Annotated in this window: 61 protein-coding genes (2 of these 61 running past the window's edge); 32 read left to right on the forward strand and 29 right to left on the reverse strand. The window is 68.5% G+C overall.

The features are described 5' to 3' along the window. A protein-coding gene (locus J2X20_RS04340) for an EscU/YscU/HrcU family type III secretion system export apparatus switch protein (protein WP_310261348.1) crosses the window boundary here: on the reverse strand, positions 1-4 show its 5' end (the start). It extends 1,085 nt beyond the left edge of the window; 4 of the gene's 1,089 nt are visible here — the first part of the coding sequence; the start codon lies at positions 2-4; its stop codon lies off the left edge, out of view. Then, entirely contained in the window at positions 1-759 is a 759-nt protein-coding gene (locus tag J2X20_RS04345) for a flagellar biosynthetic protein FliR (protein ID WP_310261350.1), read from the reverse strand. Before J2X20_RS04345 ends, J2X20_RS04340 begins: the two co-directional genes overlap by 4 nt. Before the next feature lie 5 nt (positions 760-764). Further along, entirely contained in the window at positions 765-1,031 is a 267-nt protein-coding gene (gene fliQ / locus J2X20_RS04350) for a flagellar biosynthesis protein FliQ (protein ID WP_310261353.1), read from the reverse strand. Positions 1,032-1,455: 424 nt separating this feature from the next. After that, complete coding sequence (locus tag J2X20_RS04355; RefSeq protein ID WP_310261356.1) at positions 1,456-1,935, reverse strand: anthrone oxygenase family protein; 480 nt, start codon at positions 1,933-1,935, stop codon at positions 1,456-1,458. A gap of 12 nt (positions 1,936-1,947) precedes the next feature. Then, positions 1,948-2,844, reverse strand: a complete 897-nt coding sequence (locus J2X20_RS04360; protein ID WP_310261358.1) for an NmrA family NAD(P)-binding protein — start codon at positions 2,842-2,844, stop codon at positions 1,948-1,950. A 422-nt stretch (positions 2,845-3,266) separates the two neighbouring features. Between J2X20_RS04360 and J2X20_RS04365 the strand changes: the two genes are divergently transcribed. Next, entirely contained in the window at positions 3,267-4,238 is a 972-nt protein-coding gene (locus tag J2X20_RS04365) for an AraC family transcriptional regulator (protein ID WP_310261361.1), read from the forward strand. Here the strand turns inward: J2X20_RS04365 and crcB are convergent. Together crcB and J2X20_RS04375 are read right to left on the reverse strand one after the other, a co-directional pair. Beyond that, a complete protein-coding gene (gene crcB, locus J2X20_RS04370; RefSeq protein ID WP_310261366.1) occupies positions 4,207-4,584 on the reverse strand; it encodes a fluoride efflux transporter CrcB in 378 nt (125 codons plus the stop codon). The genes J2X20_RS04365 and crcB overlap by 32 nt on opposite strands. After that, a complete protein-coding gene (locus J2X20_RS04375) occupies positions 4,581-5,054 on the reverse strand; it encodes a molybdenum cofactor biosynthesis protein MoaE (RefSeq protein ID WP_310265094.1) in 474 nt (157 codons plus the stop codon). The genes crcB and J2X20_RS04375 overlap by 4 nt, the downstream gene beginning before the upstream one ends. A gap of 112 nt (positions 5,055-5,166) precedes the next feature. Between J2X20_RS04375 and J2X20_RS04380 the strand changes: the two genes are divergently transcribed. The 9 genes from J2X20_RS04380 (at position 5,167) to J2X20_RS04420 (ending at position 14,396) form a co-directional block, all read left to right on the forward strand. Continuing rightward, a complete protein-coding gene (locus J2X20_RS04380; protein WP_310261369.1) occupies positions 5,167-6,195 on the forward strand; it encodes an SPFH domain-containing protein in 1,029 nt (342 codons plus the stop codon). 134 nt (positions 6,196-6,329) lie between these two features. Continuing rightward, positions 6,330-7,916, forward strand: coding sequence for a DUF4178 domain-containing protein (locus J2X20_RS04385; RefSeq protein ID WP_310261372.1), 1,587 nt, complete (start codon positions 6,330-6,332; stop codon positions 7,914-7,916). Between the two features lie 12 nt (positions 7,917-7,928). Next, a complete protein-coding gene (locus J2X20_RS04390; RefSeq protein WP_310261375.1) occupies positions 7,929-8,150 on the forward strand; it encodes a DUF350 domain-containing protein in 222 nt (73 codons plus the stop codon). 96 nt (positions 8,151-8,246) lie between these two features. Then, positions 8,247-9,581 (forward strand): M48 family metallopeptidase, encoded by a 1,335-nt coding sequence (locus tag J2X20_RS04395; RefSeq protein WP_310261378.1) that lies wholly within the window; start codon positions 8,247-8,249, stop codon positions 9,579-9,581. Next, positions 9,578-9,919, forward strand: a complete 342-nt coding sequence (locus J2X20_RS04400) for a YciI family protein (RefSeq protein WP_310261380.1) — start codon at positions 9,578-9,580, stop codon at positions 9,917-9,919. Before J2X20_RS04395 ends, J2X20_RS04400 begins: the two co-directional genes overlap by 4 nt. A gap of 40 nt (positions 9,920-9,959) precedes the next feature. Beyond that, positions 9,960-10,904, forward strand: coding sequence for a TolB family protein (locus tag J2X20_RS04405; RefSeq protein WP_310261383.1), 945 nt, complete (start codon positions 9,960-9,962; stop codon positions 10,902-10,904). Further along, entirely contained in the window at positions 10,901-12,457 is a 1,557-nt protein-coding gene (locus J2X20_RS04410; RefSeq protein WP_310261386.1) for a polyamine aminopropyltransferase, read from the forward strand. The genes J2X20_RS04405 and J2X20_RS04410 overlap by 4 nt, the downstream gene beginning before the upstream one ends. A gap of 60 nt (positions 12,458-12,517) precedes the next feature. Further along, positions 12,518-12,775 carry a hypothetical protein gene (locus J2X20_RS04415; RefSeq protein WP_310261388.1) on the forward strand — a complete coding sequence of 86 codons (258 nt, stop codon included), beginning with the start codon at positions 12,518-12,520 and terminating at the stop codon, positions 12,773-12,775. 97 nt (positions 12,776-12,872) lie between these two features. Beyond that, positions 12,873-14,396: a flavin monoamine oxidase family protein gene (locus tag J2X20_RS04420; protein ID WP_310261390.1), complete on the forward strand. Its 1,524-nt coding sequence runs from the start codon at positions 12,873-12,875 to the stop codon at positions 14,394-14,396. On the opposite strand, the gene speD is transcribed toward J2X20_RS04420, so the two are convergent. The 6 genes from speD to J2X20_RS04450 form a co-directional block, all read right to left on the reverse strand. Beyond that, positions 14,354-14,740: an adenosylmethionine decarboxylase gene (gene speD, locus J2X20_RS04425; protein ID WP_310261393.1), complete on the reverse strand. Its 387-nt coding sequence runs from the start codon at positions 14,738-14,740 to the stop codon at positions 14,354-14,356. The two genes, J2X20_RS04420 and speD, sit on opposite strands and share 43 nt — an antisense overlap. Before the next feature lies 1 nt (position 14,741). Beyond that, positions 14,742-14,999: a molybdopterin converting factor subunit 1 gene (moaD, locus tag J2X20_RS04430; RefSeq protein ID WP_310261396.1), complete on the reverse strand. Its 258-nt coding sequence runs from the start codon at positions 14,997-14,999 to the stop codon at positions 14,742-14,744. A 73-nt stretch (positions 15,000-15,072) separates the two neighbouring features. Further along, positions 15,073-16,287 (reverse strand): molybdopterin molybdotransferase MoeA, encoded by a 1,215-nt coding sequence (locus J2X20_RS04435; RefSeq protein WP_310261399.1) that lies wholly within the window; start codon positions 16,285-16,287, stop codon positions 15,073-15,075. After that, complete coding sequence (gene thrC, locus J2X20_RS04440; RefSeq protein ID WP_310261402.1) at positions 16,280-17,671, reverse strand: threonine synthase; 1,392 nt, start codon at positions 17,669-17,671, stop codon at positions 16,280-16,282. Before thrC ends, J2X20_RS04435 begins: the two co-directional genes overlap by 8 nt. 13 nt (positions 17,672-17,684) lie before the next feature. Further along, positions 17,685-19,004, reverse strand: a complete 1,320-nt coding sequence (locus tag J2X20_RS04445; RefSeq protein WP_310261404.1) for a homoserine dehydrogenase — start codon at positions 19,002-19,004, stop codon at positions 17,685-17,687. Positions 19,005-19,029: 25 nt separating this feature from the next. Further along, positions 19,030-20,256: a pyridoxal phosphate-dependent aminotransferase gene (locus J2X20_RS04450; protein ID WP_310261407.1), complete on the reverse strand. Its 1,227-nt coding sequence runs from the start codon at positions 20,254-20,256 to the stop codon at positions 19,030-19,032. 132 nt (positions 20,257-20,388) lie between these two features. Here J2X20_RS04450 and J2X20_RS04455 point away from each other — a divergent pair, with 132 nt between their 5' ends. The 4 genes from J2X20_RS04455 (at position 20,389) to J2X20_RS04470 (ending at position 23,486) form a co-directional block, all read left to right on the forward strand. After that, positions 20,389-20,763 carry an Mth938-like domain-containing protein gene (locus J2X20_RS04455; RefSeq protein WP_310261411.1) on the forward strand — a complete coding sequence of 125 codons (375 nt, stop codon included), beginning with the start codon at positions 20,389-20,391 and terminating at the stop codon, positions 20,761-20,763. 145 nt (positions 20,764-20,908) lie between these two features. Then, positions 20,909-21,388 carry a peroxiredoxin gene (locus J2X20_RS04460; RefSeq protein WP_056195593.1) on the forward strand — a complete coding sequence of 160 codons (480 nt, stop codon included), beginning with the start codon at positions 20,909-20,911 and terminating at the stop codon, positions 21,386-21,388. A gap of 185 nt (positions 21,389-21,573) precedes the next feature. Continuing rightward, complete coding sequence (locus tag J2X20_RS04465) at positions 21,574-23,244, forward strand: PhoH family protein (protein ID WP_310261418.1); 1,671 nt, start codon at positions 21,574-21,576, stop codon at positions 23,242-23,244. A 62-nt stretch (positions 23,245-23,306) separates the two neighbouring features. Then, complete coding sequence (locus J2X20_RS04470; RefSeq protein ID WP_310261421.1) at positions 23,307-23,486, forward strand: hypothetical protein; 180 nt, start codon at positions 23,307-23,309, stop codon at positions 23,484-23,486. 20 nt (positions 23,487-23,506) lie between these two features. On the opposite strand, the gene J2X20_RS04475 is transcribed toward J2X20_RS04470, so the two are convergent. Further along, entirely contained in the window at positions 23,507-24,865 is a 1,359-nt protein-coding gene (locus J2X20_RS04475; RefSeq protein WP_310261424.1) for a PQQ-dependent sugar dehydrogenase, read from the reverse strand. Positions 24,866-24,990: 125 nt separating this feature from the next. Between J2X20_RS04475 and J2X20_RS04480 the strand changes: the two genes are divergently transcribed. Further along, entirely contained in the window at positions 24,991-25,500 is a 510-nt protein-coding gene (locus J2X20_RS04480; RefSeq protein ID WP_310261427.1) for a DUF4142 domain-containing protein, read from the forward strand. A 31-nt stretch (positions 25,501-25,531) separates the two neighbouring features. On the opposite strand, the gene J2X20_RS04485 is transcribed toward J2X20_RS04480, so the two are convergent. Together J2X20_RS04485 and J2X20_RS04490 are read right to left on the reverse strand one after the other, a co-directional pair. Continuing rightward, positions 25,532-26,086 (reverse strand): hypothetical protein, encoded by a 555-nt coding sequence (locus J2X20_RS04485; RefSeq protein WP_310261431.1) that lies wholly within the window; start codon positions 26,084-26,086, stop codon positions 25,532-25,534. A gap of 27 nt (positions 26,087-26,113) precedes the next feature. Next, a complete protein-coding gene (locus J2X20_RS04490; RefSeq protein WP_310261434.1) occupies positions 26,114-26,371 on the reverse strand; it encodes a hypothetical protein in 258 nt (85 codons plus the stop codon). A gap of 157 nt (positions 26,372-26,528) precedes the next feature. Between J2X20_RS04490 and J2X20_RS04495 the strand changes: the two genes are divergently transcribed. Continuing rightward, positions 26,529-27,509, forward strand: coding sequence for an aldo/keto reductase (locus J2X20_RS04495; RefSeq protein ID WP_310261435.1), 981 nt, complete (start codon positions 26,529-26,531; stop codon positions 27,507-27,509). Here J2X20_RS04495 and J2X20_RS04500 read toward each other — a convergent pair whose 3' ends face one another. After that, positions 27,510-28,892: a patatin-like phospholipase family protein gene (locus J2X20_RS04500; RefSeq protein ID WP_310261437.1), complete on the reverse strand. Its 1,383-nt coding sequence runs from the start codon at positions 28,890-28,892 to the stop codon at positions 27,510-27,512. 80 nt (positions 28,893-28,972) lie between these two features. Between J2X20_RS04500 and dinB the strand changes: the two genes are divergently transcribed. From dinB to J2X20_RS04520, 4 genes are all read left to right on the forward strand, one after another. Further along, positions 28,973-30,181, forward strand: a complete 1,209-nt coding sequence (gene dinB, locus J2X20_RS04505; RefSeq protein ID WP_310261439.1) for a DNA polymerase IV — start codon at positions 28,973-28,975, stop codon at positions 30,179-30,181. Further along, on the forward strand, positions 30,178-32,499 hold the full coding sequence (locus tag J2X20_RS04510; protein WP_310261442.1) for an ATP-dependent DNA helicase: 2,322 nt from the start codon (positions 30,178-30,180) through the stop codon (positions 32,497-32,499). Before dinB ends, J2X20_RS04510 begins: the two co-directional genes overlap by 4 nt. A 40-nt stretch (positions 32,500-32,539) precedes the next feature. Then, positions 32,540-32,917 carry a VOC family protein gene (locus J2X20_RS04515; protein WP_310261447.1) on the forward strand — a complete coding sequence of 126 codons (378 nt, stop codon included), beginning with the start codon at positions 32,540-32,542 and terminating at the stop codon, positions 32,915-32,917. 319 nt (positions 32,918-33,236) lie between these two features. Continuing rightward, the gene (locus J2X20_RS04520; RefSeq protein WP_310261450.1) at positions 33,237-33,644 is read left to right on the forward strand and encodes a CAP domain-containing protein; all 408 of its coding nucleotides are present in this window, start codon (positions 33,237-33,239) and stop codon (positions 33,642-33,644) included. Positions 33,645-33,729: 85 nt separating this feature from the next. On the opposite strand, the gene J2X20_RS04525 is transcribed toward J2X20_RS04520, so the two are convergent. Then, complete coding sequence (locus tag J2X20_RS04525; RefSeq protein ID WP_310261451.1) at positions 33,730-34,380, reverse strand: PEP-CTERM sorting domain-containing protein; 651 nt, start codon at positions 34,378-34,380, stop codon at positions 33,730-33,732. Between the two features lie 250 nt (positions 34,381-34,630). Between J2X20_RS04525 and J2X20_RS04530 the strand changes: the two genes are divergently transcribed. The 4 genes from J2X20_RS04530 to J2X20_RS04545 are packed head-to-tail and all read left to right on the forward strand — an operon-like array spanning position 34,631 to position 36,452. After that, positions 34,631-35,041, forward strand: a complete 411-nt coding sequence (locus J2X20_RS04530) for a DUF6249 domain-containing protein (protein ID WP_310261454.1) — start codon at positions 34,631-34,633, stop codon at positions 35,039-35,041. After that, positions 35,038-35,601: an RNA polymerase sigma factor gene (locus J2X20_RS04535; RefSeq protein ID WP_310261457.1), complete on the forward strand. Its 564-nt coding sequence runs from the start codon at positions 35,038-35,040 to the stop codon at positions 35,599-35,601. Before J2X20_RS04530 ends, J2X20_RS04535 begins: the two co-directional genes overlap by 4 nt. Further along, positions 35,598-35,936 carry a hypothetical protein gene (locus J2X20_RS04540; protein ID WP_310261460.1) on the forward strand — a complete coding sequence of 113 codons (339 nt, stop codon included), beginning with the start codon at positions 35,598-35,600 and terminating at the stop codon, positions 35,934-35,936. Before J2X20_RS04535 ends, J2X20_RS04540 begins: the two co-directional genes overlap by 4 nt. 33 nt (positions 35,937-35,969) lie before the next feature. Then, positions 35,970-36,452: a hypothetical protein gene (locus tag J2X20_RS04545; RefSeq protein ID WP_310261461.1), complete on the forward strand. Its 483-nt coding sequence runs from the start codon at positions 35,970-35,972 to the stop codon at positions 36,450-36,452. Between the two features lie 70 nt (positions 36,453-36,522). Here J2X20_RS04545 and J2X20_RS04550 read toward each other — a convergent pair whose 3' ends face one another. Then, on the reverse strand, positions 36,523-36,879 hold the full coding sequence (locus tag J2X20_RS04550; RefSeq protein WP_310261463.1) for an MmcQ/YjbR family DNA-binding protein: 357 nt from the start codon (positions 36,877-36,879) through the stop codon (positions 36,523-36,525). 272 nt (positions 36,880-37,151) lie between these two features. Between J2X20_RS04550 and J2X20_RS04555 the strand changes: the two genes are divergently transcribed. The 5 genes from J2X20_RS04555 to J2X20_RS04575 all read left to right on the forward strand — a co-directional run bounded on the left by J2X20_RS04555 (position 37,152) and on the right by J2X20_RS04575 (position 41,886). Further along, positions 37,152-37,862 (forward strand): SEL1-like repeat protein, encoded by a 711-nt coding sequence (locus tag J2X20_RS04555; protein WP_310261465.1) that lies wholly within the window; start codon positions 37,152-37,154, stop codon positions 37,860-37,862. A gap of 166 nt (positions 37,863-38,028) precedes the next feature. After that, the gene (locus J2X20_RS04560) at positions 38,029-38,814 is read left to right on the forward strand and encodes a tetratricopeptide repeat protein (RefSeq protein ID WP_310261468.1); all 786 of its coding nucleotides are present in this window, start codon (positions 38,029-38,031) and stop codon (positions 38,812-38,814) included. A 38-nt stretch (positions 38,815-38,852) separates the two neighbouring features. Then, positions 38,853-39,770, forward strand: a complete 918-nt coding sequence (locus J2X20_RS04565) for a LysR substrate-binding domain-containing protein (protein ID WP_310261471.1) — start codon at positions 38,853-38,855, stop codon at positions 39,768-39,770. Positions 39,771-39,836: 66 nt separating this feature from the next. Continuing rightward, entirely contained in the window at positions 39,837-40,991 is a 1,155-nt protein-coding gene (locus tag J2X20_RS04570; RefSeq protein ID WP_310261473.1) for an alpha-hydroxy acid oxidase, read from the forward strand. 40 nt (positions 40,992-41,031) lie between these two features. Then, positions 41,032-41,886, forward strand: coding sequence for a DUF2785 domain-containing protein (locus tag J2X20_RS04575; protein WP_310261476.1), 855 nt, complete (start codon positions 41,032-41,034; stop codon positions 41,884-41,886). Here the strand turns inward: J2X20_RS04575 and J2X20_RS04580 are convergent. Beyond that, a complete protein-coding gene (locus J2X20_RS04580) occupies positions 41,883-42,404 on the reverse strand; it encodes a GNAT family N-acetyltransferase (protein ID WP_310261479.1) in 522 nt (173 codons plus the stop codon). The two genes, J2X20_RS04575 and J2X20_RS04580, sit on opposite strands and share 4 nt — an antisense overlap. 51 nt (positions 42,405-42,455) lie before the next feature. Here J2X20_RS04580 and J2X20_RS04585 point away from each other — a divergent pair, with 51 nt between their 5' ends. Continuing rightward, positions 42,456-43,613 (forward strand): serine hydrolase domain-containing protein, encoded by a 1,158-nt coding sequence (locus J2X20_RS04585; RefSeq protein ID WP_310261481.1) that lies wholly within the window; start codon positions 42,456-42,458, stop codon positions 43,611-43,613. A gap of 12 nt (positions 43,614-43,625) precedes the next feature. On the opposite strand, the gene J2X20_RS04590 is transcribed toward J2X20_RS04585, so the two are convergent. Both J2X20_RS04590 and J2X20_RS04595 read right to left on the reverse strand, forming a co-directional pair. Continuing rightward, a complete protein-coding gene (locus tag J2X20_RS04590) occupies positions 43,626-44,189 on the reverse strand; it encodes an Lcl domain-containing protein (RefSeq protein ID WP_310261484.1) in 564 nt (187 codons plus the stop codon). A gap of 22 nt (positions 44,190-44,211) precedes the next feature. Beyond that, positions 44,212-45,525, reverse strand: a complete 1,314-nt coding sequence (locus J2X20_RS04595) for a coiled-coil domain-containing protein (RefSeq protein WP_310261486.1) — start codon at positions 45,523-45,525, stop codon at positions 44,212-44,214. Positions 45,526-45,631: 106 nt separating this feature from the next. Here J2X20_RS04595 and J2X20_RS04600 point away from each other — a divergent pair, with 106 nt between their 5' ends. After that, on the forward strand, positions 45,632-46,189 hold the full coding sequence (locus J2X20_RS04600; RefSeq protein WP_310261488.1) for a YceI family protein: 558 nt from the start codon (positions 45,632-45,634) through the stop codon (positions 46,187-46,189). Between the two features lie 198 nt (positions 46,190-46,387). Here J2X20_RS04600 and J2X20_RS04605 read toward each other — a convergent pair whose 3' ends face one another. The 5 genes from J2X20_RS04605 to J2X20_RS04625 all read right to left on the reverse strand — a co-directional run bounded on the left by J2X20_RS04605 (position 46,388) and on the right by J2X20_RS04625 (position 51,106). After that, positions 46,388-48,562 (reverse strand): S46 family peptidase, encoded by a 2,175-nt coding sequence (locus tag J2X20_RS04605; protein ID WP_310261490.1) that lies wholly within the window; start codon positions 48,560-48,562, stop codon positions 46,388-46,390. A gap of 111 nt (positions 48,563-48,673) precedes the next feature. Further along, a complete protein-coding gene (locus tag J2X20_RS04610; protein WP_310261492.1) occupies positions 48,674-49,042 on the reverse strand; it encodes a hypothetical protein in 369 nt (122 codons plus the stop codon). A 113-nt stretch (positions 49,043-49,155) separates the two neighbouring features. After that, positions 49,156-49,965, reverse strand: coding sequence for a cupin domain-containing protein (locus J2X20_RS04615; RefSeq protein ID WP_310261494.1), 810 nt, complete (start codon positions 49,963-49,965; stop codon positions 49,156-49,158). A 10-nt stretch (positions 49,966-49,975) separates the two neighbouring features. Then, entirely contained in the window at positions 49,976-50,689 is a 714-nt protein-coding gene (locus J2X20_RS04620) for a sigma-70 family RNA polymerase sigma factor (RefSeq protein WP_310261496.1), read from the reverse strand. A gap of 9 nt (positions 50,690-50,698) precedes the next feature. After that, positions 50,699-51,106 (reverse strand): cupin domain-containing protein, encoded by a 408-nt coding sequence (locus tag J2X20_RS04625; RefSeq protein WP_310261499.1) that lies wholly within the window; start codon positions 51,104-51,106, stop codon positions 50,699-50,701. A gap of 85 nt (positions 51,107-51,191) precedes the next feature. On the opposite strand from J2X20_RS04625, the gene J2X20_RS04630 reads away from it, so the two are divergent. After that, positions 51,192-51,677 carry an SRPBCC family protein gene (locus J2X20_RS04630; RefSeq protein WP_310261502.1) on the forward strand — a complete coding sequence of 162 codons (486 nt, stop codon included), beginning with the start codon at positions 51,192-51,194 and terminating at the stop codon, positions 51,675-51,677. 231 nt (positions 51,678-51,908) lie between these two features. Here J2X20_RS04630 and dcd read toward each other — a convergent pair whose 3' ends face one another. After that, positions 51,909-52,475, reverse strand: coding sequence for a dCTP deaminase (gene dcd, locus J2X20_RS04635; RefSeq protein WP_119045551.1), 567 nt, complete (start codon positions 52,473-52,475; stop codon positions 51,909-51,911). 17 nt (positions 52,476-52,492) lie between these two features. After that, positions 52,493-53,544, reverse strand: partial view of an ABC transporter substrate-binding protein gene (locus tag J2X20_RS04640; RefSeq protein WP_310261506.1) — the 3' portion only. Its footprint extends 508 nt past the window's final position; 1,052 of the gene's 1,560 nt are visible here — the last part of the coding sequence; its start codon lies off the right edge, out of view; the stop codon is at positions 52,493-52,495.

Below are 53,544 nucleotides of genomic sequence, written 5' to 3' on the forward strand. Positions count from 1 at the left end.
TCATGGCACGACGCCCTGCCAGAATTCGAACACGCTGGCGAACAAGCGCCGCAGCGCAGGCGCCATGCCGGGCGCGGCGATCGCGAGAGTCGACAAGCCCACCAAGGCCTTCACCGGCATGCCGATGAACAGCACGTTCATCTGTGGCAGCACCCGCGACGTGACGTCCAGCACCAGCTCGGTCAGCAGCAGCATGAACAAGGCCGGCGCCATGACGACGATGGTCATGCTGAACATCACGCCCATGGCACGCGCCAGGAGGGAGGCATCGGGCAAGCGCCACACGGCGCCCGGCGGCACCCATTGCGCGATCTGTGCAATGCCGCGCAACAGCGCATGATGCCCATCGCCCCCGAGAAAAGCGCTCATGCCCAGCATGGTCAGCGCAACGCCCACGACGGGGATGTTGGCGCGCGTCACGGGATCGAGCACCGCAGCCATGCCGAAGCCCATCTGCAGATCCAGCAGCCGCCCGGCCATGGAGAGGGCCGCAAAAGCCATATGCAGGGACAGACCGAGGAGTGTTCCCAGAGCGGCCTCACCCAGGATCAGCAAGGAGAGTCCGCCCACGCCGTCCGGCAGGGGCGCACGCAAGCCCAACGCGGCGCACAGAGTGCCTGAAAGGGCGAGCGTGAACAGAACCCAGAAGACAGACGGCGCCTTGACAACCTGCGCAAGCGGGCTGAGCGTCAACAAGCTGCCAAGGCGCGCCCACAACAGGAGCACGGCCAGTGCCCAAGCGGGGTCGATCCCTGGCATGGCTACTACACCAGTCGGGGAATCGCGCGAATGAGGGCGCTGCTGTAGGCCACCAACTGGCCCAGCATCCACGGCCCCGCCAGCACCAGTACTGCGACGCTGGCCAGCAGTTTGGGGATGAAGGTGAGCGACATCTCCTGGATCTGCGTGACCACCTGGAAGATGCTCACGACCAGGCCGACGATCAGCACGGTCAGCAACAGTGGCGCAGAAACGGCCACCGCTTTCCACATCAGCTGCGCAAACAAGCGCAGTGAAACGTCTGGAGTCATGACGCCCCCTCCCTCAAACTGCTTCGTTCTGTTGTGCCGACGTTCTCGCGCCGATCACATGAGGGCCGATTCTTCGGGTGATTTCGCTGCAGGTTTACAGGGACAAATTCGCACCTCGTTGATGGGACGCGCAAACCCTCACAGACATTTGCACATCCGATCGGCGGTGGTCGTCGGAGCCTACGAGGAGGTGCTCAGCCAGCGCGATGGGCGACAACCAGTACAAGGCTCTCCATGCCGGTCGACGTCGTGCTGCTGGAATCTCGGCCCAGGGTGTAGCCACTCGGCCGTCATTGATGGCCTCCACAAGCTCACCAGTCCATGCAGACACATCGGGCGCCAGGCCAGCTTCGGCAGACGCTGCGCCTGATGGACGAGGCTTGAACGCCTGGCCGGGGAGGCAGCCGGCGCAATGGCGCCTGCCTCAACCTGCCAGCATGGTCGCCGTCACCAGGCAGGCGCCCGAGGCCAGACCCGCCAGCGTGCGCACCGTGTTCCAGAAGGTCCAGTCGCGCAGATAGGTCTGCCAATAGTTCTGCCCGGTGACGCTGTCGGCCCCCAGCTTGGCCAAGGCCTCGTTCATCGGCACATTCAGCGCGGCGGTGACGCCGAACACGCCGACTACATAGGCCAACGCACCGGCCGTCAGCAGCACGGCAGCGCCGCGCGGCGCCTGCGCCCAGCCCAAGGCGGCTGCCGCGCAGGCCAGCAAGGCCGTGACGACAAAGATGCCGAGGAAGACCCGGTTCAGGATGACCTCGTTGATGGTTTGCATCAGCTGCATGCCGCTCGCGGCCCCCGCCAGCGCCGGCATGACTGCCGTGGAAAAGGCGAAGAAGACGCCGGCCATCAACAGGCTGCCGAGCGTGGCCAACAGGGTGGTGAGATTGAGCAAGGTCGTCATGGGGGAGGAGTTTCAACCGGCACGGTAAGCCTCGGCCAGTTCATGCACAAAACTCTGCATGCCCGTGGGCGTGGTGTTGGCCGCACTGCGGCCGAAAGTCGTGCGCACCCGGCCGTCATTGATGGCCTCCATCAGCTCGCCGGTCAACGCAGACACATCGGGTGCCAGGCCAGCTTCGGTCAGCGCCCGCTCCAGCTCGCCGCGCGGCAGCTGCACATAGGCCAGTTGCGGCAGGCCAAGGCTCTGGGCCAGCAGGCGCGTCACCTCGTTCATGCTGATGTCGCGCGGCCCCAGCACTTCGCGCACCTGCTGGCCGTGCCAGGCCGGGTCCAGCAGCGCCTGCACGGCGGCGTCGGCGATATCGCGCGTCGCCACCATCGGCACGGGCAGATCGGGCAGGAAGCCGTCGGCCACGATGCCAGCTTCGCGGATGACGGGCAACGCGCCGTAGAGGTTCTCCATGAAGGCACCGGCGCGCAGGCACATCACGTCCAGGCCGGGAATGGCGCGCAGCCTCTCTTCCTGATCGTGCATGGGCCGGATCATGCCGGTGCCGCCGGGCTGCTCGGCGGCCAGGCTGGACAGGAAGACGACGCGCTTGACGCCGGCCTGGCGCACGGCGCTGGCCATGGCTTCGCCGAGGCGGCGCTGGCTGTCCAGATAGCCGGGCTCGGTCAGGTCATAGGGCAGCAGGCCATAGACGGTGTGCACGCCTTCGAAGGCGGCGCTCAGGTAGGCGGTATCGGCCGGGTCGCCGAGGCAAACATCGGCACCTTGCTCTTGCAGTGCAGCGAGCTTGTCGGCCGAACGGCCCAGGGCCACGACGCGGCAGCCGGCATTCAACAGGGCTTGAGCGATGCGCTGGCCGGTGCGGCCGCTGGCGTTCATCACCGCGATACTGGTTTGCATGCTGTGTCTCCAAGGTGGGTTGCGATGGAGTCAGTGTCCAAATCGCCGCCCGCCGCGGCCATGCCGCGCCGTCTCCTTCCGTTGATCATTCGTCCAGCAAGTGAAGCCCCTCGTCCACGCCCGCCCCGCTGAACGCGGGCGCCCCTGGCCGGGACCGCGCAGCGGCCAGTGGCCGCTGCGCTTCGGCAGGCACACCGCGCCCACCGGGCGCACTGTGTCCGGCCTCAGCCCCCGAGGGGACGGCGATGCTTGCCGGATCGACCGGCAAGCACATCGCCAGCGCGGGCCGGCTAGGGAACTGGAGTCGGACACAAGCAGTCCCTGCGGACTGCTTGTGCCTACGGAAGGACATTGGCCTCTGGCCAATGGCAGGCCCGGCGCTCGGCCCGCAGACACCCCCAACGCACGCTGAACTATTGAGCATGGACAAACCCGCCGCCGCGCCCGCCACCGTCCCCACGCATTGGGAGCGCGGCGACCCGATTGCCGACGCCCTGCACTTCCTGCGCATGAGCGGCGTCGTCTATTGCTGCTCGGAGCTGACGGCGCCCTGGGGCTTCCACATGCCGGCCATGGAGGACTGCCTGATGTTCCATGTCGTCACCAGCGGCAGCTGCCACCTGGTGGAGCCCGGTGGCGCGACACACCTGCTGAAGGCCGGCGACTTCGCCCTGGTGCCGCGCGGCGCGGGGCATGGCGTCGTCAGCCGGCCGGGCCAGCCCACACCCTCGCTGTTCGAGCTGCCACGCACGGCGGTGAGCGACTGGTTCGAGCTGCTCGAACACGGGGGTGGCGGGGAGGCGGCCACGCTGGTCTGCGGCGCGGTGCGCTTCGACGACCCCGCCGTGCGCCTGCTGCTGTCGGCCCTGCCCGGCGTCATCGTGCTGGCCACGGCCGACACGCCGGACCTGGCGTGGTTCCACAGCACGGTTCGATTCCTGGCCGAGGAGGCCCGCGGCCGCCGCCCGGGCAGCGAGACCGTCATCACGCGGCTGGCCGACATCCTCGTCATCCAGGCCCTGCGCGCCTGGATAGACCGCGACCCGCAGGCCCGCAGCGGCTGGCTGGGCGCCCTGCGCGACAAGCAGATCGGCCGCGCCATCGTCATGATCCACCGCGACCCGGCCCAGGCCTGGACCATCGAAACCCTCGCCCAGGCGGTGGGCCTGTCGCGCTCGGCCTTCGCGGCCCGCTTCAGCGAGCTGGTGGGCCAACCGGTGGTTGAGTACCTGACGCAATGGCGCATCGCGCTGGCGACGACGCGGCTGCGCCAGGGCGGCACCTCCATCGCCGAGATCGGCTTCGACGTGGGCTATGGCTCGGAGGCCGCCTTCAGCCGCGCCTTCAAGCGCGTCACCGGCGTCACGCCAGGCTCGATACGGCAAACCTCATGAGGGCGAAGCCCGCCGCGGCGGCGCCGAGCGACCCCAGCACATGGGCCAGGGTGTGACCCAGGGCGAGCAGGAATTCGCCGCGCTGCAGCAGCGACAGCGATTCGCCGGAGAAGGACGAAAACGTCGTCAGCCCGCCCAGGAAGCCGGTGACCAGCAGCAGCTTGAGCAGCTCGTTGGGCTGGCGGCCAAACCACTCCAGCGCCATGCCGATCAGCAGGCCGCCCACCATGTTGACGAGCAGGGTGCCCAGCGGAAACCCCATCCAGCGCGTGTTCAGCCACAGGCCTGTTTGCCAGCGCGTCAGCGCGCCGAACATGGCGCCGACCGCCACCGCCAGCGCGTTCAAGAAGCGTTCCCCGCCGCGATGCCCCAGCGCGCCAGCGCCTCGTCGTCCGCCACGCGGGCGTCCACCCAATGAGCGCCGTCCGGCGTGTGCTCCTTCTTCCAGAACGGCGCCTGGGTCTTCAAGTAGTCCATCAGGAATTCGCAGGCTTGAAACGCCTGTCCACGGTGGGCGCTGGTGACCAGCACGAGAACAATCTGGTCGCGGGCCTCCAGGCGGCCGACGCGGTGGATGACCTTGGCGGCGCGGATGTCGAAGCGGGAAAAGGCTTCATCCACCATGGCCTCGATGGCCGCCTCGGTCATGCCGGGGTAGTGCTCCAGCTCCATGGCCGACACGGCGGCGCCGCTGCTGTGCTCGCGCACGGTACCGATGAAGGCGACAACAGCGCCCACGCCGCCATCCCCCGTCCGAAGGGAGGAAGTTTCGGCGCCGACGTCAAAGTCCCCCGTCTGGATGCAAACTCTGGCCATGGCACGGATTCTCACCTCGCCCGCGGTGAGATTCACCTGTTTGGGCGTCTGGGTGCCCGGCCGCCGCCGGATACTCGTGATCATTTCTTTTGCAACGCACGCAGGAACCAACATGGCCCTGATGGATTTCATCAAGAAACAGTTCATAGACGTCATCCAGTGGACGGAGGAAGGTGACGGCACCCTGGCTTACCGCTTCCCGATGTCGGGCATGGAAATCCAGAACGGCGGCCAGCTCGTCGTGCGCGAATCCCAGGTCGCCGTCTTCGTCAACGAAGGCCAGGTGGCCGATGTCTTCGGCCCCGGCACCCACAAGCTGACGACCCAGACCCTGCCGGTGCTGACCTATCTGAAGAACTGGGACAAGCTGTTCGAGTCGCCCTTCAAGAGCGACGTCTACTTCTTCAGCACCCGCCAGCAGATCGATCAGCGCTGGGGCACCAGCCAGCCGGTCGCCATCCGCGACAAGGATTTCGGCGCCGTGCGCCTGCGCGCCTTCGGCAACTACGCCTACCGCATCCAGGATCCCAAGGTCTTCCACACCCAGGTCTCGGGCACCCGTGAGCGCTACACGGTGCAGGATCTCGAAGGCCAGCTGCGCGGCCTGATGCTGCAGCACATCAGCGACGCCGTCGCCAGCAGCGGCACGCCCTTCCTGGACCTGGCCGCCAACCAGGTCGAGTTCGCCGCTGCGCTGAAAAACGCCACCGCCGAATCCTTCACCGCCCTCGGCCTGGAGCTGGTGTCGGTGACGATGCAGAACGTGTCCCTGCCCGAGGAGCTGCAGAAGATCCTCGACCAGCGCATCGGCATGGGCATCATCGGCCAGAACATGGGCCAGTTCATGCAGTACCAGGCCGCGCAGGCCCTGCCCGAGATGGCCAAGAGCGGCGGTGACGGCGGCGGCATCGCCGGCCAGGCCGTGGGCCTGGGTGCCGGCGTGGCCCTCGGCCAGACGTTGGCGCAGACGCTGGGCCAGGGCCTGGCCGGTGTCGGCACCGCGGCTCCCGCTCCGGCGGCCAGCAAGCCCGAAGACATCGTCTCGCTGCTGGAAAAGCTCGGCGACCTCAAGGCCAAGGGCATCCTGACCGATGAGGAATTCGCCGCCAAGAAAGCCGACCTGCTGAAGAAGCTTGGCTAGTCCTCGGCCCACCCCCTACCGGCTGACGCCGGCCCCCTCAAGGGGGCGCTGCCAGTGGCCCGGCAAAGCCGGTTCCACGGCAGCCGCGCGGCCGCTACCTAGCCTTCGACGATTTGCACGCTTGAGCGGCACTCATGGCTGAGGCAACGCCTCAGCGTCGTTGGAGAGCGGCGTGCCCCAACTGCGGCGCGCCGGTCGAGTTCGCCAGTGCGGCCTCGGCCAGCGCCGTCTGCGGCTTCTGCCGCAGCACGCTGCTGCGTGACGGCGACACGCTGAGCCAGATCGGCCAGAGCGCCGAGATCTTCGAAGACTATTCGCCGCTGCAGCTGGGCACGACCGGCCGCTGGATGGGCCGCAGCTTCGCGATCGTCGGCCGCGTGCAGCGCGGCTCGGAGCTGGGCAACTGGAACGAATGGCATCTGCTGTTCGACGCCGGCGCCGAGACGCCGCGCACGGCCTGGCTCAGCGAGGACAACGGCCAGTTCGTCGTCAGCCTGGAGGCACCACTCACCGAAGCCCCGCCCTCAGCCCCCGCCCTCGGCCAGCCGCTGACGCTGGCCGGCCAGCGCTGGCAGGTCGCCGCCATCATCGAGGCCGCCCTGCGCGCCGCCGAGGGCGAGCTGCCGCGCCCGCCCAAGGCCGGGCGCGTCGTCGAGCTGCGCAACGCCCAGGGTGAAGTCGGCAGCCTGGAGTACCGCGAGGGCGCGGCGCCGATCTGGTCGGTCGGCCGCAGTGTGGCCTTGGCCGACATGGCCCTGCAGGGCCTGCGTCAGACGGCCGAGGGCGAGTCGATCGCCGAAGCGAAGTTCAAGGGCAGATCAATAGCCTGCCCGAGCTGCGGCGCGCCGCTGGAACCCAAGCTGGCGCAGACCAAGAGCATGGTCTGCGCCCAGTGCAATGCCATCGTCGACCTCCCCGAAGGCGAGGCCAAGGCGCTGGGCTTCACGCCCCAGAACCGCGGCCTGCCGCCGCTGATCCCGCTGGGCCGCACCGGCACGCTGGCGGTCGGCGATGGCAAGCCCGAGGCCTGGCAGGTCGTGGGCTACCAGGAGCGCTGCGACATCCCCGAGGACGCCGAGGACGAACAGAGCTTCTGGCGCGAATACCTGCTCTACAACCGCCTGGCCGGCTTTGCCTTCCTCGTCGACACCCGCGAGGGCTGGAGCCTGGTGCGCACGCTGACCGGCGCGCCCACCCAGGGCCGCGGCGGCGTCAACTGGCAGGGGCGCGACTATGCGCAGCGCTGGGTCTACGGCGCCAAGACGACCCATGTGCTCGGCGAGTTCTACTGGCCCGTGCGCCTGGAGGACCGCGTCCAGGTCACCGACTACATCACCCGCGACGGCCAGAACCTGCTGAGCCGCGAGCAGCAGGGGCCGGAGGTCACCTGGAGCGGTGGCAGCCCGGTGCCGGCCGAGGCCGTCAAGAAGGCCTTCAACCTGGTGGCGCCCGCCGGCCAGTTCGCACGCGACACTTCGGCTTTCAAGAGCGGCGGCAACCTGCTGCGCAACATCATCATCGGCCTCTTCCTCATCGTGCTGCTGTTCGCCCTGCTGCGCGCCTGCTCCAGCGACGATTGCCAGCAGTACAAGACCAGCTTCGGCGAGAACAGCAACGAATACCGCCAGTGCCGCAGCTCGCGCAGCAGTGGCTATTACGGCAGTGGCAGCAGCGGCGGCAGCTATGGCGGCTACAGCAGCGGTGGCGGTGGCCACAAATAGGAGAACGACATCATGACCCTCGACTGGCTCAAGCCTGAAGTCATCCTCGGCTCGACGATGTATGCCGTCATCGGCGTCGTCATCTTCTGGGTGTCCTTCATCATCGTGGACAAGATCACGCCCTACAAACTCTGGGAAGAGTTGGTGGAGCACAAGAACATCGCCCTGGCCATCGTCGTCGGCGCCATGTGCATCTCCATCGGCAACATCGTCGCTGCAGCCATCCACGGCTGAAGCCGTCCATCCCGTCCTGCACGCAGCCTGTCGCATCGCGCCTTCCGGTGCGGTGTGCGTCGCCACAATCGCGCCGCTTCAAGACAGGAGGAATTGATGAAGACATGGTTGACCGCAGCCACCCTGGCGCTCAGCCTCACGCTGACCCACGCCGCTGACGCTGGCAGCGCCGCCACACAGGCCCAGAAGGCCGACGCCACCGCCCAGGCCTCGGGCTTCAAGATCCGCCCCGTCGACGACGCCTGGCGCGCCGCCCTGCCCCGCAACGCAGAGGCCGCTACCCAGGCCTATATGGACCGGCTGCCGGCCGACGTCGTCGCCAAGTCCGACGCCTATTACACCGGCGGCTACTGGCTGCAGCTGTGGAACCTGCTGCTCGGCCTCGCGGTCGCGGTCCTGATGATGAGCGGCCGCCGCGCCGCCCGCGTGCGCGACTGGGCCCAGCGCGTCGGCAAGGGCCCGCTGCGCCGCGATGCGCTGGTCGGCGCCATCTACGTGCTGGCCTCCACGCTGTTGACGCTGCCGCTGGCCGTCTACGAGGGCTGGTGGCGCGAGCAGGCCTATGGCATGTCGACCCAGACCCTGCCAGCCTGGCTGGGCGAGGCGGCGCTGATGCAGGGCATCAACGCCGTTCTCATGGCCCTGGTCGTCGCCGGCCTCTATGCATTGATCCGCCGCGCCGGCGCGCGCTGGTGGATCTGGGGGACGGCCGGTGGCATGGCCGTGGTCGTCCTGCTGGTCGCGGTCTCGCCGGTGCTCATCGAACCCCTGCTCAACACCTACAAGCCCGTGGAGGACGGTCCCGTCAAGACAGCCGTGCTGCAGATGGCCCACGCCAACGGCGTGCCGGTGAAGGACGTCTATGTCTTCGACGCTTCGCGCCAGACGACGCGCATCAGCGCCAATGTGGCCGGCCTGTTCGGCACCGCTGCCGTGCGCCTGAACGACAACCTGCTGCGCCGCACTTCGGAGCCCGAGATCCGCGCCGTCATGGGCCATGAGCTGGGCCACTATGTGATGAACCACATCGGCAAGACCATGGCCATGCTGACCATCGTGCTCTTTGTCGGCTTTGCGACCGTGCAATGGGTGCTGGGAAGGCTGCTCGCGCGTTTCGCGGCGTCCACCGGTGTGAGCCGCGTCGACGACGTGGCCGGCCTGCCGATGCTGGTGGCCGTGTTCTCCGTTTTCCTGACCCTGGCCACGCCGGTCAACAACAGCATCACGCGCATCCAGGAGGCCGAGGCCGACCAGTTCGGCCTCAACCTGTCGCGCGAACCGCATGGCTTTGCCGAGGGCCAGCTCAAGCTGGTTGAATACCGCAAGGCCGACCCCGGCGCCCTGGAAGAGATCATCTTCTTCCACCATCCCAGCACCCGCCACCGCATCCATGACGCCATGCGCTGGCGCGAAGCGATGAACACCCCATGACGCACGACTTCGCCGCCCTGACGGGCAACGCCCATGAAGACTGGACGCTGTTCGCCATCCGCTTCCACGACAAGCCCGGTGCCGGCGAGTTGCGCCGCCAGCTGCTGCAGGCCCATCTGGAATGGGCGGCCGCGAACACCGGCATGGTCAGGGCCATAGGCTCGCTGCGCGAGTCTCCCGAGGCGACGCCGGTGGGCGGGCTGTGGGTGGTGCGGGCGCCGGACAAGGCCGCCGTCGAGGCTCTGATCGCCACCGACCCCTTCACCACCGGCGGCCTGCGCGCCGGCTGGGACATCTTCTATTGGAGCAAGGCCCTGCCTCAGCCGGTGTCGTTCTAGCGGACACTCGCGATCCGCTGAACGACTGCACAGGCAAGCCATGAGCTTCTCCGTCCGCCGCCTCATCCCGGCCCTGTTTCTCGCCATCGCCGGCGCCGCCTCGGCCGCCGACGCGCCGCCCGACGTCGCCGTCTTCATCGCCCAGCTGGACGTCAAGGCCGGCAAGGTCAGCGAGGCCCGCAACATCACGCCGGGCAAGGGCAACAACTTCCAGCCCGCCTTCACGCCCGACGGCGCGGCCGTCGTCTACACCTCGGGCCGCTCGGGCTCGAACAACATCTACCGCTACGAGCTGGCCAAGGGCACGACGACGGCCGTCACGGCGACGAAGGAGAACCTCTACTCGCCGACGCCGCTGGCCGACGGCAGCGGCTTCTCGGCCATTCGCGTCATCACCGCCGACCCGGCCTATGGCATCGAGATGAACGAGCCCTCGCTGTGGCTGTTCGGCTGGAACGGCAAGCCCGTGGCCCCGGTCGTGCCGACCAAGCGCATCGGCTATCACGCCTGGATCAACCCCGACCTCATCGCCGCCTTCCTCGTCGACGACGTGCCGGAGCGCAACAACCATCGCGCCGTCATCATCAGCCGCACCACCGGCCAGCAGACGCTGCTGACGGCCAAGCCTGGCCGGTCGCTCGGCCGCACGGCCGACGGCAAGCGCGCCCTCTTTGTCGATCAGACCGACCCGGCCCATTGGCGCATCTGCGCGATGGGCGCGGGTGACAAGGAGCCTCAGGCGCTGGTGGAGACACCCGTCGGCCCCGAGGGCGAGAAGGACCCCAACCGCAGCCAGTATTTCGTCGCCCTGCCCGACGGCTCGATGCTGATGGCGCGCGGCAACCTGCTGCTGCGTTGGGACGGCAAGGCCGGCAGCAGCTTCCAGCCCTTCGCCGAACTCGCCGACCTGGGCGGCGTCATCCGCAATATCGCCGCCAGCCCCGACGGCAGACGGCTGGCCTTCTCGGTGACGCTCAAGCCGTGACCGAGCAGCCGTCCACGGCTCGCGCCTCGCTGGCCGAGCTGCTGCTGCTCGCCAGCGTCTTCGTCATCGCCGCCTGCGGCCTCGTCTACGAGCTGGCGGCAGGCGCCTTGGCCAGCTATCTGCTCGGCGACTCGGTGCTGCAGTTCTCCACCGTCATCGGCGTCTACCTCTTCGCCATGGGCCTGGGCTCCTGGCTGTCGCGCTTCGTCGAGCGCCAGCTGGTCGGCGTCTTCCTGCAGGTGGAGCTGCTGGTCGGCGTCATTGGCGGGCTGATGCCGGCCGGCCTGTTCGCCGTGCACAGCCTGCTGCCACCCGGCGAGGGCATGGCCTTCCGCGCCCTGCTCTACGCCCTGGTGCTGCTGGTGGGCGCCCTGGTGGGGCTGGAGATCCCGCTGGTCATGCGCATCCTGAAGCGCCACTTCAGCGCGCGCTATGGGCTCAAGGACCTGGTCTCGCAGGTGCTGACCTTCGACTACCTCGGCGCCCTGCTCGTCGCCCTGGCCTTCCCGCTGGTGCTGGTACCCCAGCTCGGCCTGGTGCGCACCGGCATCGCCTTCGGCCTGTTGAACGTTGCCGTCGCGGTGTGGGCGCTGTGGATCTTCCGCGCCGAGCTGCGCGCGCGCCGCAGCCAGGCCATCGCCTGCGGGCTGTCGGCCGTGCTGCTGCTCGCGGCCCTGCTCGGTGCCGATGCGCTGACGCGCTGGTCCGAGGAGCGCTTCTACGGCGAGCACATCGTCTTCAAGCAGAGCAGCGCCTACCAACGCATCGTCGTCACCGACGGCGGCGGCGGCACGCGCCTCTTCCTGAACGGCAATCTGCAATTCCATTCGCGCGACGAGTACCGCTATCACGAAGCCCTCGTGCACCCGGCCATGGCGGCCCAGGGCGTGCCCAAGCGCGTGCTGGTGCTCGGCGGTGGCGACGGCATGGCGGTGCGCGAGATCCTCAAATACCCCAGCGTCGAGCAGGTAACGCTGGTGGAGCTGGATCCGCAGATGACCGGCCTGTTCACCTCGAATCCGAAGCTGGCAGCGCTGAACGGGCACTCGCTGTCGTCCCCCAAGCTGCGCATCGTCAACGCCGACGCCTTTGGCTGGCTGGAGCAGCACCCCGAGGTCTTCGACGTCATCGTCATCGACTTCCCCGATCCGTCCAACTTCGCGCTGGGCAAGCTTTACACGGCCAGCTTCTACGAACTCGTCGACCAACATCTGAGCGCCGCCGGCTATGCCGTCGTGCAGACCACCTCGCCGCTGATCGCACGGCGTAGCTTCTGGACGGTGGTGACGACGCTGGAGTCCGTCGGCCTGACGGCCACGCCCTATCACGCCCACGTGCCGAGCTTTGGCGAATGGGGCTTCGTGATGGCCTCGCGCCGGCCCTTCCGCCAGCCACCCACCTTCCCGCCTGGCCTGCGTTTCCTCAGCCCCAAGAGCCTGCCGGCCCTGCTGGACTTTCCGCCCGACATGGCCCGCGTGCCCACCGAAGTGAACCGCCTCAGCAACCAGGTCCTGGTGCAAGAGTTTGAAACCGAGTGGGGACAGGTTCACTAGGAGCGTCTTTTGCTGCAAGATGGGCTCGCCGGCCACTAGGCGCCGGCGCAGGAGCCACCCATGCAGACTGCCCACTTGAAGCCCGAAGCCCTGGCCCAGGTCCACGTGCCCAGCACGCCGCCTGATACCGATGCCGGGGACCTCGACAGCATCTATGACAACCTCGTCCACGGCGTCGGTCACGAGCATGTGACCGAAGCCAATGTCGAGGCGCTGATGCTGCGCGCTGCGGCCGACCACCACCCGGTGCTGGCCGAAGAACTGCGCGAATGGCGCTCGAATAGCGATGGCAAGGACGTGACGCCGGCCGCGAGCTGACGGCGCGGCAGCGCAGGCTGCTACCCTGCCGGCCTTGCGCCCGCCCCGCCCTCTCTCTAGCCCCGTCGCTGCTCCCGGCCCTTCGCGCCGGGCGGTTTTGCTCGGCCTGCTCGCCAGCGGCTGCACGACCGATGCGCCACCCCTGCAGGGCGGGTGGGTCGGCACGCATCCCGAGCGCGGCCACCGGCTGCGCGGCGAGTTGCCCAAGGCCGATGGACCGCTGAAGACGACGGGCGTCCTCATCGTCGGCGCTGGCATCGCGGGCCTCGCGTGCGCGCGGGCTCTCGCCAAGCGCGGCATCGATGACTTCGCCATCCTGGATCTCGAGGATCAGGCCGGCGGCAACAGCCGCGGCCACAGCATCGGCGGCTCGGCCTGCCCGCTGGGCGCCCACTACCTGCCCTTGCCGGACGCCCAGGCGCGTGAAGTGGGCGAACTGCTGCATGAGCTGGGCCTGGCCCGCGAACAGCTGGGGCGCACCGTCTGGGACGAGAAGCATCTCTGCCACAGCCCCCAGGAGCGTCTCTTCATAGCCGGTGAATGGCGCGACGGGCTGCTGCCGCCACCGGAGGGCGCCGCTGCGCAGGCCCAGTACCGGCGCTTCTCAGACCGGGTCACCCAGGCGCAGCGAGAACTCGGCTTCGCCATGCCCAGTCACCGCGCTCGCTGGACGCCCGGCCACACAGCCCTGGACAGCCAGACCTTCGCCGCCTGGCTGGACCGCGAGGGCCTGAACGACAGCCGGCTGCGCTGGTACCTCGACTACTGCTGTCGCGATGACTTCGGCGCCGGCGCTGACATCGTTTCGGCCTGGGCCGGGCTTCACTATTTCGCCAGCCGCCACGGCTTTCACGCGCCGGGCGACGAGGCCGGCGAACGCGAGCCGGTGCTGACCTGGCCCGAGGGCAATGGCTGGCTCAGCGCCCAGATCGTCGCGCCGCTGCACGAGCGCATCCACCTGGGCCGCACCGTGCTGCGCGTCACCGAACGGCGCCAGGGCATCGAGCTGCTGGCCTGGAACGAGGCCGCCGACGCGCCCGAACGCTGGGCGGCGCGGGCCGTCGTCATGGCGACGCCGCTGTTCGTTTCTGGGCATCTGCTGGCCGCACCACCCGATGCGCTGCGCTCACTGAAGCAGCGCCACGCGCCCTGGGTGACGGCCAACCTCTCGCTGCGCGAACCCCTGCTGCAACGCCCCGGCGCACCGCCGTCCTGGGACAACGTGCGCTATGGCTCGACGGCCCTCGGCTATGTGGATGCCCGTCACCAGACGCTGGACCCGACGCCACGTGCGCCGCTGCTGACGGCCTATCTCGCCCTGCCCGAAACCCAGCGCGGCGAGTTGCTGAAGCAGCCCTGGCAACACTGGGCACAGGTCGTCACGCAGGAACTGGCCCAGACCCATCCCGATTTGCCGGCCAAGCTGGAGCGCATCGACCTGTGCCGCTTCGGCCACGCGATGAGCATTCCCACGCCGGGCCTGCGCGGCTCTGCCGAGCTGGCGGCGTTGAACGCCCAGCGTGGCCGCGTCGTCTTCGCGCACAGCGACCTGGCCGGGTATTCGGTCTTCGAGGAGGCCTACACAGCCGGCGTCGAGGCAGCGGCGCGGCTCAGCCTCTGAACCTCGGTTTCGCGCGGCGCAAAGGCCTTCAGCAAGGCATCGAGCAGGGCCTCGGCCTTGGCGCTGTTGTCGGCACCGTAGTTGCAGACGTAGACGTCCAGCGTCACGCCGCCGAGTTCGGGCCAGGTGTGCACGGCGAGGTGGGACTCCGCCAGCAGCACGACGCCGGTGATGCCGCTTTGCTCTTCCTTCGGCGCAAATCGATGGAAGAGTTCGGCAACGCCGGTCAGCCCGGAGCGCGTGACCGCATCGCGGCACAGCGTAGCGAGCGCGTCGGCATCACGCATGACCGCCAGTGCCGGCTCGACGCCGTGCAGGTCGGCCGTCAGATGCAGGCCCTGCACGTCAGCCGCCGGTGACCGGGGGAAAGAAAGCCAATTCGTCGCCGTCTGACAGCGGGGCGGATTCGGCGCACATCTTCTGGTTCAGTGCCGCACGCACGGCACGGCCACGAGCCAAGGCTTCGGCGTGGGCACCGCCGCGCGCCATCAGCGCCTCGCGCGCGGCAGCGACCGTGCTGCTCTCGGGCAAAGCCATTGCCTCGCCCTCGCCCAGCTTCTCGCGCAGCGAGGCAAAGAAGCGCAGCTTGACGGTGATGCTCATGGGTGCACCCTTCGGCCTGCGGCCTGTCCCGCCAGGCGGGAGCGAGCTCGCTTGGGGCGGCCCGGCGCGGCGCTCACGACAGCAACTCCGCAAAGGGGATGAAGCGCACCGCGTCACCGACCTTGAAGGCCTGGCCGGCGGGGTTGTCGAGCAGGCCATCGGCCCAGAAGGCCGAGGTCAGCACGCCGCTGCTCTGGTTGGAGAACATCGCCAAGCCGCCCGCCTCGTCCAGGCGCACGCGCAGGAACTCGCGGCGCTTGTCGGGCTTGGGCCAGTCAAAGCCCGCTGCCAGCCGATAGCCGCGCGGCGTCACACGAGCGGCGCCCTGCAGCTTCAACAGGAAGGGCCGCACCAGCACCAGGAAGGTCACCAGGCTGGACACCGGATTGCCGGGCAGTCCGATGAAGTGGGCTTGCCCGACGCGACCGTAAGCGAAGGGCTTGCCGGGCTTGATGGCGATGGCCCAGAGGTCGAGCTGGCCTTCCGCCTGCACGGCCGGGCGCAGATGGTCTTCCTCGCCGACGGAGACGCCCCCCGAGGTCAGGATGACGTCGGCCTTGGCGGCGGCTTCGCGCAACGCCGCGCGCGTCGCGTCGAGCTGGTCCGGCACGATGCCCAGGTCGATGACCTCGCAGCCCAAGCCTTCGACAAGGGCCCTCAGCGTGAAGCGGTTGGAGTTGTAGATGGCGCCGGGCGGCAGGGGCTCGCCCGGCATGACGAGTTCGTCGCCGGTCGAGAACAGCGCCACCCGCGGGCGGCACGTCACGGTCAGTTCGGCAGCACCGGCCGTGGCGGCCAGGCCGACGGCGACAGCATCCAGCCGCGTGCCGGCCGGCAACACGACGGCGCCAGCGCGCACGTCCTCGCCGCGCAGGCGCACATTGGCGCCGGCCGTGATGGGCTGGGTCACGCTGACCTGGTTGCCCACCAGCTCGGTGTACTCCTGCATGACGACGGTGTCAGCACCCAGCGGCACCTGGGCGCCGGTGAAGATGCGCGCGGCCTCGCCGGGTGGCAGCGGCACGGGCACGCTGCCGGCCGGGATGCGCTGGGTGACGGGCAGCGACCGGCCCAGATCGGCGGCGCGCAGCGCATAGCCGTCCATGGCCGAATTGTCGGCCGGCGGCACGTCCACGGGCGAGACCAGGTCGGCGGCCAGCACGCGACCGATGGCCGCGCTGGTGGCCAGAGTCTCACGTCGGCTGAGCGGCTGGACCTGCGCCAGCAGCTGGCCCAGCGCGTCGTCCAGCGGGGTCAGGGCAGGTTTGGCTTTGGGCGCTTCAGACATGAGCGTGAATGTAGGCCTTCACCTGGCCCACGTCGGCCGGCATGACCTTCACGCGTTTGGGGAGTTGCTCGATGCCTTCCAGGCCCGCGGGCCGCGGCGGCTCCTGGCCCAGGGCTTCGACGATGGTGGCCGCGAACTTGGCCGGCAAGGCCGTCTCCAGCACCAGCATGGTGACATTGGGGTCGCGCTTCTCCAGCGCCACCTTGAGGCCGTCGGCCGTGTGCGGGTCGATGACGACGCCATGCTCGGCATGGCAGCGGCGGATGGTGGCGACGCGGTCGGCATGCGTGCTGCGGCCGGACAGGAAGCCGAAGCCGGCGATGTCGGCATGCTCGCCGCCGCCCAGCTCGAACTGGCTGGCGCCGAAGTTCTGCTTCACGCGCGCACCGTCGCGGCCGAGCAGGTCGAAGATGAAACGCTCGAAGTTGCTGGCCTTGGAGATGTCCATCGAAGGGCTGGACGTCTCGTGCGTGTCGGCGGTGCCGCGCGGGCGGTAGGCGCCGGTGCGGAAGAACTCGTCGAGCACGTCGTTCTCGTTGGTGGCGACGACCAGCTTGGCAATCGGCAGGCCCATCATGCGCGCGACGTGGCCGGCGCAGACATTGCCGAAGTTGCCGCTCGGCACCGTGAAGCTGACCTTCTCGGCATTGCTCTTGGTGGCCTGGAAATAGCCGGCGAAGTAGTAGACGACCTGGGCCAGCAGGCGCGCCCAGTTGATGGAGTTGACAGTGCCGATGCGGTGCTCGCGCTTGAAGGCGAGGTCATTGGACACGGCCTTGACGATGTCCTGGCAGTCGTCGAACACGCCTTCGATGGCGATGTTGTGGATGTTGGCGTCCTGCAGGCTGAACATCTGCGCCTGCTGGAAGGGGCTCATGCGGCCGTTGGGGCTGAGCATGAAGACGCTGACGCCCTTCTTGCCGCGCATCGCGTATTCGGCGGCGCTGCCGGTGTCGCCCGAGGTGGCGCCCAGGATGTTCAGCGTCTCGCCGCGGCGGCCGAGCTCGTACTCGAACAGCGCGCCGAGCAACTGCATGGCCATGTCCTTGAAGGCCAGCGTCGGGCCGTTGGACAGGCCTTGCAGGGCGATGTGGTCGCCCAGCCAGGTCAGCGGCGTGATGGCCTCCGAGCCGAAGACCTCGGCCGTGTAGACCTTGCGCGTGATGGCGCGCAGGTCATCGGCCGGGATGTCGTCGATGTAGAGAGACAGGATCTCGAAGGCCAGGTCGGCATAGGCCAGGCCGCGCCAGCGCGACAGCATGGCCGCATCGACCTTGGGATAGGCCTTGGGCAGGTAGAGGCCGCCGTCGGGCGCCAGGCCTTCCAGCAGGATGTCGGAGAAGCCGCGCTCGGTCTGGTCGCCGCGGGTGCTGATGTACTTCATGTCGATGTCCGGCTCAGGCCAGTTCTTCCTTGCGCAGCTTGACGATGGGGGCGAGGACGGTCGGCAGGCCCTGCATCTTGGCCAGGGCCTCGTTCATGCGGCCCTCGACGGTGTCGTGGGTCAGGATGATGAGGTCGGTCTGGCGCTCGCCCTCGGCGGATTCGCGCTGCAGCACGGCGTCGATGGAGATGTCGTGCTCGGCCAGGATGGTGGTGATGCGCGACAGCACGCCGGGCTGGTCGGCCACGACCAGGCGCAGATAGAAGGCGGTGTGCACCTCGGCCATCTCTAGGATGGGCGTGTCGCTCATCGCGTCGGGCTGGAAGGCCAGATGGGGCACGCGGTGGTCCGGGTCGGCCGTGTGCAGGCGGGTCACGTCCACCAGGTCGGCCACGACGGCCGAGGCGGTCGGCTCGGAGCCGGCGCCCTTGCCGTAGTACAGCGTCGTGCCGACGGCATCGGCCTGCACGACGACGGCGTTCATCGCACCCTCGACATTGGCGATCAGGCGGCTGGACGGGATCAGCGTCGGGTGCACGCGCAGTTCGATGCCGTTGTCGCGGCGGCGCGTGATGCCCAGCAGCTTGATGCGGTAGCCCAGCTGCTCGGCGTATTTGATGTCGGTCGCCTGCAGGCTGGAGATGCCTTCCACATGAGCCTTGTCGAACTGCACCGGCACGCCGAAGGCGATGGCGCTCATGAGGGTCAGCTTGTGGGCGGCGTCGACGCCTTCGATGTCGAAGGTGGGGTCGCTCTCGGCATAGCCCAGGCGCTGCGCCTCCTTCAGCACGACGGCAAAGTCCAGGCCCTTGCTGCGCATCTCGGACAGGATGAAGTTGGTGGTGCCGTTGATGATGCCGGCAATCCACTCGATGCGGTTGGCCGTCAGGCCTTCGCGCAGCGCCTTGATGATGGGGATGCCGCCGGCCACGGCTGCCTCAAACGCGACGACGACGCCCTTCTCGCGGGCGGCTTCGAAGATCTCGGTGCCATGCAGGGCCAGCAGGGCCTTGTTGGCCGTGACCACATGCTTGCCGTTGGCAATCGCCTGCAGCACCAGGCTGCGCGCCGGTTCGATGCCGCCGATCAGCTCGACGACGATGTCGATGGCCGGGTTGTTGACGAGCTGCTGGGCGTCGCCCACGCAGGGCACGCCGTCACCCACGATGGCCTGGTAGGCCTTGGCGCGCTCGGCATTGCGGGCGGCCACCATCGCAATCTCGATGCCCCGCCCGGCGCGGCCGCGAATCTCGGCCTGGTTGCGCTGCAAGACGTGGAAGGTGCCGGCACCAACGGTGCCGAGGCCGATCAGGCCGACTTGGATGGCTTTCATTGCAGGGCTCTCGGGGACAGGGAAATCAGACGGAATGACGGCGGCGATAGCCACCCAGGAAACGTTCAATGCGGCCGATGGCCTCGCGCAGGTCGTCCACATTGGGCAGGAAGACGAGGCGGAAATGGTCGTGCTCGGGCCAGTTGAAGCCGGTGCCCTGGACGATGAGCACCTTCTCCTCGGCCAGCAGCTCGTAGGCGAACTGCTGGTCGTCGGCTATTGGGTAGATCTTGGGGTCCAGACGCGGGAACATGTACAGCGCTGCCTTGGGCTTGACGACGCTGACGCCCGGGATCTGGGTCAGCAGCTCATAGGCCAGGTCGCGCTGGTGGCACAGCCGCCCGGTGGGCGCGACCAGGTCCTTGATGCTCTGGTAACCGCCCAGGGCGGTCTGAATGGCCAATTGACCCGGCGTGTTGGAGCACAGGCGCAGCGAGGCCAGCATGTTCAGGCCCTCGATGTAGTCGCGGGCATGGCGCTTCTCGCCGCTGACGACCATCCAGCCGGCGCGGTAGCCGCAGGCGCGGTAGTTCTTGGACAGGCCATTGAAGGTGATGAACAGCACGTCATCGGCCAGGGACGCCATGGCGGTATGCGTGTTGCCGTCGTAGAGCGTCTTGTCGTAGATCTCGTCGGCAAACACCACCAACTGATGCTTGCGGGCCAGTTCGATGATGCCGCGCAGCAGGTCGTCCGGATACAGAGCACCGGTCGGGTTGTTGGGGTTGCAGACCATGATGCCGCGGGTGCGCGGGCTGATCTTGGCCTCGATATCGGCCAGGTCGGGCAGCCAGCCGGCGCCCTCGTCGCACAGGTAGTGCACGGGGCGGCCGCCCGACAGGCCGACCACCGCCGTGTAGAGCGGGAAGTCGGGCGCCGGGATCAGGATTTCGTCGCCGTCATTGACCAGGGCATTGATGGCCATCTGGATCAGCTCGGAGGCGCCGTTGCCCAGGTAGACGTCGTCCACCGTCACGCCCTTGACGCCCTGCTGCTGCGTGTAGTGCACGACCGCCTTGCGCGGCGCAAACAGGCCCTTGCTGTCGGTGTAGCCGCCGGCGTCGCCGAGGTTGCGGATCATGTCCTGCACGATCTCGTCCGGTGGCGTCAGGCCGAACACCGCCGTGTTGCCGATGTTCAGCTTGATGATCTTCTGGCCCTCTTCCTCCATCTGGCGGGCCTTGTCCAGCACCGGGCCACGGATGTCGTAGCTGACGCTGGCGAGCTTGCTGGACTTGGCGATGGGCTTCAAAAGGGGCTCCGGCGCAGCGTTGCTGCAGTGCAAAAAGGGGGATCTTGGAGTTTAAGCAAGGCCCGGGCACGCGGCCTGCCGTTCTGCGCGACACTCGCGCCCGGTTTTCCTGGGCCGAGCGCCCCTTTCCCGATGAAGTTCCAGCTCGACGAGCCGCAAGGCGGCAACAGCATTTCCCGCCATGACACCCAGGGCGTCTGGGTCAACGGCCGGCCGCACACGACCAGCGTCCTCGTCCCCTGGAAGGGTGACGTGGTCGCCTGGGCGCCTTCGCGCTTCGAGGAATTTCAAACTGCGCATTTCGAAGCGATCCGGGCCCTGAACCCCGAACTGGTCGTCTTCGGCAGCGGCGCCCGGCTGCGTTTCCCCAGCCCCGCCCTGTGGCGAGGCCTGGTCGAAGCGAGCATCGGTTTCGAGGTCATGGACAACGCTGCCGCCTGCCGGACTTACAACGTGCTGGCCAGCGAAGGCCGCAATGTTCTGGCAGCATTGCTCATTGAGGGATGACCTCCGCCGGTCGGGAGACCGGCAAGGCTTTATAATCACGGGCTATTGCCTGCGGGCGCCCGCGTAGATTGCTTCCGTGAAAGGCTTCACGGAGTGATCACGAACCGGGGACCCCGCGAGCACAACGCTTCTGCTGCACTCCCCAATGACGCCTGCGCTCAACAAACCCCTGCCGGAAATTGAGGCTCAAGCCACCGGCGGCGTGAAGTTCACTGCCAATGCCTTCCTGGGCAAGTCGGTCGTGCTGTATTTCTACCCGAAAGACAACACGCCGGGTTGTACCACCGAGGCGATGCAATTCCGCGACCGCCACAAGGACTTCGTGAAGGCCGGCGCAGTCGTGCTGGGTGTCTCGCGCGACAACATGGCCTCGCACGAGAAGTTCAAGCAGGCCCTGGAGCTGCCCTTTGAGCTGATCGCCGACACCGAGGAAAAGCTCTGCCATATGTTCGGCGTGGTCAAGAACAAGATCATGTACGGCAAGAAGGTCAAGGGCATCGAGCGCTCGACCTTCCTGATCGCCCCGAACGGCATCCTGGTGGGTGAATGGCGCGGCATCAAGGTCGCCGGCCACGTCGACGAAGTCCTGAAGGCTGTGAAGGGCCTGAAGAAGGAAGCCGCCTGAATCGCCAGGTGACGCGTCAAACGCGTTGTTTGCTGACATCGCGGGCCCCCGCGGTATGTGCATAATCAACTCATGCCCCGGGTCGAATCCTTGTCTCAGACTGCAAAGCCGCACTCATCCTGTGCGGCTTTTTGCTTTCTGGAGCCTGGATCGCAGGGGGTTCACTTGTCGCCCATCCGCCGTACATGCCACTGCCTAAGCCTCCTGCACAACGCGCCAGCCGCCTCGATGCCACTGCTTACTCGGCCACTTTGACCCCCAGCAAACCCCGCGCGACAGCCCATGTCGCGCCTGCGGTTGCCCCGGTGACACCGGTTGCAGCCCCGACAGCCGAAGTGCTGCGCCTCCCCACCCCCGCTTCCAGCCCCGCGGCCGCCAGGCCGGCCTTGCCCACCAAAACGGCGAGCAAAGCCCCGGCCAAGTCCGCCGCGCCCAAGCGCACCCGCAAACCCGCCGGCGCCGCCAAGCTCTTCGTGCTCGACACCAATGTGCTGATGCACGACCCGATGTCGCTGTTCCGTTTCGAGGAACACGACGTCTTCCTGCCCATGATCACGCTCGAGGAGCTGGACGGGCACAAGAAGGGCATGACCGAGGTCGCCCGCAATGTGCGCCAGGTCAGCCGCGAGCTCGACCAGCTCGCCGCCAGCCTCAAGACCAGCGGCATCGAGGAGATGTCCAAGGGCCTGCCCCTGGCCGGCACCGGCCACCGCGAGGCCGAGGGCAAGCTGTTCTTCCAGACCGAGCTGATCGACACGCCCCTGCCCCAGGGCCTGCCCCAGGGCAAGGCGGACAACCAGATCCTGGGCGTCGTCCAGGCGCTAAAGGGCCGCCACCCGGGCCGCGAAGTCGTGCTGGTGTCCAAGGACATCAACATGCGCATCAAGGCCCGCGCCCTGGGCCTGCCGGCGGAGGATTACCGCAACGACAAGACGCTGGAAGACTCCGACCTGCTCTATACCGGCGTCCAGGCCCTGCCCTCGGACTTCTGGGACCGCCATGGCAAGACCATGGAGAGCTGGCAGCAGGGCAACACGACGTTCTACCGCATCAGCGGCCCGCTCGTGCCCACGCTGCTGATCAACGAGCTGGTCTACCTGGAAGCCCCCGGCGAGACGCCGCTGTATGCCAAGGTCACCGAGATCACCGGCAAGACGGCCGTGTTGCGCACGCTGAAGGACTACGGCAACCAGAAGCACGCCGTCTGGGGCGTCACGTCGCGCAACCGCGAGCAGAACTTCGCCCTGAACCTGCTGATGGACCCGGAATGCGACTTCATCACGCTGACCGGCACGGCCGGCACCGGCAAGACGCTGATGACGCTGGCCGCAGCCCTGGCGCAGGTGTTCGATGACCGCCGCTACAGCGAGATCATCGTCACCCGCGTCACCGTGCCCGTGGGCGAGGACATCGGCTTCCTGCCCGGCACCGAGGAAGAAAAGATGGGGCCCTGGATGGGCGCCCTGGACGACAACCTCGAGGTGCTGGCCAAGGGCGGCTCTTCGGCCGGCGAATGGGGCCGCGCCGCCACCAACGACCTGGTGCGCAGCAAGATCAAGATCAAGAGCCTGAACTTCATGCGCGGGCGCACCTTCCTGAACAAATTCGTCATCATCGACGAGGCCCAGAACCTGACGCCCAAGCAGATGAAGACCTTGATCACCCGCGCCGGCCCGGGCACCAAGATCGTCTGCCTGGGCAACCTCGCCCAGATCGACACGCCCTACCTGACCGAGGGCAGTTCGGGCCTGACGTTTGCGGTCGACCGGTTCAAGGGCTGGGCCCACAGCGGCCATGTGACGCTGGCCCGCGGCGAGCGCTCGCGGCTGGCGGACTTCGCTTCCGAAGTGCTTTGAACGACTGAACCGGCCCGGGGGGCGGCACGGCGATTGCCATGGGGATTCCGGAAGGAATCCTCATGAGCCATCCCGCGCCCCCGAACGCCCAGCCCGCCGCTCCCGCACCGGCCAACCCGCCCGCGACGCATCTGCCGCAGCACCCCCAGAGCGATGACGCCCCCTCCGGGCAGGAGAAGGCGATCCAGCCGGACGACGCCGACCGCGAGGACCCGGACCTGCAACACGAAAGCCCCGTCTGAGTTCGGCGCTGCGCTGCTGATCAACGCGGCGATACGCGCCAGACGACGTTGCCGACGTCGTCGGCGACCAGAAGCCCGCCACGCGTGTCCATGGCCACGCCGACCGGCCGGCCACGCGCCTTGCCGTCCTTGTCGACAAAGCCCGTCAGCACGTCGATGGGCAGGCCCACGGGCTTGCCGTCGGCGAAAGGCAGGTAGACGACCTTGTAGCCCGACAGCGGCCTGCGGTTCCAGGAGCCGTGCATGCCGATGAAGACGCCCTGGTCCCCCTTGCCGGCTGCGAGGACGCCCGGCAGCTTGCCGTCCGCCGACGTCATGCCCAGCGGCGCCACATGGGAGCCCAGTGCGTAGTCGGGCTTTAAGGCCTTGGCCACCAGGTCGGGCCGCTGCGGCTTGACCCGATCATCCAGATGCGCGCCGTAATAGCTGTAGGGCCAGCCGTAGAAGCCGCCGTCCCGCACCGAAGTCAGGTAGTCGGGGACGAGGTCGCTGCCGAGTTCATCGCGTTCGTTGACCACGGTCCACAAGACCTGGGCGCCGCCGGCCCTCATCCAGGCCATGCCATTGGGGTTGCGCAATCCGGTCGCGTACAGGCGCTTGTTGCCGGTGGCACGGTCGATCTCCCAGATCGCGGCGCGCCCTTCCTCGGCTTCGATGCCGTTCTCGGCCACGTTGCTGTTGGAGCCCACCGTGGCGTAGAGCTTGCTGCCGTCGGGACTGGCGATCAGCGACTTGGTCCAGTGGTGGTTGATGGTGCCCGCGGGCAGGTCCGTCAGCGTCCTGCCCTCGGCAGCATTCAGCTGCGTCTGGCCCTGCTTGTAGGGATAGACCATGACGGCGTCGGTGTTCGCGACGTAGAAAAGGTCGCCGACCAGGGCCATGCCGAAAGGCGAGTTCAAGCCGGACAGGAAAACGACGCGCTGGTCTGCGGTGCCGTCTCCGTCCACGTCGCGCAGCAGGGAAATCCGGTTGGCGCTTTTCGGCCCCGCACCGGCGCGCTTCTGGAACAGCTTCATCGCTGCGCCCTTGATGCCCTTGGCATCGTCGGGCCGCTCCGGCCCGTTGGTTTCCGCCACGAGGACGTCGCCATTGGGCAGCACATGGACCCAACGCGGGTGGTCAAGCCCGCTGGCGAAAGCGGCCACTTGCAGGCCGGCCGCCGCTGTCGGGGCCTCCTGGTCACCCCAGGGCTCGGCGGGTGCAACGTTGACCGTAGGAATTGCGGACTTCACCGGCTTCACCAGCGTGGGGTTCGGACCGACGTCGGCATTGGCGGGCAATTTGCTCTCGTCGGCACGAACCGTTGCTGCGCCGAAGGCCAGGACCAGCAGGCCCAGCGAGGCCAGGAGTTCCCGATGAGGGCGGCGGGGATGAGGCATGGCAATTCCGATGGGGACGATCCTCATCCAAGGCAATGCACATGCCCGGAGCTCGCCGGGAACGGGGCTTGCCGTTCGGGATGGATGCGCATCTCGCGCAGCCCCTTCATCACCAGGAGCCCTCCATGCGCCGTTTTCACCATCTGCTCGGTATCTCGCTCGTTTCCATCGCCGCCTTCGCCGCCCTGCCCGCGCAGGCCAAGTCCGATGCCGCCTTCATGAAGGACGCGGCCCACGCGGGGGCCGCCGAGATCGAGGCGAGCAAGCTGGCCCAGACCAAGGCGAAGAGCCCCGACGTCAAGTCCTTTGCCGATTCCATGATCGCGGACCACACCAAGGTGGCAGACGAGCTGAAGGCGCTGGCAGCGTCCAAGAACGTCAAGCTGCCGGACGGACCTTCGGTCAAGCAAAAGGCCGAAATCAAGTTGATCGACGCGGGCGACAACGACAAGTTTGACGAGCGCTATGCCAAGCACTTCGGCGTCAATGCCCACAAGGACACGGTCAAGCTGTTCGAGGATGCCGCCAAGAACGCCAAGGATCCGGAGGTCAAGGCCTGGGCCGAAAAGACGCTGCCCGGCCTTCGTCATCACCTCGAGATGGCACAGGCCCTGAGCGTCGCGCCCAAGAAGTAGTTCGCCGCAGCGGCGTCACCCGGACCGGAGCTCAACGTCGTTGCGCCACCTTGAGGCTGCGCCAGGCTTCCTCGCAGAAGGGCAGCACATTGAGCAGCATCGAGATGGTGAACATCACGGCCGTGTACGTCCACGGCGGGTCCGCCTTGAAGCGCAGGGCCCAGTCCGCCGTGTAGCCGGGCCGCTGCAGCAGCGCCAGCGTCTGACCTGGCGCCAGCGCCAGCAGGCATGACAAGCCCGCCCAGGGCAGCAGGTGCTGGAAGCCGTGCACCCATTGCTCCAGGATGGGAATGCGGCGCTTTGCCAGGGCCACGCGCAGGTCGGCCAGATAGCTCAGGTCATGCAGCAGCACGACGCCGATCAGGCACGCCAGCAAGCCGGCGGTCGGCTCCAGCAGCAGCGCTGCCAGGATGGCGCTGCCCACCAGCACCAGCATGGCCAGGTGCAGCGCCGACTCGGCAATGCCGGCCGTGAACTCGATGCGCTGCGCGCGGTGCAGGGCCCAGTCCAGCACGCCCGCAGCCACCAGCATGGGCGCCCACGCGAAGGCGAGGAGGCCCTGCAGCAGCGATGCGGTGTCGTCCATGGTCCATTCGAGTACGAAGCCGGCGCTTCACTCCTCGTTTCGAGACCAGGCGACGAAAGGCTCGATGCCCTCGATGACGTGGTGGGCCGCCTCGGTCGCGTAGTTCAGCGCCTCCGTCTCGGTGGCCCAGGCGTTCTCGGTCGCCGGCCGATACGGATCGTCGACGCCGCTGGCCTTCCATTTCGTGTCGAGGAGGGTGAAGCGGCCTTCGAAAAGCGGCCCACGGGCCACCACCTCCACCTGAAAGCGGATGCCGTTGTGCACATCGATCACGGTCTGGGGCATGGTCACTCGTCGTCGTTGGGGTGGTTGGCAGCAGCCGTGTTGGCCTCGGACGCGGGTGCGTCCTTGGCCGGCGGACTGCAGGTTCCGTGGCAATCCGCGCGCCCGCGGCATCGCAAATGGTTGCGTTACCATCAAACATCCACTTCCGGCCCAACGCATGATCTACCGTCCCCTCGGCCGCACCGGCTGGAACATCTCTGCCATCGGCTTCGGCGCCTGGGCCATCGGCGGCACCTGGGGCGATACCGACGACACGGCCGCGATGGCCGCCCTGCATCGCGCCCTGGACCGCGGCGTGAACTTCTTCGACACGGCCGACGTCTATGGCGACGGCCACAGCGAGCGCCTGCTGGCCCGCCTGAAGCGCGAGCGCCCGGGCGACGCCTTCCACATCGCCACCAAGGCCGGCCGGCGCCTGAACCCGCATGTGGCCGAGGGCTACCGCGACTTGAAGCCCTTCATCGAGCGCAGCCTGAAGAACCTCGAGACCGACACCCTCGACCTGCTGCAGCTGCACTGCCCGCCCACGGCCGTCTACGCCATGCCCGAGGTCTTCGGCGCCCTGGACGACCTGGTGCGCGAAGGCAAACTGCGCCATTACGGCGTCAGCGTCGAGCGCATCGACGAGGCCCTTGCCGCCATCAAGTTCCCGGGCGTGCAGTCGGTGCAGATCATCTACAACCTGTTCCGCCAGCGCCCCGCCGAAGTCTTCCTGCCCGCCGCACGCGCCGCTCAGGTCGGCGTGCTGGCGCGGCTGCCGCTGTCCAGCGGCATGCTGAGCGGCAAGTTCACACGCGACAGCCAATTCGGCGCCGACGACCACCGCGGCTTCAACCGCCAGGGCGAGGCCTTCGACAAGGGCGAGACCTTCTCGGGCGTCGACTACGAGCAGGGCCTGGCCGCCGTCGAGGAACTGCGCCAGCTGCTGCCCGAGGGCGTCAGCATGGCCCGGCTGGCCCTGCGCTGGATCCTGATGAATGAGGCCGTCACGACAGCCATCCCCGGTGGCCGCACGCCGGCCCAGGTGGACGAGAACGTCAGCGCTGCCGACCTTGCAGCCCTGCCGGCGCCGTTGATGCAGGCCCTGGCCGAGCTCTACCAGCGCCGCATCGCGCCGCAGGTCCACGGCCTCTGGTAACTATTCGCCCCGCTGCACGCTCGCCGAGAAACGCTGCACGCCGCGGTCGCGCTGCACCGCGCGCCGGCCGGCGGCGATCAAGGCGTCGATCTGATCGGCCGGCAGCTTGAGCCGCGTCGGGATGGCGTTGAGCGCCACCTCCTCGGCCTCGGGCAGGTCGCCGAAGCTGACCTGCGTGACGGCGAACTTGATGTCCTCGCAGCGCCAGTCCGGGTTCCAGGCCCGCAGCGCGGCCTTGCGTTCCTCGGGCAGTGAGCAGCGCCAGGTCACGATGTCGCGCTCCCAGTTGCGCACCATGGGCACGAAGTAGGCATAGCTCATGCGCATCGTGCTCTCGATGGCCGTGTCCACGGCGGCCGTCGCCACGTCCAGGCCCGAGGGCCCGGCCACCTCGCGGCCGAAGTCGCCGCTCGGGCCCTGGCCTGCATCGACCACGACGAACAGCATGCGTCGCATGTTCGCCGCGTCGTGCTCGCTGATCGGGCCGTAGGGCGTGTTCAGCAGGATGCGGCTCTGCAGGATGCTGACCAGGCCCAGGTTGTCGGTGATGCCGCCGTCCACCAGCTTGATATAGCGGCCCGTCCGGGTGTCGCGGAAGTCCTTCAGCGCCCGCAGCAGCGCCACGCGCAGCCGGTGCTGGTCGTCGCGCTCGGGGCCCACCACGCGGTCCGAGCTGGCGGCCATGGGCTTCTGGCAGGACTCGGGAAACTTCTCCAGCACCACCGGCGCGAAGAACAGCGGCACCGCCATGGACGCGGCGACGGCCTCCGACACCGGGAAGCTGGCCAGGTCGCTGCAGATGGCGTCGAAGGCCCGCTCGTGGAAGGGGAAGGCCAGCCGGTACTGGGCATTGCTCGCGTTGATCCAGATGACCGGCTTCTGGTGGCGGAACATGTCGGCGAACGTCGCCCCCTGGAACACGTCGCGCTCCAGCCAATCGTTGAAGTTGCTGCGATCGTTCAGCCCGCCGGCGAACAGCCGGCGCAGGTTGTTGGGGTTGAGCAGACTGAAGCGCAGGCCGGCCTCGCCATCGCGCATCAGCACCTTGTCGCGGAACTCCCTCATGCCCTCGGTGCCATGCAGGCCGAAATAGGCGGCCGTGATGGAGCCGCCCGACACGCTGGTGATGAAGCTCACGTCGTCCAGCAGGTTGTGGCCATCGGCCGAGGGCTGATCGCGCAGGCCCTCCAGCACGCCGTAGGAGAAGGCCGCCGCGCGCAGGCCGCCGCCCGAGAAGCTCAGGGCCACGATGGTCTCGCTGACGGCGCTTTGCGGTTCACGCGCCACCGGCTCGGCCACCGCCGGCTTGTTCTTGGGCGTGTTCAGCGGTCCACCGGCACAGGCGGCCAGCCACAGGCAAGTGCAAAGCAGCAGGACGCGCATCGGGCCTCTCTCCGTTGAGATTCGGCGCATTCTGCCGATGCTGCCAGACCCTGTCTTTATTCCCAGTGACAATCAAGGCCATGCACCAACCGGAGCGCTGGATCGCCCACCTCGACATGGACGCCTTCTACGCGTCCGTCGAGTTGCTGCGCTATCCGCAGCTCAAGGGCGAGGCCGTCGTCATCGGCGGCCGGCGGGCCGATGCGCCACAGCAGCTGGAAGACGGCAGCTGGAAGTACTCCAAGCTGCGCGACTACACCGGCCGCGGCGTCGTCACCACCTCCACCTACGCCGCCCGCGACCTCGGCGTGTTCTCGGCCATGGGCCTGATGAAGGCCGCCCTGCGCGCCCCCGATGCCATCCTGCTGCCGGCCGATTTCGACAGCTACCGCAAGTACTCGCGCCTCTTCAAGGCCGCCGTCGCTGAGGTCGCCCCCGTCATCGAGGACCGCGGCATCGACGAGATCTATATCGACCTGACCGACGTGCCCGGCGTGCGCGACGCCGTCGGCCACGATCCGCTGGGCGGCGTGAAGGCCGTGGCGCGCGAGATCAAGAACTCGGTCGGCCGCGCCACCGGCCTGACCTGCTCCATCGGCGTCACGCCCAACAAGCTGCTCAGCAAGATCGCCAGCGAACTGGACAAACCCGACGGCATCTCGGTGCTGACCCTGGACGACATCCCCGCACGCGTCTGGCCGCTGGGTGTGCGCAAGATCAACGGCATCGGCCCCAAGGCCAGCGAGAAGCTCATCAAACTGGGCATCGAAACGGTTGGCGACATCGCCGCCGCCGACCCGCGCTGGCTCATCGAGCAGTTCGGCGACAGCTATGGCCACTGGCTGCACAACGCCTCGCATGGCCGCGACTCGCGCCCCGTCGTCACCCACAGCGAGCCCGTCTCCATCAGCCGTGAGACCACCTTCGAACGCGACCTCAGCGCCGTGCACGACAGGCTGCTGCTGGGCCAGATCATGGACGAGCTCTGCGAGAGCCTGTCGCGCGACCTGGCCCGCAAGCGCTATGCGGGCAAGACGGTGGGCATCAAGCTGCGCTTCGAGGGCTTCGTGACCGTCACGCGCGACCAGACCGTCAAGCTGCCCATCAGCAGCGCTGCCGACATCCGCCGTGCCGTGGGCCTGTGCCTCAAGCGCGTCAGGTTCGACAAGCGCTTGAGGCTGATGGGCGTGCGCATCGGCAACCTGGTGCATGCCAGCGAAGTGCAGGCAGCCCCCGCGGCAGCGCGCGCCGAGCCCCTGCCCGCGCCCGACAACCTGAGTCTGTTTTGAGCGACTGGCACTACAGCGTCTCGGTGCGCAGCCTGTGCGAGTTCACCGCCAAGCGCGGCGACCTGGACCGCCGCTTCACGCCCTCGGCCACGGCGCTGGAAGGCCAGGCCGGCCAGCTGGCTGTGCTGGCGCGCCGCTCGCCGGGTTACGAGATCGAGCTGCCGCTGGAGGCTGTCCACGGCAACCTGCGCGTGCGCGGCCGGGCCGACGGCTACGAAGCCGACGTGAACCGGCTGGAGGAGATCAAGACCATCCGCGGCCCCGTCGACCTCATCCCCGAGAACCGCCGCGCCCTGCACTGGGCCCAGCTCGAAACCTATGGCGCCCTCATCGCCACCGACCGTGGGCTGGCGGAGCTGGAGCTGGCCCTGGTCTACGTGGACGCCGACACCCAGAACGAGACCGTGCTGCGCGAGAAAGTCGCGGCCCCCGCGCTGCAGGCCGCCTTCGAGGCGCGCTGCCGCCAGTTCGAGGCCTGGGCGCAGCAGGAGGCCGAGCACCGCGTCGCACGGGATGCCGACCTCAACGCCCTGCCCTTCCCCAAGGGCGATCTGCGCCCCGGCCAACGCCTGCTGGCCGAGGCCGTCTACCGCGTTGCCGCCAACGGCCGCCATCTGCTGGCCCAGGCGCCCACCGGCATCGGCAAGACGCTGGGGACGCTCTACCCGCTGCTGCGCGCCATGCCCACCCAACAGCTCGACAAGATCGGCTACATGACCTGCAAGGGCACCGGCCGCATCGCCGCGCTGGAGGCCCTGGATGCGCTGCGCGAGGTCTCGCCCAGCAAGTCGCTGCGCGTGCTGACCCTGGTGGCCAAGGAGCAGGCCTGCGAGCACCCCACCCAGGCCTGCCATGGCGAGGCCTGCCCGCTGGCCAACGGCTTCTACGACAAGCTGCCCGCCGCCCGCGCCGAGGCCGTGCAGCAGGCGTGGCTGGACCCTACCGCCCAGCGCCGCATCGCACTCAAGCACGACGTCTGCCCCTACTACCTTGGCCAGGAACTGCTGCGCTGGGCCGACGTCGTCGTCGGCGACGTGCATCACGCCTTCGACCCCTATGGCCAGCTCTACGGCCTGGCCCAGTCCCAGGACTGGAAGCTGGCCCTGCTGGTGGACGAGGCCCACAACCTGATCGACCGCGCGCGGGACATGTACAGCATCAGCCTGAGCCTGGCCCGTGTGCGCGAAGTGCTCGCCAGCGCGCCCGTGAGCCTGCGCGCGTCGCTGCGCCGCCTGGCCGGCGAGCTGGCCCGCTTGGGGACCGAGCAAGTCGAGGATTACCAGCCCTTGAAGCAGGTGCCCGACGCGCTGGCCGAAGCCCTGCAGCGCGTCAACGTCGCCCTGGGCGACCATGTGCAGAAGCATCCGCTGGAGGTGGGCGCGCTGCTGGAGTTCTATTTCGAGGTGCTGGGCCTGCAGCGCCTGCTGGACCGCTTCGACACCCACTCGCTGTGCGATCTGCAGCGCAGCGCCGGCCGCGTCGTGGTGGCGGATGCGCCGCTCAATCTGTCGCTGCTGGAAGACGATGAGCCCGTCGACACCGGCGAAGTGCGTGACGTCGTGCTGTCGGTGCGCAATATCGTGCCCGGCGCCTTCCTGAAGGAGCGCTTCGAAGGCTGCCACAGCGTCACGCTGTTCTCGGCGACTCTGGGCCCGCCGGACTACCCGCGCCAGCTGCTCGGCATGCCCGAGGACACCGCCTGGATCGACGTGCCCGCGCCCTTCCCGCCCGAGCACTTGACCGTTCAGGTGGCCCATCGCCTGTCCACGCGCTACGAGCACCGCGAGGCCTCCATGGACGCGCTGGTGGACCTGTTGGCCGCTCAGTTCAACGAACACCCCGGCAACTACCTGGCCTTCTTCAGCAGCTTCGACTACCTCGACAAGGCCGCCGCCCGCCTGGCGCAGCGCCACCCCCAGGTCGTGCAATGGAGCCAGGGCCGCGCCATGGGCGACGGGGCGCGGCGCGCCTTCCTCGACCGCTTTGTCGAGGGCGGCCGCGGCATCGGCTTTGCGGTGCTCGGCGGCGCCTTCGCCGAAGGCGTGGACCTGCCCGGCACCCGCCTCATCGGCGCCTTCATCGCCACGCTGGGCCTGCCGCCCGTGTCGCCGCTGCAGGACCAGGTGCGCGAGCGCCTGGACGCCCTGTTCGGCGCCGACCATGGCTATGCCGACCTCGTGCCCGGCCTGCAAAAGGTCGTGCAGGCCGCCGGCCGTGTGCTGCGCTCGGTGGACGACCGCGGCTGGGTCTGGCTGCTGGACAAGCGCTATGCCCGGCCCGAGGTGCGGGCTTTGTTACCCGCGTGGTGGCAGCTCTAGCGTCAGGCCGGTTAGATTGCGCGCCATCACGGGAGACCCCATGTTTGACCACGTCAAGTTCGGCGTCAGCGACTTCGCCGCCAGCAAGAACTTCTATCTCAAGGCGCTTGCGCCCCTTGGTGTCACTGCGGGCGCTGAAGGCGAGCCGAGCTATGGCATCGAGCTGGTCATCAAAGGCCAGATCACGAGCCTGTGCCTGTTCGAGACCGCGGAGAAGCCGGCCCATCTGCACCTCGCCTTCATGGCGCAGAACCGCCAGCAGGTCGATGCCTTCTACCGCGAAGCGCTTGAAGCGGGCGCCAAGGACAACGGCCCGCCGGGCCTGCGCCCCAAGTACCACGCCCACTACTACGCCGCCTTCGTCATCGACCCCGACGGCCACAACATCGAAGCCGTCTGCCACGCGCCCCAGGCCTGAAGCCGCCCCTCTTTGTGTTGGGATGTTGCCGGCCATCCGGCGCGGCTGCACCCGGTAACCGGGGCCCACGGCGGGCGTGCGACGCTGCTGGCCTATGCGCCAACTTCCCGCTCGCCTTGTTGCTCCCCTCGCTGTCGCGACCCTGGTTTCGCTGACCGCCTGCGGCGGTGGAGGCTCCGATTCGCCGTCCACCACGCCGACAACGCCTCCAGCGCCGGCGCCCGCCCCTTCCCCCGCTCCAGCGCCTTCCCCGGCACCAGCGCCGCCGCCCACCGCGGGCACCCGCATCTCCTGCAACCTGCCCAACTTCGAGGCCGACATGCTGGCCGCCGTCAACGCCCGCCGCCGTGCCGGCGCGACCTGCGGCGCGCAAGGCGCTTTCCCTCCGGCGCCCGATCTGGCCTGGAACGCCGCCCTCACCCAGGCCGCCGTGGTGCACAGCGACGACATGGTCGCGCACAACTTCTTCAGCCACACCGGCAGCGACGGCAGCACGCTCGGCACGCGGGCCACTGCCGCCGGCTATGTCTGGAGCAGCTTGGGCGAGAACATCGCCGCCGGCCAGGCCACCGTCGCCATCGTGGTGGATGGCTGGATGAAGAGCGACGGCCATTGCGCCAACCTGATGAACGCCAACTTCCGCGACATCGGCGTGGCCTGCGTGGCGGGCAATGCCAGCAACACTTACCGCACCTACTGGACGCAGGACTTCGGCAAGGCCCGCTGAGGCCCGGCGGCGCATCCATCAAGAAAAAGCCCCGAGGGCGAGTCACTCAGACTCGCCCTCGGGGCTTGTCAACCTTGGCTGAGGATCAGGCGGTCTTGCGAGCCTTGGCGCGGCGGGCGGCGTAGGCGCCAACCAGGGCCAGGCCGACCAGGGCGGCGGCATCGGGCTCAGGGACGTGATTGGCGGCACCGATCTGGAAGGTGATGAACTCGCCGGTCTGCGCGTCCGTCACCGTGTAGGTGCCGGCAAACATCTGCAGGGAAGCGAAGGAAGAGTTCAGGAAGGTCCAGGTCTGGTCAGGCGACCAGAGCGTGCCTTCCAGGTCTTCGCGCTCGATGCCCAGGCCCGGCAGCTGGGGGCCGCCGCCGTTGGCGCGGATATAGGTCGTGAAGCCCTTGTGACCGCTGTTGACGGTCGTGTTGAAGCTGGACTGAGCCCAGGGACCGTTGGCCGAGGACCAGGCCGAGAAGTTGGTCCCGGCGTGGAAGCCGAAGGACATGTTCACGGCACCGACGCTCGTGCCGCCCATGATGTCGTGATTGCCGTTCTGCTCGACGCCGGTGCCGCCCCAGCCGGACACGGACTGCTGCAGCACGAGCAGGCTGGTGTCGATGGTGCCGGAGGAGTTCATGACGACGTTGGCGCCGTTTTCCGTGAACGTGAAGACGATGCCGGCGTTCGCGCCGCTGCAGAGGGAAGCCGCCAGGATTGCAGCTGCGATGGAAGTCAACTTCATGGCGGATGCCCTCAAAGAATTTCAATGATCCCCAATCAGCAATCGCCATGCCAAATCATTAATTCCATTCAATATCAATGACTTATGAGTACAGACCCCCAACTTCAATCTAGGGGTGTAAATTTTTTCGACATTCAAAACCCATGGATTTGAGGGGGTGCAGCGCCTTTTTCTTTACCGGCTCGAATCCAAACGCCGCGGCCGGGCGCTCCAAGGAAGCACCATCCACTGCTTGCCCCGGAGCCCGCCCATGTTCTTTGACCACTTCCAGGACGTCAGCCCGCTGATGATCCCCATCCTGTCGCTGCTGATTCCCATCGTGGCCATCGTGGCTCACTACATGGGCAAGGCCCACACGGAGCGCCAGCGCCATGAGACCATCCGCGAGCTGGCCCGGGCCGGCCAACCCATCCCGCCCGAGCTGCTCAGCGACGTGCAGGACAGCGACTGGCACCGCGCCAAGCGCGACCAGGCCAACCCCAACCGCATCCTGATTCCCGCCGTCATCAACATCGGCGTCGGCCTCGGCCTGATGGGCATGTTCAACGCCATGATGCCGGGCACCTGGCTGTGGAGCATCGGCCTGATCCCTCTCTTCCTGGGCCTGGGCCTGGTGCTGTACTGGGCCGTCGAACGCAAGCAGCAACCGCCCCAGCCGTGACCTCCGGCGTGCCCGCCGCGCCCACCGAGGCGGCCCTGCAGGAGGCCCGCCTGGTCTCTCGCGCCGCCGCCGGCGACCGCACGGCCTTTGCCGCCCTCGTGCAGGCCCACCAGGGCTATCTGCGCAAGCTGCTGGGCCGCGTCTGCCGCGGCGACCAGGGCCGGGCCGACGACCTCGCCCAGGAGGCCTTTGTGCGCGCCTGGCGCGCCCTGCCCAAGTTCCGCGGCGAGTCGCGCTTTCGCACCTGGCTGACGCGGCTGGCCTATTCCGCCTTGTCGGCCGAGCGGCCGGCCCTGCCCTTGGCGGACGACGCGCCGCCTGAGCTGGGCGCACACAGCGACTTCGCACCGGGCGCCGATTGGCGCATCGACCTCGACCGCGCGATGGCCGAGCTGAGCGAGGCCCAGCGCCACGCGCTGCTGCTCTGCTATGGCGCCGATTTGAGCCACGCCGAAGCCGCCCAGGTGCTGGGCTGGCCCCTCGGTACTGTCAAGACTCAGGTGCTGCGCGCCAAGGCCAAGCTGCGCGAGCAGCTGCAAGCATGGGAGAACACACCATGACGACGATGAATCACGACGACGACAAGCACGACGATTCCGCTTTTGACGAGGCGCTGCGGGATCAGTTGCTGGGCAGTGAAGAGCCCGCCGACGACGGCTTCAGCCTGCGGGTGATGGTGGCGCTGGCGCCCAAAGGCGTGACATCTCAGCAGCGCCGCTGGGCGCGCTGGGTCAGGCGGGCGCAATGGACGGCGATCAGCGTCGCGGCGTTTGGTACGACAGCGTTGATGGCCGACACGAATGGACCGCTGGATACGCCACATGTGGTGGCAGCGGCGGCGCTGGTGGGGCTGCTGGTTTTTTGGTCGGTTCCGAGTCGATGGACTCGGGGGTGATACCTCTGTTGGGCTCACGCAGAATCGCTCCTCATGGAAATGCTCAGTCGTCCAGACCCCTATTCCATAAGGCCCGCCGTTTGCGCACTGATCGCACTCGCTTTCCTGGGCGGTTGCGCGTCCATCGGTCCCGATGTTGACCCAGACTACCTGGCCGTGGCTCGCATCGCCTTTCCCGCGATCGAACGCGAGCCAGGAAGCGTCAAGCTTGTAGCCGGCCCTTGGCTCAGTCTCCAAGCCCAGTCGGCGCTTTCTGCACTGGGCCGGGCTCCGGTGGCGCCCGAAGCGCTTGCGCGCCGAGCCCAAGATGCGCTGCCCCAGGGCTACACAATGCTCAAAGCGTTTGACGTCACCGGCGACAGTGCTGTGTTTGAAGTCAACAATCACCCGAAGTGCGGCTTGGGCTCCAGAGTTTCGATGGCGCGAACCGCGAGCGAATGGAAGGTCGTCGCCACGTCGATCTCCGTCTGCACGACTCACTATGCGCTTGACGCCATCGGCGACGGGGCCGAATAGATATCGCCCCCCGGTGCTCCTGCTCTGCCGACACACCGTAAAGGGCGATGGCGGGTCGATACATGGCGCCTCAGGCCTCGATACCCAGGCTAAGCCTGAGCTTCTTCGGCAACTTTCCCGCCACCAGCCCATGCGAGCGCTTCACCAGCGCCTTGAGCTCCGACAAGGGCAAGGCCTTGGGGTCGGACACCGCGACCCAGTGATAGCGCGCCGCATAGGGCGCCGGCGCAATGCCCGGCAGGCCGGTCAGCTCCAGGAAGCGATGGTCATCCACCTTGATGCTGCAATGCGTCCATTGATCCGGGTGCGGCCCGCCGACGAAGAACATCTTGCCGCCGACGCTGGCGACCCAGTCGGCGCCCCATTTGATGTCCTGGGTGGCGCCGGGCAGCTCCATGGCGAACTTGGCGAGGGCGGCAAAACTCATGTTGAAGCGCGGCGCCGGGCCGATCCGGGTGATGGGATGGCCGCGATTCTCACTTCTGATAGCGCAATAGCGGCAATTTGCGGCATCGCCGCGGCGGCCCGGTCAGGTCGCTGACGGGCCTGCCACGGACAATCCGGGCGATACAAATTGTCACGCCGGGTGTCTGCCCGGAAGCGGCCACCGCCGCCGTCACCCTCGCCTGCCGGATGCTCCTTCAAGACCTGGGCCCGAGCCCGATCAAAGCGCCGCCTGTCACTGCTTTCCAGCGGGGCATGGAACTCTTCCATGCCACGCCGCCGAACTACGAAGCCGCCGCGCGCTGCTTTCGCGCCGCGGCCGACGCCGGCAGCGGCGACGGGCTGGCCATGCTCGGCCTGTGCCAACTGGAAGGCCTGGGCATGCCGGCGGATGCCGAGCAGGGCCGGGTGCTGCTGAAACAGGCTGCGGCACGCCGCAGCGCCCTCGGGCGCTTCCAGCTCGGGCGGGCGCTGATGATCGGCCGCGGCGGCGAGGCCGACGAAGCGGCCGGCCTGACGGCCTATGTGGCCGCGGCCGCGATGGGCCATGCCGAGGCCACCTTCAATCTCGCCAACTGCCTGTTCGCCGGCGTGGGCTGCATCCCGGACCGCCTGGCCGCCAAGTCGCTGTATCTGCGCGCCCGCGCCCTGGGCTGCACGCTGCGCCCGCAGGGGGTGCTGGTGAAGCGCAGCGAGCTGGAGTCGGTTCGCGCCCTGGCCGAGCGCTTCGCCGATCCCAATCGCATGTTCTTCCTCGTGCAGGAGCGCCAGCAGGAGCTGGCCCAGGCCCATGCCGCCGCACCGACCCGCGCGGCGCAGGACGGCGCGGGCGACGCGGCCAAGACCCGCAGCCTGCGCCAGGCCGGCTGGCTGGCGGCGGGTGTCATGGCCGCCATGGCCGGCACCCTGGGCCAATACCTGCGGCCGACGTCGCGGGACGCGGGCCCGACCGAGCTCGACTTCTGACGCCTGGCCGGCCGGGGCGCCGGTAACACCGGCAATATTTCACGCTCCACGCAGTCAACAAGTTACACCTTGCAAGACCCGGGCCCCGCGATCGATGGCGCGGCCAGCAGTTGCCCACAATCTAGGGATTAGGCCTCGCTGGGCCCACATCACAAGACTGCGTTGGATGAACTCCCGAGACCCGGGCCTCGCCCCGACCGTGCCTTCGGCCCTGGATACGCCGGCCATCAACCCGCTGCAGCATGGGCTGGAGCTGTTCCATGCCGTGCGGCCGGACTACGCCCTCGCCGTGGGCTGGTTCCGCGCCGCGGCGGATGCGGGCGATGGCGACGGCCTGGCCATGCTGGGCCTGTGCCAGCTGGAAGGGCTGGGCATGCCGGCCGACGCCACCGAGGCGCGCAAGCTGCTTGAGATGGCGGCGGCACGCGGCAGCGCCATCGGGCGCTTCCAGTTCGGGCGGGTGCTGATGACGGGCCGCGGCGGCCCGGCCGACGAGGAACGCGGCCTGTCGGCCTATGTGGCGGCAGCGGCCATGGGCCATGCCGAGGCCTGCTTCAACCTGGCCAACTGCCTTTACGCGGGTGTGGGCTGCCTGCCCGACCGTCTGGCCGCCAAGGCCCTCTATCTGCGCAGCCGCAACCTCGGCTGCACGCTACGGCCCCAGGGCGTGCGCGTGCAGCAGCGCGAGCTGAAGGTGGTTCGCACGCTGTCGCTGCGCTTCGCCGACCCCAACCGTCTGATCTTCCTGATCCAGGAACGCCAGCAGGAACTGGCCCTGGTGCAGGCCGTGGTCCAGCCCCGCCAGCCGCGCGCGGCCGCCCCCGCCAGGCCCAGGCGCCTGCACAAGGCCGGGTGGCTGGCCGCCGGCGTGGTGGCAGCCATGGCCGGCACGCTGGGCCACTATCTGCGCTCGTCTTCGCGCGACGCTGGACCGACGACCGTCAACTTCTGACGGGCCTGCCCGCGATGGTGGCTGGGTAGGATGCCCCCATGTCCCAGCGCCCCATTCGCCTGCCGTCCCTCGACGCCCTGCTGGCCTTCGAGGCCGTGGCGCGCGCCGGCAGCTTCGAGGGAGCCGCGGCGGAGCTGGCCCTGACCGCCAGCGCCATCGCCAAGCGCGTGGCCGGCCTGGAGGACAGGCTGGACCAGCCCCTCTTCCTGCGCCAGCCGGCCAAGGGCCTGAGCCTCACGCCCGCCGGCCATGAATATCTGCCGCAGGTGCGTCAGGCCCTCGCCCTGCTGCAGGCCATGCCCCTGCATCAGCGCAGCGGGCCACAGCGCGAGCGCCTGCGCGTCAGCTCCACGCCCACCTTCGCACGCCAGTTGCTCGTACCGGCCTTGCCCGGTTTCGCAACGGCGCATCCGCAGATCGAACTCGAGCTGACGCTGTCGGTGCCACTGCTGGCCGAAGGCGACGCGGGCGCGGACCTGGAAATCCGCCATGGGGCGGTGCCGGACGACATCGCCTCCGTCCAGGTGCTGCTGCGCGACCACCTTACGCCGCTGGCCGCACCGGCCCTGCTGGCCCGCCACGGCCGGCTGCAGGTCCCGGCCGACCTGCTGGCCCTGCCGCTGCTGCGAACCCCACTGCAGCCCTGGGCACCCTGGCTGCGGGCCGCGGGGCTGGGCGACGCGCCGGAGCCGGACGACGGCCCCCGCTTCGTCGACCTCGGCCTGACACTGGCCGCGGCCCTGGCCAGCCAGGGTGTGGCGCTGGCCCGGCTCAGCCTCGCCCGCCATGAACTCGCCGAGGGCCGCCTCGTGCAACCCTTTGCGCTGACGGTGCCGGCCGAGCGCCACTACGGCCTGGTGGTCCACCGCCCGAGCCCGGCGGCCGACGCCTTTGTCGCTTGGCTGCACGCCCACTGCCGTACGGTCGAAGCGGAAAACTCTTCCGCCACGGCCTGAGGTTTTTTCCTGGGCGGGCCGCGCCGGGCGGACCTAGCATCGCGGCCTCACTGTGACTTGCCCGCCATGCCCGTCATCACCTGCATCGAAGACCTGCGCCAGCTCGCCGAGAAGCGCGTGCCGCGCATGTTCTACGACTACGCCGACTCCGGCTCCTGGACGGAGACGACCTACCGCGCCAACCAGAGCGACTTCCAGGCCATCAAGCTGCGCCAGCGCGTGGCCGTCAACATGGAAGGCCGCAGCACGGCCGTGAAGATGGTGGGCCAGGACGCGAAGATGCCCGTGGCCATCGCGCCGGTGGGCCTGACCGGCATGCAGCACGCCGACGGCGAGATCCACGCCGCCCGCGCGGCCGAGAAGTTCGGCATCCCCTTCACGCTGTCGACGATGAGCATCTGCTCCATCGAGGACATCGCCGAGCACACCTCGGCGCCCTTCTGGTTCCAGCTCTACATGATGCGCGATCGCGAGGCCATGGCCCGCATGATCGCCCGCTGCAAGGCCGCCAAATGCTCGGCCCTCGTGTTGACGCTGGACCTGCAGGTCATCGGCCAGCGCCACAAGGATTTGAAGAACGGCCTCACCGCGCCGCCGCGGCCCACGCTCGCCAACCTCATCAACCTGGCCACCAAGCCGCGCTGGTGCCTGGGCATGCTGGGCACCCGGCGCCACACCTTCCGCAACCTCGTGGGTCATGTGAAGGGCGTCAGCGACATGCGGTCCCTCTCGGCCTGGACCAACGAGCAGTTCGACCCCCGCCTGTCCTGGGCCGACATCGCCTGGGTCAAGGAGCAATGGGGCGGCAAGCTCATCCTCAAGGGCATCATGGACGTCGAGGACGCCAGGCTCGCCGCGCTGGCGGGGGCCGACGCCATCGTCGTCAGCAACCACGGCGGCCGCCAGCTGGACGGCGCGCCGAGCAGCATCCACGCCCTGCCGGCCATCGCCGCCGAGGTGGGTTCGCAGCTGGAGGTGTGGATGGATGGCGGCATCCGCTCCGGCCAGGACGTGCTGAAGGCCTGGGCCCTCGGCGCCCGGGGCACCCTGATCGGCCGCGCCATGGCCTATGGCCTGGGCGCCATGGGGGAGGAAGGCGTAGCCAAGGCCCTGGCCATCCTGCACAAGGAGCTGGACGTGACCATGGCCTTCTGCGGCCACACCCAGCTGACGAATGTGACGCGCGACATCCTCGTACCCGGGACTTTCCCGACGGCCTGACTTCTTGCCAGCGGCATGCCGGCATGCGCTACTGCAGCGCATGAAGACCAGCGCCGCTGCCACCCTGCTCTCGTCCCTGGCCTTGACCGCAGCCGCGCAGACCTGTGCACCGCCGGCCAACCTGAAGGACGAGACCGACCAGGGACGGATCCAGCAGCAGGCCGTCGCCCTGCTGCCCTGCCTGGGCCACGCCGACCCCACGCTACGTGATGACATCGCCTTCGAGCAGATCGCGGCCTGGGCGCGCGATGGCAAGCTGCAAGCGGCCACGCTGCAGCGCCTGCGCAGCGACCTGGTCGCCGTGCTGGACGCCAAGCCCGACGCCGCCGGCGTGCACCAGCCCTTTGCGGTCCTGACCCTGGCCGAGGTGGCGCGGGCCGACCGGCTCAAGCCCTTCATGACGGCCGAACAGCGCAGCGGCCTGGTGGAGCAGGCCACCCGCTTCCTGGCCGGCGTGCGCGACTACCGCGGCTTCATCCCCGGCGAGGGCTGGCGTCACGGCGTGGCCCATGGCGCCGACCTGGCCCTGCAGCTGGGCATGAACGAGGCGCTGAGCGCGGCACAGCGCCAGGCGCTGCTGGACGCCGTCAGCAGCCAGGTGCTGGCCGATCACCGGCACGCCTACCGCTTCGGCGAGGGCAACCGCCTGGCGCGCGCGGCCCTGCAACTGCAGCTCAGGCTCAAGCCCGACGAAGCCGCCGTGCAGGCCTGGCTGAACGGGCTGCTGCAGCCGCTGAAGTCAGCCCAGGCCTGGGACGAGACGGCCCTGACCGATCTGCACAATCTGCGCGAATTCCTGTGGCCGCTGCTGGCCGGCGCGCTGGACGTGACCGACGCCGCCCAGCGCGAGCGGCTCGTACCACCGCTGCAGAAGACGCTGCGCCGCCTGCCCTAGCTGGCGTGCCGCTCGAAATGCAGGCGGTCGTGCCAGACGCCGCCCAGCTCGAAGCTGCGCAGCGAATGGCCGAACTGGCGAAAGCCATTGCGCAGCAGCACCTTCACCGAGCCGCCGTTGCCCACGCGCGCATTGGCCTCGATGCGCATCAGGCCCAGTTCGGCAAAGGCCTTGGCCAGCACCAGGCGCACGGCCTCGCTGGCGTAGCCCTTGCCGCAGGCCGATTCGGCCATGCGATAGCCCAGGTCGGCCATCTGGAAGTGGCTGCGCTTGACGCCAGCCAGGTTGATGCGGCCCACCAGCTCGCCGGCCTCGGTGCGCACGAGGAACTGATAGCCCTTGTCTTCGGCCGCCTCGCGCTCGGCCAGCGCGATGGCGGCACGCACGCCTTCGGGTGAGTAATAGCCCGCGGGCCGTGAGTTGATGCGGGCCTCGAAGAAGGCGCGGTTGTCGGTCTCGAAGCGCAGCAGCTCGTCGGCGACATCGAGGGTGGGAGGAATGAGTTGAAGCGAGGGCATGACCGGCCTATTTGAACAGCCGTTAGGCTGCGGGCCAGGAGGTTTCCCGCGATGCGCCCGATCCGATTCGCCGGCCTGCTGGCCGCCCTGCCCCTGGTGGGCGCGCTGGCCCAGCCCGCCCTGCCGTCCAGCGCGTCCATCGATGCCGAGGCCGCCCGCCTGATGGCCGCCACCCAGGCCCAGGGCCTGGCCGTGGCCGTCATCGATGGCGGCCAGGTCGTGCACGTGGGCGCCTATGGCAAGCGCAATGCGGCGGGCGACCCGCTGCTGCCCGACACCGTCATGTACGCGGCCTCGCTGACCAAGACGGTGTTCGCCTATGCCGTCATGCAGCTCGCGGAAGGCGGCCGGCTGGACCTGGACAAGTCCATCGCCAGCTATCTGCCCCAGGCCCTGCCCGACTACCCCTCGCAAGCCCGGTACGCGCCCTGGGCCGACCTGGCCGGCGACGCGCGCTGGCGCCGCATCACGCCGCGCATGCTGCTGACACACAGCGGCGGCTTCGCCAACTTCGCCTTCCTCGAGCCCGACGGCAGGCTGCGCATCCACTTCGAGCCGGGCAGCCGCTATGCCTATTCCGGCGAGGGGATGATCCTGCTGCAGTTCGTTCTGGAGAAAGGCCTCGGCATCGACGTCGGCGAAACCGTGCAGCGCCGCGTCTTCGACCGCCTGGGCTTGCGCCGCACCGGCATGACGTGGCGCGACGACTTCGCGCCCAATGTGGCCGATGGCTGGAAGGCCGACGGCAGCCCCGAGCCGCATGACCGGCGCAGCCGGGTGCGCGCGGCCGGCTCCATGGACACCAGCATTGCCGACATGGCCCGCATCGCCGCCGCCCATCTGAACGGCATCAGCCTGTCGGAAAAGGCCACGGCGGCGCTGACCGTGCCGCTGCTGCCCATCACGACGGCCTCGCAGTTCCCGACGCTGCAGACCGAACTGCCGCCGTCCAGGCGCCGCGCCGACCTGGCTGCCGGCCTGGGTGTGGTCACCTTCGAAGGCCCGCAGGGACCGGGCTACTTCAAGGGCGGCCACAACGACAGCACCGGCAACACCTGGGTCTGCGTGAAGCCAGCCAAGCGCTGCGTCGTCATCCTGGCCAATGACGTGAGGGCCGAGCGGGCCTTTCCTCAGCTGGTGCGCTTCATCCTCGGCGAGACGGGCGTGCCGTGGAGCTGGGAGTACGGCAGCCTGACGTTCGTGGACTGACCCCGGCTGCGCTCAAGGCTGAAGGGGTCGCACCAGGCGCACCGACAACTGCTCGCGCTTGGCCATGTCGCGAGGGGCGCCGCCCGGCTGCTCGACAGCCCAGCCCTGCTGCACCGACAGCCGGTCCACCTGGCGCTGCGACGCGCCGCGCTCGACGTTGCGATAGCTGTAGGGATTCACGGCCTCGCTCTCGATGCGCGTGGTGCCGGTCCAATACCAGCCCTTGGGTGCCGCGGGGGCGAGCGTCGCCGCCGCTTGGGCGCGGGCCAGGTGCTCGAAGAACCGCTTCAGCTCGGTGACACGCGGCATGCGCCAGGAGCGGCCTTCGGCCTCGCTGCGGGCCCGTGCCAGCGCCAGAGCCTGCGCGTGCGTGGCGAGCACGGGTTCGCCGCTGCAGCGCCGGCCATCCCATTTCATGCCCTCGACGCAACGCGACCAGGCCAGGCCGGCCGCCGCGTCGATCAGCTCGCGGCCGTCGGCGCTGGGCACCAGGCGGGCCGCTTCGTCAGCGGCCGCCAGGCTAGGCGCCCCGAGGGCCAGTGCCAGGGTCAGGACGGCGATGAGGCTGTGGCGCATGGGATCTCCGCAAGGGGTGAGGTCAGCGTGCCGCGGCGTCGACCAGGGCCCGGGCCTCGGCCTGCGTGACGGGGCCCTGGCCCGCAAGCTCGACGACGACCAAGTAGCCGGCCAGGTCGGCCCTTGCACCGGCCGCGGCATAGGCCTGGGCCAGGTTCAACTGCCGGCTGGCCAGCAGGCGGCCGGTGGCCGGGTCCCAGTCCTCGTTTGAGATCATGCAGCCCTGCTGGGGCGTGCCGGGGAAATAGCTCGTGCCGGCGTAGTAGGCCGGGTTGATGGTGGTGCCATGGACGAGCAGCTCGTCCCGCCCCGCGCGGCCAGCCAGCCAGGCTTCCTTGATGTCGGAAAAACCGCGCCAGCTCGGCGGCAGAAAACTTTCGTAGACGGCTTCGCTCCAGGCGGCCGGCGTCTCGCCATGCTCGAACTCGGCCGGCGTCGCCTCGACGGGCAGCTTGCTGTGCAGATAGGGCGTGGGGCCGATATTGGGATTGGTGGCCGTGCCGGCGCCGACGATGGTGAAGACACCCTGGGGCGTGTTGCCATTGGTGATGGTGCCGGGCAGGCCACTGCGCGACAGGGCCAGCTGAGGCTGGGCGAAGAGACGACCGCCGGCATCGCGCACGAAGCGGCCGTCGGCGCCGCGCACCAGCACCAGGCCCATGTCGGCGCGGCCACGGCGCTGCAGGCTGTAGAGGACGGGGTAGCCCGGGCGCAGCGGCGCCGCGAACAGGTCGGCCAGCGGCGGCTGGGCCAGGCGGACGGTGGCCACGTCGTCCATCAGCGCCACCAGGCGCGGGTCGTCACGCCATTGCGGGAACTGGCGCGGCACGAGGTCGCGGATGAACTCGGCATAGCCCGGGTTGGCGGCCTTCAGCGTGTAGGCCGCAATGGCAAAAGGCTTGCTCGCGGTGAGCTGGGTCAGCAACGGCTGCAGCGCAGGTTCAGCGTCGGCCACATACAGGGCCCGCGCCGCCGTCAACAGGGCCCGCTGATAGTCGGCGTCGCGGCCGGCCAGCGTCGGCAGGGCCTGCAGCAGCAGCGGCCGGGCGGCGTCGATCTCGAGGTTGTACTGGGCCACCAGGTCGAAGAGCCTGGGCAGGGCCGCGTCACGCTCTGGACCGGGCGGCAGGGCGATGCGGGCGCGGATGTCGGCGAGTGCCGCCTCGCGCTGGGCCCGCTCGCCAGCCGTCGACATCGCGGGCCAGCTGAAGTCGCCCGGCCGCAGCGCCAGCAATTCGGTGGCGCTGTAGCGCTTCTCGGGGCCGGGTTGGGGTTTCAGGGACGAGCAGGCCGCCAGGGCCAGGGCCAGCAGGGCGATGAGGAGTCGGCTGTTCATTGGGACAAACAAATTTGCAGGCTGCTGTCGAAATCGCGCGGCCCGCTTCGTCATAGTGTCAGGCAAGCGCCTTTCACCACCCTTCAAGCCATCCCAGGAGACTTCCATGAACCGACTCGCCCTGCTGCCCGCCCTGCTCGCCGCCTCGATGGCCCAGGCCGCACCGGCCACCTATGTGATCGACCCGGCCCACACCTACCCCAGCTTCGAGGCCGACCATATGGGCATGTCCTACTGGCGCGGCAAGCTGACCAAGAACGCCGGCACCATCGTCTATGACAAGGCCACCGGCAGCGGCAGCGTCGACGTGCAGATGGACCTGGCCAGCATCGACTTCGGCCTGGACGCGATGAACGGCTGGGCCAAGGGCGAGCAGTTCTTCAATGTCGCCAAGAACCCCAGCGCCAGCTTCAAGGGCCGTTTCGACAGCGCGCCGGGCAAGCTGGTCGGCGAGCTGACGCTGAACGGCCGCACCAAGCCGGTGACGCTGACCATCAACCAGGTCAAGTGCATGCCGCATCCGCTGTTCAAGCGCGACTGGTGCGGTGCCGATGCTTCGGGCAGTTTCAACCGCGAGGACTTCGGCCTCATCGCGGGCAAGGACTACGGCTTCAAGATGGACGTCAACCTGCGCATCCAGGTCGAGGCCGTGGTCAAGGAATAAGCACCCAACGAAGAACGGCAGCGAAACGCTGCCGTTCTTCTCCTCCAGCAGCAGCCGTGGCACCGGCTTTGCCGGGCCACTGGCTGCTGCCAAGGCCGGAGGCCTTGTCCTTCGCTAGGCACAAACAGTCCTCAGGACTGTTTGTGTCCGAGCTCAGCCCCCTTGAGGGGGAGGCGCGTCAAGCGCCTCGGGGGTGGGCTACTTCACGCCCATCTCATCCAAGAGGCGGGTCGTCTTGTCGACCGTGCTCATCTGCCACAGCATGTAGCGGGCATCCAGGCAGATGCTGCGGACCATCTTGGGGTTGAAGTCCCAGTCCGAGATCACGGCATCCAGCGTGCCGTCGAACAGCAGGCCGACGAGTTCGGCGTTCTTGTTCAGCACCGGCGAGCCGGAGTTGCCGCCGGTCGTGTCCAGCGTGGACAGGAAGTTCACCGGCACCGAGTCCAGGCTCTTCACGTAGTACTTGCCGAAGTTGCGCGCCTTGATGGCGGCCAACTGCTCGGCCGGGGCGTTGAACTCGCCACCGGCTTCGTCCGGGCCACGATGCTTGGCGACGATGCCGCGCAGCGTCGTGAAGGGCGTCCAGTTGCTGCCGTCGCTGCCGGGCGTGCGGCCCTGCACCTTGCCGAAGCTGATGCGCAGCGTGCTGTTGGCGTCGGGGTAGACGGCCTCGCCACGGCTGGCGTGGTAGTCGATCATGGCCTGCTGCGCGCCCGCATAGGCCTTCTGCAGCTTGCCGGCCAGTTCCTTGTCGCGGTTCTCGCGCTTCTCGTAATCGTCGTTCAGGGCCACGGCGAGCTTGATGAAGGCGTCGTCGCTGGCCTTGAAGGCGGCGGCGTCCTTGTCCAGCCAACCCAGGCGGGTGGCGGTGTCGGACAGCTTGCTGCCGGCATACAGCTTGTCGATCTGCGCGCGGATGCTGGCTTCATCCTGGCCAGCCTTCAGGCCCAGGGCGTTCAGCCAGGCTGTGTTCAGCGTGTTGGCGGGCTGGGCCAGGTACTGGGCCAGGAAATGGGCCACCAGGCGCTTGTCGGTCTGCTCGTCGTAGCGGCGCTCCAGCGTCTGCTGGGCGGCACGCTGGCGGGTGGCGTCGCGGTCCTGGAAGCCGGTCTTGCGCTCGGCATCGGGCTTGGCGCGCTCCAGGGCGCCCTCATACAAGGTGTGGGCGGAGTTCAGCAGCGCGGGCGCCATGAAGCCCATCAGCAGCTCGGCGCGGGTGATGGCCTGGCGCTCGGCGATCAGGCTCTCGGTGGCGGCGATGTCGGCGCCATAGCGCTCCTTGCGCTTGGCATCGGCATTGACCCAGGCCTTGAGCTTGCCGAACTCGGCCGACTTGCGGGCCAGGATGTCGCTGCCGTCGTAGCTCTGCTGCTGGCCCTGCAGGTTCTTGAAGTAGTTCTGCAGGCCCTGCATCTTGGCGGCCATCTTGATCTCGCCTTCGCGGCGGCCGGCCGTCTCGGCCTTGATCAGGTCGATGGCCTCGCCCATCACGCGGGTCTGGGTGGGCTGCTGCCAGCCGAAGGCGAAGTCGACCTCGGTGGGCAGGCGGTGGCGGTTGGTGCGGCCCGGGTAGCCGGCCACCATGACGAAGTCGCTGTCGTTCAGCGGGCTGCTCGCCATCTTCAGGTGGTGCTTGGGCAGATAGGGCTTGTTGTCCTTGCTGTAGTCGGCCGGCTTGCCGTCCGGGCCCACATAGGCGCGGTAGAAGCTGTAGTCGCCGGTGTGGCGGGGCCAGACCCAGTTGTCGGCGTCGCCGCCGAACAGGCCCACGCCGGTGGCAGGCGCATGCACCAGGCGCACGTCGCGGATCTCGAGCTGCTTGATGAGCTGGAACTGCAGGCCGCCGAAGAAGGAATAGACGTTGCAGCGGTGGCCCTTGTCGGCCTCGCAGGCTGCCACCAGGCTCTTCTCGGTCGCCTCGATGGCGTCGGTGCGGGCCTTGCCGCTCAAGGCCAGGGTCTTGGCGTTCAGGATGTCGGCCGACACGTCCTTCATGTCGACCGTGACGAGGATGCGGCTGCCGGGCGCTGCGGGCAGTTCATCGGCCAGCGTCTGGGCATAGAAGCCGTTCTTCAGCAGGTCACGGTCGGGCTTGGAGTTGTACTGGATGCTGCCGTAGGCGCAGTGGTGGTTGGTGACCGTCAGGCCCTGGGGCGACACGAAGCTGGCCGTGCAGCCGCCCAGGGACACGACGGCGCCCATCGGGAAGTCGGTCAGTTCCTTGAGCTTGGCCGGGTCCATGGCCAGACCGCCAGCCTTCAGCGGCTTGGCGATCTGCGGCAGTTGCTTGGGCATCCACATGCCTTCGTCGGCATGGGCGGTGACGGCCAGCATGGCCAGGGCCAGCAGCGAAAGGGAGTGACGGGTCATGGAGCGGTTCGGCAAAAAGGCGAAACCGCGAGCGTAACCCGGAGACAGCAAATTGCCCGGGTGAGGAAAGCCAGGCTTCGGCCTGGGGAAAGCCCCGTGATTGGGGGGCGATCAGTGCGCCATGCCAATCCACTCGCCGGCGGACTGGTAGGCCTCGAACAAATCGAGAGCGAGTTCGCGCAGGCCGGGGTGGTCGCTGCCATGGCCGTCGGCCAGGCGCTCATAGGCGTACTGGCGGTCGTAGAGCATGCGCGTGGGGTTGATCACCAGGCCGGCGTCGTTCATCAGCTGGCCGAAGCGCAACAGGTCGCGGCTGCTGACCGGGCCGCTGGCGGTGCCCGCCGTGGTCAGGCCGAGGGCGCGGATGTCGCCCAGATTCACGCCCTGGGCGATCTTGAGGCCGCTCCAGGCATGGCCCGGGTCACCCGCGCCGCGGGGTTCGTCGGCGGGGATGGGAATCAGGTGCAGCGGGATCAGCATGGCGGGCCTCGGCGGACTTCTGGCGTATGCCGCCATCGTGCCGGGGCCTCGGCTTTTCCAAGGCCGGATAAAGCCCGAAAAGACCGGGCTAACTCCGGCTCATCGGGCTCAAGTCAGCAGAACTGCAGGTCGAGGTCGCCGTGGGCGTAGAGCACCACGCCGGTGTCCGTCTCCGTGATGCGGTGACCGGTGCCGGCCGGGGCCAGCTGGTAGTCGCCGGTCTGCAGCAGCACGTCGTCCAGGAAGAGCTCGCCCTGCACCATCAGGCATTCCTCGTCGTGACCATGGCTGTGATTGGGCACGCTGGCGCCCGGGTCGGCGCGGTAGAGCAGCGCCGCCTGGCCGCCACCGGCCCACAGCACGCGGCGGCGGATGCCGGGTGCGAACTCGGGCCAGCCGGCCTCCTGATCGCGCACCAGGGTGCGCTCGACATCACCCTCGCCTTCGGCCTCGCGCACAAAGACATGGGCACCGTCACGGCTGGCAACCAACGGCGTGCTGCCGGCCGGCAGCAGCAGGAAGTCGCGCAGGCTTAAGCGCTCGGCGTCGACCTCGACGCTGCCGCGCAAGACCAGGAATTCACGCGGACCACCCGGCGGCAGCGCCAGGCGGCCGCCGGCTTCCAGCTCGATGACGCTGGCGGCGCGCGGCTCGCCGGGGCGCGGCGCGCGGCCGGTGGGGGCGCGGTAGAGCCAGCGCTGCTGCACGCCTTCGGCCATGGGTTCGGCCTGGGCCTTGCGGCGGCGCACGGTCACCATGCCCTGCTCGGCCTTCAGCGAGCGCTCCAGGCGCTCGCCCAGGCGCTCACCCATGCGGCCGGGCAGGCCCGGGGCGGGCGCGGCCCAGGCACGGGCAAAGGGTTCGCTGAGCAGGGGGCTCAGGTCGTCGTCGGTGGATTCGGGAATATTGGGTTGCGTCGTCATGGCGTTCCCCTCAGGCCGGCAGCGCATGCGCGCCAGTGTCGCCGAGCGCCTCGCGCAAGGTGATCAGCGCACGGCGGATCTGCGACTTGACCGTGCCCAGCGGCAGGCTGGTCTGGCTCGCGATCTCCTCGTGCGACAGGCCATTGAAGAAGGCCAGCGCGACGAGCTGGCGCGGCTGGGGCTTGAGCAGCAGCAGGGCGCGATGCAGCTCGGCATGGCCCTGGGCGACGGCCAGCAGCTCATCGCCCGACTCGGCCGCCGGCGCGGACAGCGGTGCGGCCTCCTCGTCCAGCTCCTCGTGCTGGAAGCGGGCCTCGCGGCGGATGGCGTCGATGGCGCGCGAGCGGGCCATGCCCAGCAACCAGGTCAGCGGGCGGCCACGTTCGGCGTCGAAGCGCGGCGCCTGGCGCCAGACCTGGAAGAACACCTCCTCGGCCACCTCCTCGGCCAGCTGGGGCCGGCGCACCAGGCGCAGCACCAGGCCGTAGACGCGCGACAGCGTGGCTTCGTACAGCGCCAGCAGCGCGCGCTCGTCATGGTCGACGATGGCCTCGATCCAGGCGGCGAGCTGGGCGTCATCCAGGTTCGGGCAGCCCGGCTTGGCACTGGCCGCCTCGGCGACGCAGGCCTCCTCCAGCTCGGCGTCATGCGGCTCGACGTCGTCGAACAGCAGCGCCGGGTTGGGCGGCTCGTCGGCGGCTTCGGTCGGGTGCGGGAGGGTCATGGCGTCTCCTCAGACCAAAAGCTGGTCTACATGCGGCTCGGCGCCGCGTAGAAAGATGGTGGCACCCGTCTGGGTGCTGATGCTGGCGTGCAGGCTGCCGGCGCGGGCCAGGTGGTAGCCCCCGGGGCCGACCTCGGTCTGGCTGCCGACCTTGAGCACGCCTTCCAGCACCAGGCATTCCTCGTCCAGCGGGTGGCGGTGGGCCTCCAGCCGGGCGCCGGGCGCGAGCTTGAGCAGATAGCTCAGAATGCCCTCGTGCTCATGCAAGACCTTGATCTGCACGCCGTCCCCGAAGGGCTGCCAGCCAGACGTGCCCGCGGGCACCGTCAGGTGGCTGTCGTCGGTGTCGGCAACCCGCTCCAGCAGGCGCCGGCGGATGGCGCGGGCCTGGGCGGGGGTGGCAGAGGGCGAGGTCATGAAAGGCCTGTACGCAGCGGTAAGAATTCCGGATGCAGCGTAAACCTCGGCATCTACCCTGGGTAGTGCGGCGTATCCCCTTTGCATGTCTCAAACCGCGTATTTCGATCTCGTCAGCCACTGGCGCCTGGACGCGCCCGTTCCCCAGGTCTGGCAGGCCATCACCCAGACCGAACACTGGCCGCGCTGGTGGCCGGGCGTCGTGGCGGTGAAACGTTTGCATGACGGCGACGCCCAGGGCGTGGGCCGCCAGCAGCAGATCAGCTTCCGCACCGGCCTGGGCTACCGCCTGCACCTGGTGCTTGAGGTGACCGAGGTGCTGCGCGAGGAGCGCCTGCGCGCCAAGGCGGGGGGCACGCTGGCCGGCGAAGGCATCTGGCTGATGAAGCAGGCCGCGCCGGAGGTGGGCGGGCATACCGACGTCACCTTCGTCTGGCGCGTCACCCTGCCGCCGGGCATCCTGCGCTGGACGGCGCCGCTGCTGGCGCCGCTGTTCCGGTGGAATCACAAAAGGGTGATGCGGGCGGGGCGGATGGGGTTGGAGCAGTACCTGGCGATGATGGGAGGGTGAGTCCTGTCCGTGTTTGCGGGCAGAGCGCTGAGCCGGCCCGCCAAGGCGATGTGCTTGCGGCTCAACACCGCAAGCATCGCCGTCCCCTCGGGGGCTGAGGCCGGACACGGCAAGTCCTGTGGACTTGTCGTGCCTGCCGAAGAGCAGCCGCTCTGTCGGCTGCGCGGTCTGCAAGACCGGCTGGGCGTGCCCGCGTTCAGCGGCGCGAGACCGGACGAGGGGCTATCAATTTCAAGCCTTCGGCAGCGTCACCCCCACCTGCCCCTGGTATTTGCCGCCGCGATCCTTGTAGCTGACCTCGCAGACCTCGTCGCTCTCGAAGAACAGCACCTGGGCGCAGCCCTCGCCCGCGTAGATCTTGGCCGGCAGCGGCGTGGTGTTGCTGAACTCCAGCGTCACATAGCCTTCCCACTCGGGCTCGAAGGGCGTCACGTTGACGATGATGCCGCAGCGGGCATAGGTGCTCTTGCCCAGGCAGACCGTCAGCACATTGCGCGGGATGCGGAAGTACTCCATGGTGCGGGCCAGCGCGAAGCTGTTGGGCGGGATGATGCAGACGTCCTTGTTGACGTCGACGAAGCTGTTCTCGTCGAAGTTCTTCGGGTCCACCACCGTCGAGTGGATGTTGGTGAAGACCTTGAACTCGGGCGCGCAGCGGATGTCATAGCCATAGCTCGAGGTGCCGTAGCTGACGATCTTGCGGCCGTCCTGCTCGCGCACCTGGCCGGGCTCGAAGGGCTCGATCATGCCGTGCTGCTCGCACATGCGGCGGATCCATTTGTCGCTCTTGATGCTCATGTCGTTGTCCTTGTTGCTTAGCGCGGCGTGACGCCGTCGAGATAGATGCCGCCGTCGAGGTCCAGGATGAATCCCTTGACCGCCGCGCGCTCGGGCACGGCGATGCGCCCATTGGCGATGACGGTCCAGGGCAGCTCCTGCATGGCGATGCGTTGGGCCTTGGCATAGAGGACCTTGCGGTCTTCCTGCTTCAAGGCCTGGCGGGCTTCGACCAGCAGCTTGTCATAGGCCGGGTTGCACCAGAAGCTGCCGCTGGCCGCACCGCAGGCGAGCTGGCCGAAGGTGTTGGCGGGCTCGGGGTCACCATTCCAGCCGCTCAAGGCCGCGTCGTGTTCGCCGGCGTCAATGCGGCGCAAATACTCGCCCCATTCATAGGTGACGATGCGCGCCGTCACGCCGACCTTGGCCCAGTCGGACTGGATCATCTGCGCCATGCGCTGGCCGTTGGGGTTGTAGGCACGCACGACGGGCATGGCCCACAGGGTGATGTTCAGCGGCAGCACGCCGGCCTTCTCCAGCATGGCCTTGGCCTTGGCCGGGTCGTAGGCCTGGGGCTTCAGGGTCGCGTCATGGGCCCAGTTGGCAGCGGGGATGTTGCTGGTGGCCAAGCTGCCGGCGTCGCCGTAGACGGTGCGCACGATGGCGAGCTTGTCGATGGCCATGTCCAGGGCCTGGCGCACCTCGACCTTGGCCAAGGCAGGCCGCTTGGTGTTGTAGGCCAGGAGGCCGACATTCATGCCCGGCGCGGTGGCGAGCTTGATGGCGGGGTCTTTCTTGAGCTCGTCCAGCTCCGCGGGGCCGACGGGCGCGGCGATGTCGCACTCGTCGCGCTTCAGGCGCTGGGCACGCACGCTGGCATCGGTGGTGATGGCAAAGACCAGCTGGTCGGCGCGCGGGCGCTCGTCCTTGCGCCACCAGGTTGGGTGCTTCACGTAGCGGATGACGCTGTCGGCACGGAAGCTCTTGAACTGGAAGGGGCCGGTGCCGATGGGCATCTGGGCGATGCGCTGGGGCGTGCCGGCCTTGAGCAACTGGTTGCCGAGTTCGGCAGACTGGATCATCGCGAAGG

Origin of the sequence: Roseateles saccharophilus (assembly GCF_031458095.1) — a bacterium.
Classification (GTDB): domain Bacteria; phylum Pseudomonadota; class Gammaproteobacteria; order Burkholderiales; family Burkholderiaceae_C; genus Pelomonas; species Pelomonas saccharophila_A.

Excerpts from the sequence above, each read along its gene's own strand:
- J2X20_RS04355 (WP_310261356.1), bottom strand. The coding sequence starts at position 1,935 with ATGACGACCTTGCTCAATCTCACCACCCTGTTGGCCACGCTCGGCAGC.
- J2X20_RS04455 (WP_310261411.1), top strand. The coding sequence starts at position 20,389 with ATGAAGTTCCAGCTCGACGAGCCGCAAGGCGGCAACAGCATTTCCCGC.
- dcd (WP_119045551.1), bottom strand. The coding sequence starts at position 52,475 with ATGAGCATCAAGAGCGACAAATGGATCCGCCGCATGTGCGAGCAGCAC.
- J2X20_RS04530 (WP_310261454.1), top strand. The coding sequence starts at position 34,631 with ATGTTCTTTGACCACTTCCAGGACGTCAGCCCGCTGATGATCCCCATC.
- J2X20_RS04485 (WP_310261431.1), bottom strand. The coding sequence starts at position 26,086 with ATGGACGACACCGCATCGCTGCTGCAGGGCCTCCTCGCCTTCGCGTGG.
- J2X20_RS04395 (WP_310261378.1), top strand. The coding sequence starts at position 8,247 with ATGAAGACATGGTTGACCGCAGCCACCCTGGCGCTCAGCCTCACGCTG.
- J2X20_RS04345 (WP_310261350.1), bottom strand. The coding sequence starts at position 759 with ATGCCAGGGATCGACCCCGCTTGGGCACTGGCCGTGCTCCTGTTGTGG.
- J2X20_RS04625 (WP_310261499.1), bottom strand. The coding sequence starts at position 51,106 with ATGACCTCGCCCTCTGCCACCCCCGCCCAGGCCCGCGCCATCCGCCGG.
- J2X20_RS04475 (WP_310261424.1), bottom strand. The coding sequence starts at position 24,865 with ATGCCTCATCCCCGCCGCCCTCATCGGGAACTCCTGGCCTCGCTGGGC.
- fliQ (WP_310261353.1), bottom strand. The coding sequence starts at position 1,031 with ATGACTCCAGACGTTTCACTGCGCTTGTTTGCGCAGCTGATGTGGAAA.
- J2X20_RS04525 (WP_310261451.1), bottom strand. The coding sequence starts at position 34,380 with ATGAAGTTGACTTCCATCGCAGCTGCAATCCTGGCGGCTTCCCTCTGC.
- J2X20_RS04540 (WP_310261460.1), top strand. The coding sequence starts at position 35,598 with ATGACGACGATGAATCACGACGACGACAAGCACGACGATTCCGCTTTT.
- J2X20_RS04390 (WP_310261375.1), top strand. The coding sequence starts at position 7,929 with ATGACCCTCGACTGGCTCAAGCCTGAAGTCATCCTCGGCTCGACGATG.
- J2X20_RS04615 (WP_310261494.1), bottom strand. The coding sequence starts at position 49,965 with ATGACGACGCAACCCAATATTCCCGAATCCACCGACGACGACCTGAGC.
- J2X20_RS04365 (WP_310261361.1), top strand. The coding sequence starts at position 3,267 with ATGGACAAACCCGCCGCCGCGCCCGCCACCGTCCCCACGCATTGGGAG.
- dinB (WP_310261439.1), top strand. The coding sequence starts at position 28,973 with ATGCACCAACCGGAGCGCTGGATCGCCCACCTCGACATGGACGCCTTC.
- J2X20_RS04400 (WP_310261380.1), top strand. The coding sequence starts at position 9,578 with ATGACGCACGACTTCGCCGCCCTGACGGGCAACGCCCATGAAGACTGG.
- J2X20_RS04375 (WP_310265094.1), bottom strand. The coding sequence starts at position 5,054 with ATGGCCAGAGTTTGCATCCAGACGGGGGACTTTGACGTCGGCGCCGAA.
- J2X20_RS04560 (WP_310261468.1), top strand. The coding sequence starts at position 38,029 with ATGAACTCCCGAGACCCGGGCCTCGCCCCGACCGTGCCTTCGGCCCTG.
- J2X20_RS04385 (WP_310261372.1), top strand. The coding sequence starts at position 6,330 with ATGGCTGAGGCAACGCCTCAGCGTCGTTGGAGAGCGGCGTGCCCCAAC.
- J2X20_RS04595 (WP_310261486.1), bottom strand. The coding sequence starts at position 45,525 with ATGAACAGCCGACTCCTCATCGCCCTGCTGGCCCTGGCCCTGGCGGCC.
- J2X20_RS04460 (WP_056195593.1), top strand. The coding sequence starts at position 20,909 with ATGACGCCTGCGCTCAACAAACCCCTGCCGGAAATTGAGGCTCAAGCC.
- J2X20_RS04520 (WP_310261450.1), top strand. The coding sequence starts at position 33,237 with ATGCTGGCCGCCGTCAACGCCCGCCGCCGTGCCGGCGCGACCTGCGGC.
- J2X20_RS04585 (WP_310261481.1), top strand. The coding sequence starts at position 42,456 with ATGCGCCCGATCCGATTCGCCGGCCTGCTGGCCGCCCTGCCCCTGGTG.
- J2X20_RS04575 (WP_310261476.1), top strand. The coding sequence starts at position 41,032 with ATGAAGACCAGCGCCGCTGCCACCCTGCTCTCGTCCCTGGCCTTGACC.
- J2X20_RS04550 (WP_310261463.1), bottom strand. The coding sequence starts at position 36,879 with ATGAGTTTTGCCGCCCTCGCCAAGTTCGCCATGGAGCTGCCCGGCGCC.
- moaD (WP_310261396.1), bottom strand. The coding sequence starts at position 14,999 with ATGAGCATCACCGTCAAGCTGCGCTTCTTTGCCTCGCTGCGCGAGAAG.
- J2X20_RS04580 (WP_310261479.1), bottom strand. The coding sequence starts at position 42,404 with ATGCCCTCGCTTCAACTCATTCCTCCCACCCTCGATGTCGCCGACGAG.
- J2X20_RS04630 (WP_310261502.1), top strand. The coding sequence starts at position 51,192 with ATGTCTCAAACCGCGTATTTCGATCTCGTCAGCCACTGGCGCCTGGAC.
- J2X20_RS04380 (WP_310261369.1), top strand. The coding sequence starts at position 5,167 with ATGGCCCTGATGGATTTCATCAAGAAACAGTTCATAGACGTCATCCAG.
- J2X20_RS04610 (WP_310261492.1), bottom strand. The coding sequence starts at position 49,042 with ATGCTGATCCCGCTGCACCTGATTCCCATCCCCGCCGACGAACCCCGC.
- J2X20_RS04555 (WP_310261465.1), top strand. The coding sequence starts at position 37,152 with ATGGAACTCTTCCATGCCACGCCGCCGAACTACGAAGCCGCCGCGCGC.
- J2X20_RS04360 (WP_310261358.1), bottom strand. The coding sequence starts at position 2,844 with ATGCAAACCAGTATCGCGGTGATGAACGCCAGCGGCCGCACCGGCCAG.
- J2X20_RS04605 (WP_310261490.1), bottom strand. The coding sequence starts at position 48,562 with ATGACCCGTCACTCCCTTTCGCTGCTGGCCCTGGCCATGCTGGCCGTC.
- thrC (WP_310261402.1), bottom strand. The coding sequence starts at position 17,671 with ATGAAGTACATCAGCACCCGCGGCGACCAGACCGAGCGCGGCTTCTCC.
- J2X20_RS04480 (WP_310261427.1), top strand. The coding sequence starts at position 24,991 with ATGCGCCGTTTTCACCATCTGCTCGGTATCTCGCTCGTTTCCATCGCC.
- J2X20_RS04565 (WP_310261471.1), top strand. The coding sequence starts at position 38,853 with ATGTCCCAGCGCCCCATTCGCCTGCCGTCCCTCGACGCCCTGCTGGCC.
- J2X20_RS04495 (WP_310261435.1), top strand. The coding sequence starts at position 26,529 with ATGATCTACCGTCCCCTCGGCCGCACCGGCTGGAACATCTCTGCCATC.
- J2X20_RS04590 (WP_310261484.1), bottom strand. The coding sequence starts at position 44,189 with ATGCGCCACAGCCTCATCGCCGTCCTGACCCTGGCACTGGCCCTCGGG.
- J2X20_RS04490 (WP_310261434.1), bottom strand. The coding sequence starts at position 26,371 with ATGCCCCAGACCGTGATCGATGTGCACAACGGCATCCGCTTTCAGGTG.
- J2X20_RS04465 (WP_310261418.1), top strand. The coding sequence starts at position 21,574 with ATGCCACTGCCTAAGCCTCCTGCACAACGCGCCAGCCGCCTCGATGCC.
- J2X20_RS04445 (WP_310261404.1), bottom strand. The coding sequence starts at position 19,004 with ATGAAAGCCATCCAAGTCGGCCTGATCGGCCTCGGCACCGTTGGTGCC.
- J2X20_RS04515 (WP_310261447.1), top strand. The coding sequence starts at position 32,540 with ATGTTTGACCACGTCAAGTTCGGCGTCAGCGACTTCGCCGCCAGCAAG.
- J2X20_RS04545 (WP_310261461.1), top strand. The coding sequence starts at position 35,970 with ATGGAAATGCTCAGTCGTCCAGACCCCTATTCCATAAGGCCCGCCGTT.
- J2X20_RS04405 (WP_310261383.1), top strand. The coding sequence starts at position 9,960 with ATGAGCTTCTCCGTCCGCCGCCTCATCCCGGCCCTGTTTCTCGCCATC.
- J2X20_RS04435 (WP_310261399.1), bottom strand. The coding sequence starts at position 16,287 with ATGTCTGAAGCGCCCAAAGCCAAACCTGCCCTGACCCCGCTGGACGAC.
- J2X20_RS04500 (WP_310261437.1), bottom strand. The coding sequence starts at position 28,892 with ATGCGCGTCCTGCTGCTTTGCACTTGCCTGTGGCTGGCCGCCTGTGCC.
- J2X20_RS04415 (WP_310261388.1), top strand. The coding sequence starts at position 12,518 with ATGCAGACTGCCCACTTGAAGCCCGAAGCCCTGGCCCAGGTCCACGTG.
- J2X20_RS04570 (WP_310261473.1), top strand. The coding sequence starts at position 39,837 with ATGCCCGTCATCACCTGCATCGAAGACCTGCGCCAGCTCGCCGAGAAG.
- J2X20_RS04470 (WP_310261421.1), top strand. The coding sequence starts at position 23,307 with ATGAGCCATCCCGCGCCCCCGAACGCCCAGCCCGCCGCTCCCGCACCG.
- J2X20_RS04620 (WP_310261496.1), bottom strand. The coding sequence starts at position 50,689 with ATGACCCTCCCGCACCCGACCGAAGCCGCCGACGAGCCGCCCAACCCG.
- J2X20_RS04600 (WP_310261488.1), top strand. The coding sequence starts at position 45,632 with ATGAACCGACTCGCCCTGCTGCCCGCCCTGCTCGCCGCCTCGATGGCC.